This is a genomic window from Streptosporangium heterodermiicola (assembly GCF_051390675.1).
Taxonomy (GTDB): domain Bacteria; phylum Actinomycetota; class Actinomycetes; order Streptosporangiales; family Streptosporangiaceae; genus Streptosporangium.
The window spans coordinates 1-56,551 of record NZ_JBPJSR010000012.1 but is presented as its reverse complement, the minus strand read 5'-3'; the positions used below and the strand labels follow the sequence as shown (position 1 = coordinate 56,551).

Here is a 56,551-nt window from a genome sequence, read left to right as displayed (position 1 = left end):
CTGGGCCGGGGGCCGCTGCCCGCCGACCCGTACGACGCGGCGCACCTGCGGATCTTCGAGGAGGCTGCCCGGGTGCAGCTCGGCGAGCTGGAGCTGCACCGCCGCAGCCCCCTGGAGCACCTGGGCAACCTCGACCTGGCCACCTACGACCGCGAGTACGCCCCCGAGGCCGAGCGGCACGCCGCCAAGCTCGCGCACCTGGCCCGCTGGCCCGAGGCGGTGGACAACGCGATCGCCTCGCTCGACCTGCTCAGCGCCCCCGTCGCGACCGCCCTGCTCGGCGCGGTACGCGGCCTCGCCTCCGGGGTGCCGGGGGACGCCGAGGAGAGCGTGCGCGAGGCGGCGTTCAGGGCCCACGCCCGGCTGGTGGAGCACGTGGAGAAGGCCGCGCACACCGGCGACCCGGACGCCTCCCTCGGCGCCGAGGGGCTCGCCGGGCTCATGGGCACCGGCGACGGCCTCCCGGTCGACCTGGGACGGCTCGCCGAGCGCGCCGACGCCGAGCGCGACCGCCTGATGGCCCGGCTGGCGGAGTCCTGCGCCGCGCTGGGATTCGCCGGACGGCCGCCGCTGGAGGTCGCGCGCGAGCTCGTCAGGCAGCACCCCGGCCCCGACGGCGTGATCGAGGCGGCCAGGATCGGCACCGAGAGGGCGATCGCCTTCACCAGGGAGAAGGACCTGGTCCCCTACCACGACGGGGAGTGCCGGGTCGGCATCGCGCCCGAGTCGCGCCGGTGGGCGATGGCGATGATGAGCTGGTCGGCGCCCGGCGAGCCCGACGGCCCCTCGTGGTACCACGTCACCCCGCCCGACCCCTCGTGGCCCGAGCGCGACGTCGAGGAGTGGCTGGAGGTCTTCAGCGAGACGACGCTCCCCGCGATCAACGTGCACGAGGTCGCCCCCGGGCACTTCTCCCACGGCCGCGCCCTGCGCCACGTCCGCTCCGACGTACGGCGGACGCTGATGTCGCTGGCCTTCGCGGAGGGCTGGGCGCACTACGCGGAGGAGCTCTGCGTCGAGGAGGGCTTCGCCCCCGGCGACCCGCGCTTCGAGATCGGGGTGTGGCTGGAGGCGCTCATCAGGGTGACCCGGCTGGCCTGCGCGATCGGCGTGCACTCCGGCGCGATGACCGTCGAGGAGGGCGCCCGCCGCTTCGCCGCCGACACCCACATCGCCGGTCCCGCCGCCCACTCGGAGGCGGCGCGGGCCACCTTCGACCCCACCTACGGCCGCTACACCTGGGGCAAGCTGGAGATCCTCGATCTCCGCGACCGCGCCAGGGCCGAATGGGGTCCCGGCTTCGGCCTCAACCGCTTCCACACCGCCATGCTCGCCCTCGGCTCCCCGCCCCTCGGCCTGCTCGGCCACGCCCTTCGCACGGACCCCGGCGCCCGGTAGACGGCGGAAAGGACGGGCTCAGCGGTCGACGGCCGTGGCGCCGCCGTCGACGACCAGGTGGGCGCCGGTGACGAAGGACGCCTCGTCGCTCAGCAGGAACCGTACGGCCGCCGCCACCTCGGCGGGACGGCCCAGGCGGCCGAAGAGCGACCTGCGGCTGAAGGACTCCAGATAGCGCGCGTCGCCGCCCGTGGCGGCGGTGAGCATCGGGGTGTCGACGTAGCCGGGGCAGACGGCGTTGACCCGGATCGGCGCCAGCTCGTGGGCCATCGAGCGGGTCAGGCCGAGCATGCCCGCCTTGGACGAGCAGTAGGCCGGGATGAAGGCCTGCCCGACCAGGCCCTCGATCGAGGAGATGCCGACGACCGCGGAACCCCCCTGGCCGCGCAGGTCCTCCAGCAGGGCCTTGACCAGCAGGGCGTGGGCACGCAGGTTGACGTTGAGCACCGCGTCCCACGAGGCCTCGCTCAGGTCGCCGAGGGCCATGGGGGCGGCGATCCCGGCCGCGTGCACGAGGCCGCCGATCGAGGCGAGGGCGTCGCGGCTGGCGGTGATCGCGGCGGGGAAGGCGGAGGAGTCGGTGACGTCGACGGTGACGGCGGTCGCGGCGACGCCGTGCGCGGCGGCGAGCGAGGCGGTCTCCTTGGCGCCCGCCTCGTTCAGGTCCCAGACCGCCACCGGGCGCCCGGCCTCGGCGAGCGCCAGGGCGCAGGCCCGGCCGATCCCCGACGCCCCGCCGGTGACGACGACTCCGGTGCCGGTCATCGGCGGCCTCCTCGATTGCTGGGGGGCTTCACGTTAGCTTGGTGCCCAATCGGCCGCTAGGTATGGCGGTTCGTTTCCGAGAGGTCGCCGGGCAGGGGGTCGTTTCCGAGAGGTCGCCGGGCACGGCGGGTTCGTGCCCGAGCCCCGCCGGGCAGGGGGTTCGTGTCCGGGCGGTCGCCGGGCACGGCGCGAACCGGAGGCGGTGCGAGGTGTGAACAGCCGGTCCGGAGGTAACACGATGCGTGAACCATGATGCTGGAGGAAGCGCTATGCGTGAACTGTCAGGCAAGGTCGCGGTCGTCACGGGGGCGGGCAGCGGGATCGGGAGGGCGCTCGCGCTGAGCCTCGCCGCGGAGGGGATGTCCCTCATGCTCGCCGACGTCGACCCGGGAGACCTCGCGGAGACCGCCTCGCTGGTGGAGGGGAGCGCGGCGAGGGGAAGCGCGGCGGAGGGCAGGATCCTCGGGGGCAAGGTGCTCACCGAGATCACCGACGTCTCCGACCCGGTGGCGGTGGATCACCTCGCCGACCGTACGTTCGGCGAGCTGGGCGCGGTCCACGTGCTGTGCAACAACGCGGGGGTCTTCCAGGGCGGCCGGATGTGGACGCGGGAGCCCGAGGACTTCGCCTGGATGCTCGGGGTGAACCTGTGGGGCGTGCTCCACGGGATCCGGGCCTTCGTGCCCCGCATGATCGACCAGGACACCGAGGGCCACATCCTCAACACCGTCTCCGCCGCCGGCCTGTTCGCCGTTCCCTACTTCGGTCCCTACACGGTCTCGAAGTACGCCGCGCTCGCCGCCTCGCAGTCCCTCGCCCAGGACCTCGCGACGGCCGGTTCCAAGCTCCGGGTGACCGCGCTGTGCCCCGGCGGGGTGCGGACCGGCCTCAACCACTCCAGCCGCCACCGGCCGGAGAACCTCGTGGCCGCCGAGCGCACCGAGGACGAGGTGGCCTCCTCCGCGATCATCGACGGCCTGGTGGAGGGGGGCATCGGCCCGGCCGAGGTGGCGCTCGCCGCGGTGGCCGCGATCCGCGAGGAGCGCTTCCTGGTCCTCACCCACCCCGGCCACGCCGAGGCCCTGCGCGAACAGACCGAGGCCCTGATCGCCGGGACACCGCCCTCGTTCCCCGGCCGTGACTGACGGGGTGGCGGGGTGGCGGGAATCTTCCCTGCCGTGAGTGACAGGGGGGTGGGAGTCCTTCCCCGGCCGTGAGTGACGGGGGAGGTCTTCCCGGCTGTGGGGGACGGGAGTCCTGCCCGGTCGCGGGTGACGGGGAGCGGAAGATCTTCCCGATCGCGGGTGGGCGGGGCGGTGGGAGATCTTCCCGGCTACGACCGGGCGCGCTGACGGGCGCCGATAGACTGAGGCCACCGCTCTGTTCCTTTTGGGGGTCTTGGTGTCTGAGTTCGACACGGTCCTGGTCGTCGACTTCGGCGCGCAGTACGCGCAGCTGATCGCGCGAAGGGTGCGTGAATGCCACGTCTACTCCGAGATCGTCCCCTCGACGATGCCGGTCGAGGAGATGATGGCGAAGAAGCCCAAGGCGATCATCCTGTCCGGCGGTCCCTCGTCGGTGTACGCCGAAGGCGCCCCCGCCGCCCCCGCGGGCCTGTTCCAGACCGGCGTGCCGACCTTCGGCATCTGCTACGGCTTCCAGATCATGGCCCAGGAGCTCGGCGGGGAGGTGGCCAGGACCGGCACCGCCGAGTACGGCGGCACCCACCTCGACGTCGCCCGGCAGGGCGTGCTCTTCGCGGGGCTGCCCGCCACGCAGTCGGTCTGGATGTCCCACGGTGACAGCGTCTCCGCCGCTCCCGAGGGCTTCACCGTCACCGCCGCGACCGCCCAGACGCCCGTCGCCGCCTTCGAGCACCCCGAGCTGGGCCTGTACGGTGTCCAGTTCCACCCCGAGGTCCTGCACTCCGACCACGGCCAGGCCGTGCTGAAGCACTTCCTCGACGCCGCGGGCTGCCGCCCCTCCTGGACGATGCTCAACATCGTCGAGGACGCGGTCGAGGCGGTCCGCGCCCAGATCGGCCCCGAGGGCCGCGCCATCTGCGGTCTCTCCGGCGGCGTCGACTCCGCGGTGGCCGCCGCCATGGTCCAGCGGGCCATCGGCGACCGGCTGACCTGCGTCTTCGTCGATCACGGGCTGCTGCGCAAGGGCGAGGCCGAGCAGGTCGAGCGCGACTTCGTGGCCGTCACCGGGGTGAAGCTCCGCGTGGTCGACGCCCAGGAGCGCTTCCTGAAGGCGCTCGACGGGGTCACCGACCCCGAGGAGAAGCGCAAGATCATCGGCCGCGAGTTCATCAGGGTCTTCGAGGACGAGCAGCGCGCCATCATCGCCGACGGCCCCGTCGACTTCCTCGTCCAGGGCACCCTCTACCCGGACGTGGTCGAGTCGGGCGGCGGCACCGGCACCGCCAACATCAAGTCCCACCACAACGTCGGCGGCCTCCCCGACGATCTCCAGTTCTCGCTGGTCGAGCCGCTCCGCGCCCTGTTCAAGGACGAGGTGCGCCGGGCCGGGGAGGAGCTGGGCCTGCCCGCCGCGATGGTCTGGCGCCAGCCGTTCCCCGGCCCCGGGCTGGGCATCCGCATCGTCGGCGCGGTGAGCCGCGAGCGCCTGGAGATCCTCCGCGAGGCCGACGCCATCGCCCGCGAGGAGCTCTCCCGCGCCGGTCTCGACCGGGAGATCTGGCAGTGCCCGGTCGTCCTGCTCGCCGACGTCCGCTCGGTGGGCGTCCAGGGCGACGGCCGCACCTACGGTCACCCGGTCGTGCTGCGCCCGGTCTCCAGCGAGGACGCCATGACCGCCGACTGGTCGCGCGTCCCGTACGACGTGCTCGCCCGCATCTCCACCCGCATCACCAACGAGGTCCGCGAGGTCAACCGGGTGGTCCTCGACGTGACCAGCAAGCCCCCGGGCACCATCGAGTGGGAGTAGTCGCCCCCGGGGCCGCGAGCTGAGCCGTTCGGCCGCGAGCTGAGCCGTTCGGCCGCGAGCTGAGCCGTTCGGCCGGGAGCGGGTGCTCCCGAGGCCGCGACCGGGAGGTCAACCGCGCGACAAACCGCTCGGGCGGGAGTGGGCGTTCCCGGGGTCGTGGGCGGTGAGCCGTTCGGGCGGGAGGCGTTCCTGAGGTCGTGGGCGGTGAGCCGTTCGGGCGGGGATGGCGCTCCCGGGGCGTGGCCGGGGAGGGAGCCGCGCGGGCCGGTTGGCGCCGATGGCGCGGTTTCGCGAGGTGCCGGGCGGTAAGTTGGGGCGGGTGTCCTCCACCACCCCCACCGGCGCAGACTCCCCCCCGACCTCCGGCGCCCGCCTGGCGTGGCTCGACGCGTTGCGCGGCATCGGCGCGGTCGCCGTGTTGCTGGAGCACCTGCTGCCCTGGTTCATGCCCGCCCTGAGGCCCTACTGGTTCAACCTCGGGATGTACGGCGTCCTGGTGTTCTTCCTGGTCAGCGGCTACATCATCCCGGTCTCGCTGGAGAGGCGCGGAGACGTCAGGGCCTTCTGGATCAGCCGCCTGTTCCGGCTCTACCCGATCTACCTGCTGGTCGCGGCGGCCGTCCTCGTCATGGCGATCTGGATGCCCGTCCGCGAGCAGGTGCCCAGGGATCTGTCGTCGGTGTCCGCGCACGCCACGATGCTGCTGGACGTGGTGCACCTGGGCGGCCTGGCCGACACCATGTGGACCCTCTCGTACGAGATGGTCTTCTACCTCGTCGTCACCGCGCTGTTCGTCGGCGGGGCGCACCGCGCGAGCGGGACCTACGCGGTGGGCTTCGGCGCCGTCGCCGTCGTGGCGGGACTGCTGCTGACGGGGCCGCCGCTGACGGGGCCCTGGCCCGCGTACGTGTCCGGGGTGGTGTTCTTCGCGGGCCTGGCGTGCCTGATCGGCGGCCGGTTCCGGAACGTCGCCGCGTACGTGCTCGGCGCGATGGCGCTGGTGCTGCTGATCTTCTCGGGTTTCGTGCCGTGGCTGGGGGCGGCGATCCTCGCGGTGATGTTCGCCGGGACCGCGATCCGCCGCTGGGAGCAGGGCGCGGGCGGGCTCTGGCCGGTGGCGGCGGCGACCGTGCTGGTGGCCCTGGCCCCGGTCTGGTCGGAGCAGGCGGGCTGGTGGTGGGTGCGGCCGGGGCCGTGGTTCGCGACCATGGCGCTGGCCGGGGTGACGTTCGCGGTCGCGATGGCCCTGCGCGAGCGCCGGCTGCCCCGGTTCCTCGTCTGGCTGGGCCTGGTCAGCTACTCGGTCTACCTGCTGCACCACCCGCTGCTGCGGCTCACGCACGCCGTTGTCGGCGACGTACGGGACGCGGGGCAGGTGGTGCAGCTCTCACTGTCGGCGGCGTTCGTGCTGGTGGTGCTCGGCCTGAGCCTGCTCACCCACCGCTACGTGGAGCTTCCCATGCAGCGGCTGGGCAGGCGGCTGGCCCGGGGGCCGTCCTCCGGTTCCCGCGAGGTCACGTCCTCACGGTGAGGTGGCGGCTCAGAGACCGTCGGGGGGCGACTGGGCGAAGTCGTCCGGGTCGCCGGTGGGCGACTCGGAGGGCAGGTCCTCGTTCTTCTCGGAGCCGACCGGGTAGACGTCCCCGGCCTGGGTGGCCTTGGCGCCGCGCAGCGAGGAGACCGCCACCATGTGGTATCCCTGCTTCTGCAGGGCGGCCAGCAGCTTCGGCATCACCGTGACGGTCTGTGCCACCCAGTCGTGCATGAGGATGACCCCGTCACGCTTGGCGTTCTTGAGCACCTCGTCGTAGATGGCCTTCTCGTTCTTGGTCGCCCAGTCCCGCGAACCGCCGTTCCACAGGACGATCGGCATGCCCATCTGGGCGGCGATCGCCGCGACCCGCCCGTCGAACTCGCCGTAGGGCGGGCGAATCGTCGTCGGGTACTTCCCGGTGGACTTCTTGACGATGTCCTGTGTCTTGGTCAGCTCCTCGCGGATCTGGTCCTCCGACAGCTCCCGCAGGTGCGGGTGGCCGTAGCTGTGGTTACCGATGTCGTGGCCCTCGGTGACCATCCGCTTGGCGAAAGCGGGGCGGGACTTCACGTACTGGCCCTCAAGGAAGAACGTCGCCTTGGACTTGTACTTCTTGAAGGTGTCGAGCAGCTTGTCCGCGTACTTGCCGGGGCCGTCGTCGAAGGTGAGCGCGATGCACTTCACCTTCGCGCAGTCCACGGGCACGGGCTTCGGGGTGGGCTTGGCCTTCGGGGCGGGCTTGGCCTTGCCCGCCGTCGTGGCCGTCGTTCTGGGCTGGTCCGCGCTCCACGCGGTGGTCGGTGTGGCGATCATGGCCAGCGCGCAGGATGCGGCCAGCAGCATTCGGACAGGAGGCTTCATGAGGGGAGCTCCGGGTCAAATCGACGTCGGTCGAGTGAGCATCCTATCGAGATGCCTGATGCCTCCCGGGGCTGAAGTGTCACGATGCTCTGTGAAAGGCGCGCTCCTCCCGTGATCGGGCCGCGGCGCCGCGCGTGGTGCCTGGCTCCGTACAAGCTTGACGTTTTCCCAGGTCATGGGTGCGTGTAGCGGGCCGGGCCGCTCCCTTGCATGCCCGATGATGGCATCGGCCCCCTGCCGGAGCACGCTGGGAAAACCATGATGATCAGTACGGTGAGCCCGAAACCGGTCAAGGAGGAGCGGGGGGAGACCGGTGGGGCGCCGGCCCGTGACCGGTGGTTCACCCTCGCCTGTTACGCGACCGCCCAGCTCGCGCTGCTCGGCTGGTGGCTCGCCTTCCATCCCGGGCTGATGAGTCCCGACTCCGTCACCTACGTCGCGCACGTCACGACGGGCCCGTGGGTGGCCGGGCAGTCGGTCGCCTACGACGCCCTGCTCGGGCTCTCCCTGAGGGTGACCGGCGACCTGTCCCCGGTCACCCTCCTGCAGACGGCGGCGATGGCCGCCGCGCTCACCCACCTCGCGGGCGCGATCCGGCGGCTGGGGGTACGGGGGCGCCCGCTGCTCGTGGCGGTGGGGTGCGCGGCGCTGTCACCGCCGCTCGGCGCCTTCACGGTGTCGATGTGGAAGGACGTGCCGTTCACCGTGTGCGCGGTCCTGGCCGCGGGCACCGCCGTACGGCTCGCGACCCGGCCTGGTGCCCGGTCCGGTGCCCGGTCCGGTGCGCGGGACGCGTTCCGGGGGCGTGGCGGGGCCGGAGGCGGCGGGTCGGGGTGGGATCCGCGTTTCGCCGCGTTCGGGGTGGAGCTGCTCGGGCTGGGGCTCTTCCGCAACAACGGCTTTCTCGTGGCGTCGATCGCCGCCGTACTGCTGGTCGCGTTCCTGTCCGGCCACCCGGGGGCCCGCCGGTGGGTCGTGGCGGTGGCGGCCGGGGCGGTGGCGGTGCCCCCGCTCCTGCTGGGCGCCGGTTACCCGGCGATGGGCATCGCGCCGCCGTCCCGGTCGTTCGCCTACCAGACGGTGTTCGGCGACCTCGCCGTGGCGTACGGGCAGAGGCCCCGGCTCTTCGACCGCGAGCAGCGGGCGCTCCTGGCGGGGATCGCCCCGCTCGACGCCTGGCGGCGGGGGGCGACCTGCCAGACCATGGCGGGCGTCTTCTTCGACCCCGGGTTCGGCCACGCGCGGGCCGAGGAGCGGATCTCCGACGTCCTGGAGCTCTGGCGGGGGCTGCTGGTCCGCGCCCCCGGCATGATGCTGGGCACCCGGATCTGCCGCGCCGCGCTCGCCTGGCAGGTCGGCTCGACCTCGGACGAACCCGGCGGTGAGCTCTACCGCTTCTCGCTGAAGGATCCCCGGCTCCCCGAGGGCTGGCGGGGCACCCCGGCGGCCTCGGTGATGCGGCAGCGGCCGATCTCCGGCGGGCTGCTGGCCGCCGGGGTGTTCGCGCTGGACGCGAGCACGGTCAGGCAGCTCGAATGGCTGCTCTGGCGGGCGCCCTTCTGGTGCTACCTCGTCTACGCCACCGCCGCGCTCGTGTGGTGGCGTACGGGGAGCAGGGCGGCGCTCGCCGGGGCGGCGGTGGTCGCGGGGCAGCAGGTCGGGGTGATCCTCACCAACACCGCGCCTGACTTCCGTTTCATGGTGGCGCCGATCTTCGTCGGGGTCCTGTTCGTCCCGTTGCTCCTACGGGAGGCGAGGGCCCTGCGAACTCGTCGATGAACGGGGCTCCAGAGCCGTTCCGAGGTCGACCGGAGGTGAGAGCCGGCGGCGGACCGAGGATCCCCGGGGTGTCCCGGGGAGCCTCCGTCGGTCCCGCCGTTCTGCCCGGAACCCGCCGACCTACCGCCCCGCCGACCCTCCGGCCAGGCCGGGGTCGACCGGACCGGTGCCGCGCGTGCCCGGCCGTCAGCGGTCGAGCTCGTCGAACAGGGCCTCCCACCGGTCCAGGACGCGGGGCAGCCGGTACTCCCTCATCCGTTCCCTGCCCCTCGTCCCCATCCTCCGGCGCAGCTCGGCGTCGGACATGAGGCGCTCCAGCGCGGCGGCGAAGCTCCCGGTGTTGCCCGGCTCGGCCAGCATGCCGTTGTCCCCGTCCTCGACCAGGGTCCGCACCCCCGCCGAGGCGTCGCAGGCCACGGCGGGCAGCCCGCAGGCCGCGCCCTCGGCGAGGACCAGCCCCCACCCCTCGAAGTCGCTGCTCAGGGTGACGATGGAGGCGTCCAGGTACTCGGCCTCGATGTTCTCGACCTGCCCGCGGAAGACGATCCGGTCGCCGAGCCCGGTCCGCGCGGCCTGCGCCTCCAGGACCGCCCGGAGCGGCCCGTCGCCGATGATGTGCAGCTCCCACGGCTCGGCGACGGCCGGGGCCGCGGCGGCGAAGGCGTCGATCAGCAGGTCGATCCGCTTCACCCTGACCAGCCGCCCCGCCGAGACGATCCGCGGATCGCGCAGCGTGGCCGCCTTCTCCGGGAAGACGCTGACCGGGTTCAGCATGGTCCCGCAGTTGGCGAGCCGGTGCTCGGTGAAGGACGCGGCGTAGTCGTCGCAGAGGAACAGCGCCTTGTCGAGGTGCGCGTAGTGCTTCTTGATCAGCCTGAGGTTCGGGGAGTCCACGGCCTCGGCGTACGACTGGTGGTACTGGCCGACCTTGGCGATGTGCGGCATGGGCAGGTCGGCGATCCAGTGGGCGGCCCAGGGCGAGGCGATGACCAGGTAGCCGTCGCGGGTCCGGTCCGTCAGCCGCAGCAGCTTCTGACGGGCCGCGGCGACCTCCTCCGGGGTCCTGCGCTGCCTGGCCCTGCGCCACGGCAGCGAGCGGGCGGTGGGCTCGGGGGCGGGCGTGTCGTACAGCGTGGTGTGCCGGTAGACGGGGTCGGCGACGTAGGTCTGCGGCTGCCGGGAGGGGTTGATGCTGATCAGGGTCACGTTGTGCCCGCGCGAGCCGAGGCCCTGGGCGAGGGTGTGGATGACCCGCTGGGACCCGCCCATCGAGTCGCCGTCGGTGCTGAGGAAGAAGACGTTGCGCGATCTCACCGCGTGACCTCCGGGATGAAGCGATTCCACCGTGTGGCTTTCGGGAAGGAGCGGTCTTGCCGCGTGACCGCCGGGGGGAGCCGGTCGCGTCACATGACCTCCGGGAAGAACGCGTCCACGACCCTGGCGCTCGCCTGACCGTCGTCGAGGCCGCACCAGCGGTCGCGGAACTCGGCGTAGCGCCGCCCGTACCGCTCGGTGATCTCGGTGAGCCGGTCCAGTGCCCCGGCCAGCTCGCCGGGGTCGCGCAGCAGCGGCCCGGGGGCGACCTCGGCGAGGTCGAAGCAGACTCCCCGCTGGGCGGAGGCGTAGCGCTCGTAGTCGTCGACGTAGTAGAGGATCGGCCTGCCGAGGCAGGCGTAGTCGAACATGATCGAGGAGTAGTCCGTCACCAGCACGTCCGAGGCGAGCATCAGGTCGTTGACCTCGGGGAACGCCGAGGCGTCCCGGACGAGCCAGCCGAGCGGGTCGGGCACCGCGAAGCGGTCGTACCGGTGGGCGCGGACGAGGATCACCCAGTCCGGGGGCAGTACGCCCGCGAGGGCGGGCAGGTCGAGCCGGATCGAGTCGCCGCTGAAGCGTCTGCTGTCGCGGTAGGTGGGCGCGTAGAGGATCACGCGCTTTCCCGCGGGGATCTCGAAGAACTCCCGCACCCGCCGCGCCCGCTCGCGCTGCGCCGGTTCCATGTGCCGCACCAGCACGTCGGTACGCGGGTACCCGGCGTGCAGCAGCTCTCCCTTGAACCCGCTGGCCTCCGCGAAGTCGCGGCGGAAGTCGGGGCCCGGTGTGAGCAGCGCGTCCCAGCGCGACACCGCCTCGGCGTACTTCTTGGCCAGGGCCGGTTGCGCCCGGTGCCGGGGCTCGTCCAGCCCCATCTTCTTGAGCACCTGCCCGTGCCAGGTCTGCAGGTAGCGGGTTCCCGCGCGCTTGCGGTAGCAGTAGGGCAGGTTGTGGCTGTCCACCCAGTGCCCGGCGCGCGCCAGGGTCCAGGCGTAGCGGAAGGTGTCGCGCCGGACGAGGTCGACGTCCTCGGGGAAGCGTTCGGGGACGTCCGCGTGGGACCAGACCGCCCGCAGGCCGGTGGCGCGCCGCTGCAGTTCCTCGTGGACGTAGCGCGGGTTGCCGGTGTAGCCGGTGCCCTCGGCCGACTCGAACAGCACCAGGCGGCGGTTCACCGGCACCGTCGCGCTGACCAGCCGGTGGAAGCGGCCCAGGTTGCGGGGGGTGGCGAGGTCGGCCAGCAGGGTCCGCCAGAGCTCCGCCACGTTCGGGAACCGCCGCCTGGCCGCGGGGCCGAGCCTGCGCGCCGTGAGGCGGTACGGGATGTCGGCCGACGCCTCCAGGACCAGGCGGCCCGAGCCCGCCGGACCCACGGCGCCCAGGGAGGTGAACGACAGCCCCGGGCCCGCGAGGAGGGGCCTGAGGTTGCGGCGCTCGCCCTCGTGGAGGGAGATCATGACCGCCTGCGGCCTGACGGCGTTGTCCGGCCAGTCCAGGTCGGGCAGGGAGATCGACACCGTCCCCTCCAGGATGCCCGTCCCCTCGGGGGGAGCCCCCGTCATGCGCGGGATCCTCGTCAGCTCCGGTTCCTCCGGGTCCCACTGCCCTTCGAGCCCTCTCGGGGCCTGTCTCTCCCGCCCTCCCGGCGGCTCGATCACGATGGGTGTCATCTGGACGGGGATCGAGGCGATCGCCCTCTTCCTGCCGCCGACGCGGAGCCACGCGGTCAGCGTGCGGCCGTCGAGCACCCGGCCCGGGTCGTAGGTCCGCAGGCTCAGCCGGATCTCGTCCCTCGACGCCTGCAGGTCGACGAGCTCGTGCCGGAGCAGCGCGCCCGACAGCGGCTGCTCCGCCAGGCGCAGCTCGGTGACGTCCAGCTCGCTCCTGGCCTGCTCGTCCTGAGGGAGCGTCGTCCCCCAGAACACCCGCCCGCCGTCCGCGGTGACCGCCCGGGGCGGTATCGAGTGCCTGCCGCCCAGCTCGACGGCGGCGAGCGCCGCCTCCGCCCCGCGCCGCTCGCGGACGAGCTGGACGCACACCCGTTCCGCCCGGGTCAGCCGCTCGATCGCGGCGGGGTCGAGCGTGTCCACGTACGGGATGACGATGTCGGCGAACTCGGAGATCCACGCCGGGTCGCGCTGGGGCAGGTCCCCCAGATAGAGACGCAGGTCGTGGGAGAGGAAGCGGAAGTCCTTGTCCTCCTTCAGGTCGAGGGAGTGGGTGCCCGCCAGGACGCGGTCGCTCAGGACGGCGGCGGTGACGCGCTGGCGCACGTTCTCCAGCTCGTGCCGCCGGGACGAGATCGACCTGGTGGCGGGGGTGGCGGCGAGCAGCCAGCGGTAGACCGGCCACGGCACGATCGCGAACAGCTTGCTGCGGCAGAACAGCTCCGTCGACCAGACGATGTCCTCGTGGTGGATGTCCTCGGGGAAGCGGATGCCGGTGACGTCGAGGAAGGTACGCCGGTACAGCTTGTTGGTGGCCAGGCAGTTGAAGAGCAGCTCGGGCTCCGCGCGGATGCCGTCCACGACCCGCCGTTCCGCGAACAGCTGGGGGTACCAGAGGGTGACGGCGCCGGTCGCCTCATCGACGCGCTCCACGGTGCCCATGACGAAGTCGGCGCCGGTCGCCTCCGCCTCCAGCAGGAGGCTCTTGCAGGCGTGCCTGGGCAGCTCGTCGTCGCTGTCGAGGAACATCAGGAACGGCGCGCGCGCGGCGTCCATGCCCGCGTTGCGCGGCGCGCCGCAGCCGCCGCTGTTGGCGGGCAGCCGTACGTAGCGGACCCGGCCGTCCTCCTCGGTGAGCGCCTTGGCCACCGAGGGGGTGTCGTCGCCGGAGCAGTCGTCCACGATGATCACTTCGAGGTTCTTCAGCGTCTGGCTGAGCACGGAGCGCACGGCCCGGGGTAACCGGGCCGCGTCGTCGAAGGTGATGACGATCACGCTGACGTCCGGGAGCGTGTGTGGCTGTGTTGTCATGTGCGCAACTCCAAGGCGGCTGGGAGGAGAGCCTTGACCCGCGGTGGCTCGGGCCCGATGGCACGAGCCAGGCAAGGCGTCATGGGATCGCTGGCGTTGGTCGGGGCCCAGGTCAGGAGCCCCAGGTCGGCGGGCCTCAGACCGGGATCCCGGGTCGAGATCTCCAGGCCGGGGTCTCGGGTCGGAGGTCTCAGGCCGGGGTCTCGGGTCGAGGTCTCGGGTCTCGGGTCGGAGGTTTCGGGGCGGGAGGCCTCAGGCGGAGGCGGGCGCGTCCGAGAGGAGGACGGGAGCGTCACGGCCGGTGCCGCTCGCGGCCCGCTTCCGTTCCGCGCGCTCCTCGTGGTACTCCGCGTCGACGTTGACCTCCCAGACGTCGTGCCGGGCCCCGTCGACGATGTTCTCCACGGTCAGCATCGCGGTGAGCATGGAGTGGTCCTGGTTGTTGTACCGGTGCATGCCGTTGCGGCCGACCGGGTGGATCTCCGGCCACTCCACGTCGAGATACTTCCTGAGCACCTCGACGTTTCCGGCGTAACCGGCGTCGTAGACCGGGTAGGCCTTCGGCATCCGCACCACGTAGCCCCGCTGGACCGAGCCGGGGGTCACCAGGCCCAGGTGCTCCAGCTCGCGGGTGCCGAACGCGACGAGGTCGTCGTCCGGGGCGCGCCACAGGTCGTCGCCCTCGTTGACGAAGTACTCCAGGCCGAGACAGGTCCGCCCGGCCTGCACGAGGTACGGCGACCAGGAGCCGTAGTTCTGCACCCGGCCGAGCCGGACCTCGGGGGAGTGGATGTAGATCCAGTTGTCGGGGAAGGAGAACCGCTCGGGGACGACCAGCGCGACGGTGAGGAAGTCGCGGTACCTCAGCCCCGCGGCGGCCTCCGCGACGGCGTCGGGCACGTCGGGCCCGAACGCGCGGATCAGGGCGGTGAGCGGCATCGAGGAGACGAGGTTCCCGCAGTACACCTCGCGGGTGACGCCCCCGCCGCCGTCCGGGTGAACGGTGCCGGTGTCGTACGCGCGAACGGTGTCACCCTCCGAGCGGACGGTGTCGCTGTCGTACGAGCCGAGGGTGCCGGTGTCACGCGGGCGTACGGCGGCGGTGGTACCGCCGCCGGTGCCGACGTCCTCCGAGCGGACGGTGACGGCGAGGCGGCCGTGGTGGCGGCGGATGCGCTCGACCCGGGTGCCGAGGTGCACGGTGGAACCCCGCTCGCGGACCCGGTCGGCGCAGGCCTCCCACATCATGCCCGGCCCCAGCTTGGGGTAGCGGAACTCCTCGATGAGGCTCGTGATCTCCTTCCGGTTCCCGCCGGGCGTCAGCGCGTCGGCGATGGCCCTGCCCAGGGAGAGGTTTTTGATCCGCTGCGCGGCCCAGTCGGCCTGGATGCTCGCGGCCGGAACGCCCCACACCTTCTCCGTGTAGGTCTTGAAGAAGATCCCGTAGAGCCGCCGGCCGAACCTGGCCGCGACCCAGCCCTCGAAGGTGGACAGGTCGGCGGGCGGCCTGACCCTGGCCCAGGCGTACGAGCCGACGCACCGCAGGGATTCGAGGACGCCGAGGTTGCGCAGCGCGTTGGACGCCCTGAGCGGGTAGTCGTAGAAACGGCCCTTGTAGTGGATGCGGCTCATTCTCGGGCGGAGCAGGAAGTCGTCCTCGCCGAGGATCTCGTTCCAGAAATCCTCCACCCGCGACACCTTCGTGAAGAAGCGGTGCCCGCCGATGTCGAAGCGCCAGCCGTCGCGTTCCTCCGTCCGGCTGATCCCGCCGACCACGCGGTCGGCCTCGAAGACCTCGCACGGATGTCCGCGCCTGGCCAGCTCGTAGGCCGCGGTGAGCCCGGCGGGCCCCGCTCCCACGACCACTGTTGAATCCATGCGCTTCCCCCCGTGAATGCCGTTTTCCGTGATCTCGCCCGTCTCGGTCACACGATCGTGTCGGACGGCCAGGGGGGACCGAAGGGTCATCACGTCTTACTAGGACGTGTGCATTCCCAGCCTTGACCTGGGCTTGGGGAAGGCGTTGCCGCGTCACGGGCCTGAGGACGCCCGAAGACGGACGGGGCGTACGCGGGAGATGTGCGGGAGATGGTCAAGTCTCGGTCAGCTCACTCCATCGCGGTCATGTTTCCGGTTCGCCCGGCCTGTCGGCGAAGCCATGCTGCTGACGTGACGTCTACGTCGCGCTCATGGCCGCCAGGTTGTGTCAACGGGCACACGGGCCCCTTCCGCCGTTCTCCGGCGACCGCTGGGCCTCCCGCCGCGCGCCCGTGACGTCTTCCACAACGAGTGGATCTTCACCTGTGTGCCGTGTCCGGCGTTCACGCCGATGGACCGGACTGTGAGCTTTCGACTACCGGAGGACCGATCGTGGCCCCAGTGAGCATCATCGTGCCCATCTACGACGTGGAACCGTACCTTGAGGCGTGTCTGGAGTCGTTGGTCGCGCAGACCTGGAGTGACATCGAGGTCGTCATGGTGGACGACGGTTCTCCCGACTCCAGCGCGGAGATAGCCGGGGCCTTCGCCGGGCGTGACGGCCGGTTCCGGTTGATCCGGCAGGAGAACGGGGGCCTCGGCACCGCGCGCAACACCGGGATAAGGCACGCCACCGGTGATTTCCTCGCCTTCCTGGACAGCGACGACATGCTCCCGCTGACGGCCGTCGAGACGATGGTGTGCAGCCTGAGGGAGAGCGGGTCCGATCTCGTCACGGGCAACGTCCTGCGCTTCAGCGGGCAGGGGGTGCGCCAGTCGGCGATGCACAAGGTGATCTTCGCCAACTCCGCCAGGCGGACCCACGTGACCGGTGACGAGATCCTCCTCAAGGACCGGCTGGTCACGAACAAGCTGTGGCGCCGTTCCTTCTGGGACGAGCAGGGGCTGAGCTTTCCCGAGGGGGTGCTGTGGGAGGACATCGCCGTCTCCCTGCCCGCCCACTTCATGGCCGGGGCGGTGGACGTGCTCTCCACCCCGGTCTACCTGTGGCGGGAGCGGGAGGGGGAGAGCGTCTCGATCACGCAGAACCGGGGGCACGTCAAGGGGATCGAGGACCGGTTCGCCGCCGTCAACTCGGTGCGGAGCTTCCTCGCCGGCACCGGGCGGGCCCAGCACCTGAGGGCGTGGGACCGGATGGTCCTCGACAGCGACCTGCCGAACTTCCTGCAGGTGCTCGACCAGGCGGGGGAGGACTTCAGGAACCGTTTCCTCGACCTGGCCTGCGCCTACCTCGACCAGGCCGGGCCGAAGGTCCTCTCGCTCATCCCCGCGCAGCGCCGGGCGAAGTGGGCTCTCGTACGGGAACGCCGGATCGACGACCTCCTCCAGCTGCTGGAGTGGGACAGGACGGTGAAGCCGACCGCCCGTGTCGTCGGCGGCGGCCTGCGCGGGTACCACCTCAACAGCCCGGTGCAGGTCGAGCGGGCGACCACCCGGATGCGCGAGGAGCTGGACCTGCGGCAGCGGGTGGACAGCCTGGAGTGGAAGGACGACAGGCTGGTCGTCGAGGGCCGGGTGTCGCTGCGCTACCTGCGTCCCCGCAGGCGGATCCAGCAGCACGTCCTCGCCTGGCTGGTCCCCGAGGGGCCCGGGAGCCACGGGAGCCACGGGAGACACAGCCGCAGGGTCCGGCTCCCGGTCACGATCCGGCGCGGCCTGTCGCTGGTCGACACCGGCCCGCGCAGGCGCAAGGACTGGTGCGGGTTCCGGCTCTCCGTCGACCCGGCCGCGCTTCCCGCGGGCTCGTCCTGGCGGATCGACCTGTGCGTGCTGTCCCGGGGCCTCGTGCGCAGGGGCAGGCTGTCCCAGCCGAGCCCGGCCGCGCGGCGGCTGGAGTTCACCGAGCGCGAGCCGGGGACCGTGGCGTGGACGGAGTGGACGCCCGCCGAGGAGTTCAGGCTCCGGGTGGAGCGGCCGGGCGGGCGGGTCACCGGCCACCGGGTGGCCGAGGGCAGGCTGCGGATCAGCGGCCGGTGCGACGACGACCTCGGTGCCGCCCCGGAGCTGCGGCTGGTCAGGCCGCAGGGCGGGCGCGACCGGCGCTACCCGATGACCGTGACGGACGGCGCCTTCGAGGCGGTGATCGGCCTCGACGAGGTGCTGTCCGAGCGCTGGCCGGGCCTCGACCCGGCGGGACTGGAGATGAGCGCGCTCAACCCCGGCGCCGAATGGCACTTCGAGGTCGTACCGGGAGGCCCCGAGCACCCGGAACCCTCGAAGAACCGGAAGGGCCCGGAGCGCTCCGAGCACCCGGAACCCTCGAAGGACCAGGAAGACCCGGAGCGCTCCGAGCACCCGGGAACCTCGGAGGAACCGGGGCGTCCCGAGCGGCAGCACGCCCGGCCGCTGCTCGTCGGCCGTGACGTGGAGCGCGGCCTCTACCGGCTCCGCGGCCGGGACGTGGTGCTGGACCGGTCGCAGGCGGGCGGGCTCGTGCTGCGCGAGCAGCGGCCGACGTTCTACGTCGAGCGGGTGGAGTGGACCGACGAGGGCCACCTCAGGGTGACCGGGGCCCCGATGCGCCCGATCGACGGCCCGGCGTGGCTGGTCGTCACCTCGCGCAACCGGCTCAGCGAACGGCTCTTCCCGCTCGTCGACGGCGGCGCCACGGTGACGCCCGAGGGGAGCGACACGCTCGGCGGGCGGCTGCCGCTGCCGGCGGGCACGCACGGCTTCGCGATCCGTACCGGAACCGGCACCGGTGACATGCGCATGGAGTTCCGGCTGTCCGCGCCGCTGGAGCACGTCTCCGCCACCCGTACGTACACCTTCGACACCGACCTGATGGACGAGGCCGTCTTCACCGTGAGCGACGACCTGCGCGCCTCGGGCAGGCCGAAGCAGCAGCGGCTGCTGCGCGAGGACTTCTACCCCGCGAGGTGCCAGGAGCCGCTGCGGCCCGCCGTCCTCTTCGACAGCTACGGCGGCAGGCAGTTCTCCGACAGCCCGAGGGCGATCTACGAGGAGCTCGTGCGGCGGGGCTCCGGCCTGGAGTTCATGTGGGTCGTGCGGGACGGGCAGGTGGAGCTGCCCGAGGGGGTGACGGCGGTCAGGCGGTACGGGCGGGAGTTCTTCGACGCCCTGGCCCGCTGCCAGTACATCGTTACCAACAGCCACCTGCCCTCCTGGTTCGAGCGCAGGGAGGGCCAGACGGTGCTGCAGACCTGGCGCGGCACCCCGCTGAAGCGCGTCGGCTTCGACGTCGAGAAGGCGCCGCCGGCCAGGTCCGACCACCACGAGCGGCTGGCCAGGGCCGTCGCCAGGTGGAGCCACCTGATCTCGCCTAGTCCCTGGTGCACCTCGGTCCTGGACGGCGCCCTGCGGTTCGACGGCGAGGTCCTGGAGATCGGCTCCCCCCGCGACGACCTGTTGCGCCGCGCCGGAGCCGCCACGCGCACCCGGGAGATCCGGGAACGGCTCGGCCTGCCCGAGGGAAAAAAGGTCGTGCTGTACGCCCCGACCTGGCGCGACGACAAGTTCTACAGCAAGGGGCGCTACCGGCTCGACCTGCGGCTGGACCTCCGGCACATGGACGAGGAGCTGGGCGGGGACCACGTGCTCCTCATCCGCAAGCATCCGAGCGTCACGGACAGGCTGCCCAGGATCGGCACGGACTTCATCCTCGATGTCTCGACATATCCGGATATCCAGGAGCTTTATCTGGTGGCGGACATGCTGATCACGGACTACTCGTCGGCGATGTTCGACTTCGCGGTGACCGGCAAGCCGATGCTGTTCTACACCTACGACCTGGAGCGCTACCGCGACGAGGTGCGCGGCTTCTACTTCGACTTCGAGGCCGAGGCCCCCGGGCCGCTGCTGCGCACGACCGAGGAGGTCGTGGCGGCCGTACGCGACGCCGACGAGGTGCACGCCAAGTACCGGAAGCTGTACGACGCCTTCACCGCCAGGTTCTGCCCGCTGGAGGACGGCGGCGCGTCGGCCAGGGCCGTGGACCGGATCTTCCGGTAACCCGCCCGCCCCGCGAGGGCGGGGGCCGGGGAGGCGAAAGGCGGAGAAGGCGAAAGACCGGAGCCGCGAGAGGCAGGGGCCGCGAAAGGCCTGTGAGGCGAAAAGCCGAGGTCGTGAGAGGCCGGAGAGGCGAAAGGCCGGGGAGGCCCTCCTCGGCCTTTCGCGTCCCCAAAGCCCCCGATCGCTGTGGCGCGGGTCGGTCAAGAAGTGGCATGGAGATCTTCTAGTAGTTACAGAGCGTAGATGGGAGGGGACTCCGCGTGGCCATGCTGGAACGCATGAGGGCCTATTCGTTGGACGACGTTCACGCGACCCGGAAACGAAAAGACTCCTGGTGGACCGTTTTCCTGGTCGACCCGGTGGCGTGCAGGCTCACCCTGCTCGTCGCCAACCACACGTCCATCACCCCCAACGGGCTCACCCGCTTCTCCCTGATCCTCGGTATGTGCTCGGCGATCTGCTTCGCGTCCGGACGGCTGGCCGCGGGGGCCCTGCTGTTCTACGTGAGCTTCATGGTCGACTGCATGGACGGGAAGATCGCGCGGCTCAAGGGGACGGGGACCGCGTTCGGGCTCTGGCTCGACTACGTGGGCGACCGCATCAGGGTGGTCTGCTGCGCCGCGGGCCTCGCCTCCGGGCAGTACGTGGCGACGGGGGACGTCTCCTTCATCCTGCTCGGCGCCGGGGTGGCCGTCCTCGACCTGTTCCGCTACGTGAACGCGCCGCAGATGAAGCGCGTGCGCGAGGTGGTCAAGGAGAACCGGCCCGGCCGGCTCGCGCCCGTCGAGTCCGTCGATTCCGTGGTGACCGTGGGACACCCCAGGCCCGGCGAGGCGCCGGTGGCCGCCGTGCACACCGTCCACGCGGGACACGCGGGACACGCAGCACACACAGCACACGCGACGGGACAGACGGGACATGGGGCGGGGGGCGCGGGGCACGTCAGGCCCGTCGAGGTCGTCACGCCGCCCCGCGAGCCGATGCGGGTCGCCGGGTTCGAGGACCGGGACGAGAACCCGGACGAGGGCCGGAACGGGGAGCGGGCAGGGAACCGGGCCGGGCGGCCGGGAGGCCGGGGGGGCAGGCGCCCGAAGCTGCCTCGCAGGTTCACCCGCCTGCTGGCCCGCCACCGGGTGCGGACCCACCTGATCAGCGGCATCGAGTTCCACGCCGCGGTGTTCGTGGTCGCCCCGCTGATCGGGCCGGTCGCCCTGGTGCCCCTCTCGGTCGCGGCGGGCGTGCTGCTTCTGCTGAACGAGGTCGTCCTGATCTATCGAATGTGGCTCTTCGCCCGGGTGGTGCCCGTCATGCCGCTCGTGCAGAAGGCGCCACGCGTATCTGTTTGACCAAGCTTTACGGGGGTTCGTTGTCATGCAGTCCGACCGTCCGATCTTCGTGATCGGTTGTCCGCGTTCCGGCACCACGATGTTGCAGCTGATGCTGCACTCGCACCCGCGCATCGCGGTGCCTCCGGAGACACGGTTCGTGGTGCCCGGCTACTACCGCAGGTTCTCCTTCGGGGACCTGCGCGAGGAACGCAACCGGCGCAGGGTCGGCCGGTGGATCGTGAGCGACAAGGACACCAAGTTCAAGGAGCTCAAGCTCGACGGGGACAGGCTGATCGACGACATCGTCGCGGGGCCGCCCACGCTGGGGTCGGCGATGGGCATCACCTTCCGCTCGTACGCCGAGCAGTACGGCAAGAGCCGCTGGGGCGACAAGCGGCCCAGCTACTACCACCACGTGGACCTGCTGACGCGGCTGTTCCCCGACGCCCAGTTCGTGCACCTGATCAGGGACGGCCGCGACTGCGTGGCGTCGCTGAAGGAGATGCCCTGGTACACCAAGGACGTCTTCCACGCGGCGGTCAACTGGAGCGAGGCGATCGACTACGGCCGCCGGCACGCGAAGCGGCTCCCCGCCGACAGCTACTACGAGCTGCGCTACGAGGACCTGACGGCCTACCCGGAGACCGAGCTGAGCAAGCTCTGCGAGTTCCTCGGCGAGGACTACGACCCGGCGATGACCGAGCCGTACCACGTCGCCAGGGTGGCGATCCCGCAGCACAAGGTCTGGCACAGCAACACCCACGGCGACGTCACGACCGCGCGGGCGGGCTCGTGGAAGGCCAGGCTGGAGCCCTGGGAGATCTCGGTGTGCGAGACCGTGCTGGCCGACCGGCTCGTCGCGAACGGCTACGAGCTGAGCGGCGCGCCCAAGGCGAGCAAGGCCCACGTCCAGGCGTGCGAGAAGGCGGCGTCCAAGCGGCGCTGGGCGCGCAGGCGCAAGGAGATCCGCGACCGCCTCAACCGGTTCCGCGAGCCGAGCCCGGTGGCCGCGAGGCTCACCAGCCGGCAACTCGGCGAGCTTGCGAAGGTCTGACATGAAGCCCGATCGCCCGATCTTCGTCCTGGGCTGTCCCCGCTCGGGGACGACGATGCTGCAGCTGATGCTGCACGCCCACCCGCGCGTCGCCATCCCGCCGGAGACCCGGTTCATGGTCTCCACCTACCAGCGGCGGCTCCAGTTCGGCGACCTCAACGACGCCGGACACCGGCGCGAGCTGGGCGAGTGGGTGGTCGACCGGCGCCAGTCGCGCTTCCACGAGCTGGACCTGAACCGCGACGAGGTGCTGGAGCAGATCGTCGACGGGCCGCCGACGCTCGGCTCCGCGCTGGGCATCGTGCTGCGAGCGTACGCGGCCAGGCACGGCAAGCCGCGCTGGGGTGACAAGCGGCCCTCGTACTTCCAGTACACCGACGTGCTGCTGCGGCTGTTCCCCGACGCCCAGTTCGTGCACCTGATCAGGGACGGCCGCGACTGCGTGGCGTCGCTGAAGGAGATGCCCTGGTACAACGGGAGCGTCTACAGCGCGGTGTCCGCCTGGGCCGAGGCGATCGACTTCGCCCGGCACGGCGCGCCGAAGCTACCCGAGGGCAGCTACCACGAGCTGCGCTACGAGGACCTGACCACGGAGCCCGAGGCCCACCTGCGCAGGCTGTGCGAGTTCCTCGGCGAGGACTTCGACCCCGCCATGTGCGATCCGGGCGCGGTGGCCGACATCGCCGTACCCGCGCGCAAGACCTGGCACGCGCGCACCTTCGGCGAGGTGACCACCGCGCGGACCGGCTCCTGGCGCGACCGGCTCGACCCCGGCGAGGTCTCGCTGTGCGAGAGCGTGCTCGGGGACCGGCTGGAGACGTACGGGTACGAGCTCACCGGGGCGCCGAAGGTGGAGACCTCGCGGATGGTCTCCTACGAGCGGACCGCGGCCAAGCGGAAGCTGGCCCGCGTCAAGCGGGTCGCGTTCGACCGGCTGATCCGGCTCCGCGAGCCGAACCCGATGGGGGCACGGCTCACCTCCGCGCAGATCGTGCTGGCGGGCGTGCCGCTGCCGCGCACCGAGCCCGTCACCGTCAACGGGTGATCGTCCCGACCGGCCTGGCCGGCTCGCGGCGAGGCGGCGAGGCGGTGAGGCGGTGAGGCGGTGAGGTCGAACGGGTGGACCTGCCCGCGCGAACCGCGAGGACCGATCGGTGACCCGTCTGGACCGACGGGTGACCCGCTGAGGACCGACGGGTGACCCGCGGAGAACCGACGGGTGACCCGCCGAGAACGAGCCCGTGACGCTCGCTCTCAGCGGGTGACCTGGTCGAACAGCGCCTCCCACCGGTCCAGGACGCGGTCCGGGCGGAGCGCCTCGACGTGCGCGCGGGCGGCGGCTCCCAGCCGCCGCCGCTCCTCGGCCGAGGCCATCAGCCCGGCCAGCGCGGCGGCGAGCGCGGGTACGTCGGCCGGGGGGACCAGCACCCCGGTCCGCCCGTCCAGGACGAGCGACCTGAGCCCGCCCGACACGTCGAAGGCCACCGAGGGCACCCCGTAGGACGCCGCCTCGCCGACCACCAGGGGCAGCCCCTCGTGCTCGCTGGACAGGGCCAGCACCGACCCGCCCGTGTACTCGTCCCCCATCCGGGCGGCGGGCACCGCGCCGCGGAACACCACCCGGTCGCTCACCTCGCACGCCGCCGCGTGCGACATGAGCCGCCCCCGCTCGGCCCCCTCGCCGATCAGGTGCAGCTCCCAGTCCTCGCCCGCCTCGCGACGGGCCTCCGCGAACTCTCCCGGAGCGGTCTCCCCGGGACCCGGGCGTCCGCACGCCTCCGCGAAGGCCGAGATCAGCCGGTCGAACCGCTTCACGCCCTCCAGCCTGCCGACCCCGAGCACCCGGCGGGCGGTCAGCTCCGCGGTCCGGGACGGCCAGGCGGGCAGCGGGTTCGGGATGGACCAGGTGTTGGGCAGCAGCGCGTGCTCGGAGAACAGCCACGCGTCCTCCTCGCTGAGGAACACCGCCTTCTCCAGGGTGCCGTAGTGGCCGCGGACCGAGCCGAGGTGCCAGGAGCCCCGCGCGTGCTCGTACGAGCCGTGGTACTGCCCGATCGGCAGCAGCCACTCGGGCAGCAGGTTCCCGATCCGGGTGACCACGCTGGGCGAGGCGAGCACCGCGAACCCAGGCCCCACCTCGCGCAGCAGCCTGCCGAGCGCCCGCCGCTCGCGGCGCCTGCCCAGCCGCGAGAGCCTTCCCACCGGGGTGCGGTGGATCACATGGCTGGTGTAACGCGGTCTCTCCACGTACCGGAACGGCTTCTCCGCCCGGTGCAGCCCGATCACGTGCACCTCGCGGCCCCGCTCGGCGAGGCCCTGCGCCATGGTGTGGGTGACCCGCTGTACGCCGCCGAGGGTGTCGGCGTCCATGCACGCGAACACCACCGCCCCCGCCCGGCCGCCTCCCGTACGCACGGCGCTCATCGCGGCCGTCCCAGCAGCGGCAGGCGGCTCGGCTGCCGCACCCTGGCCGGGACGCGTTCCCGCGTGCCGGCGGGACGGGAGGCGTGGGCGGGCGGGAAGAAGGCGTCGACCACCCTCGCCGAGGCGTGGCCCTTCTCGTCGGCGCACCACGTCCTGCGGAACGCGATGTACCTGGAGGCGAACGACGCCGCCATCCCGTCGAGATCGCGCATCGCCTCGATCAGCTCCTCGGTCGTGGTGAGGCAGGGGCCGGGGGCGATCGCGGGCAGGTCGTGGTAGACCCCGCGCTCCACCCCGCGGTACTCGTCCCAGTCGTCGATCAGGAACAGCATCGGCCGCCCGGTGACCGCGTAGTCGCACATCAGGGACGAGTAGTCGGTCAGCAGCGCGTCGGAGAGCAGGATCAGGTCGTTGACCTCGGGGTACGACCCCGCGTGCCGGACGAAGTGGCGCAGGTGCTCCGGCACCTCGAACCGCTCGACCGGGTGGGTCCGCAGGATCACCGTCCAGTCGCCCGACAGGGCCTCGGCCATCGAGGCCAGGTCGGCCCGCACCGACTGCCCGGACCCCTTGGCCCGGTCGCGGTAGGTGGGGGCGTACAGCAGCACCCTGGACCAGTGCGGGATCTCCAGTTCCTCCCGCGCCCGCCCGGCCGCCTCCCGGTCGCCGTGCACGAGCACGTCGCAGCGGGGCGAGCCGTGCCGCAGCAGCCGCCCCCGGTAGCCGTTGGAGGGCACGAAGACCCGCTCGAACTCGGCGCTGGGCGAGACCAGCGCGTCCCAGCGCTCCACCGCGGCCCGCCAGGCCGCCCTCGGCCCGTCGAAGTCGGCGCGCAGGTCGGGCGCGTCGAAGCCGACCGACTTGATGCCCTGGCCGTGCCAGGTCTGCAGGTAGCGGGTGCCGGGCGGTTTCGGGTAGGCGAGCGGCATGCCGTGGCTGTCGACCCAGTAGCCCGCCCTGGCCATGGTCCAGATGTGGCGCCAGCTCATCCGCCGCACCGGCCTGACGTCGGGGGGCAGGTTCCCCCGGGTCTCGGCGATCGACCACACCACCTTCAGCGGCGCGTTCCGGCGCCTGAGCTCCTCGTAGATGTAGCGCGGGTTCCCGGTGTACCCGGCGCCGACGTCGGACTCGAACAGCGCCAGGTCCGTACGCGGCGGCAGCACCGAGATCAGCCCCTTGTAGACGCGGAGCTTCACGTCGGGCCCGCCCACCCTCCGCAGCAGGCGGGTGGCGGCCCGCTTGAGCCGGGGCAGCTGCCGCAGCACCCCCTGGCGGCGCCAGAGCACCCGCAGGAACGCGGCGGTCCCCTCCGGCTTGACGACGACCTCGTGCCACAGGACGGTCATGCCGAACGGCGCGGAGGACGGGTCGACGAGCAACCGGTCGGAGGTGACCCGCCCGTCGGGGTTGACGATCTCGACCACCGGGTCGTAGCGGCCCTCGAAGCCCAGGCGTCCGTGGCGGATCGCGGCGAGATCGATCGTCGCCTCACTCAGGTAACCGCCGTCGCCGCCGCCGTCCCTTGGGCGAGGTTCCAGCCGTACCCGGTGGTTCCTGAACCGCAGGAACGCGGTCCAGCCGGGGGTGGCGGCGAGCACCCCGAACGGGTCGTACGTCGTGATCTCCAGCTTGATCAGCGCGCCCTCGCCGGTGAGGACCGCCTCGTGGCGCAGCCGGGAGGCGCTGTAGGGAAGCTCGGCCATCCGCAGCGAGGTGATCTCCCGCCTCTCGTCGGCGACCGTGCCCCAGTAGGTGCGCCCGCCCTCCCGTACGGCGGCGCGCGGCGGGGCCTTGGGCCCGTTCAGCGACCGGGCGGCCACCAGGAGCTCGTCGGGCCTGCCGTCGAGGATGAAGCTGCAGCAGACCCGCAGGAGCGGGTCGACCGTCTCGAACACCGCAGGGTCGAGCTCCGCCAGGTACGGGTGGATCACCGAGACGAACTCCTCGATCCACGCCGGGTCGCGCGAGGGCAGCGGGTTGAGGTAGACCCGCAGGTCCTGGCGGATGAAGCGGCGCTGCCGCTCGTGCACCAGGCCGCCGAGGCCGTTGTCCCGCAGGATGTCGTCGCTCAGCCGGGCCGCCCTGATCCTGGAGCGGACGTTGGCCATGTCCGTCAGGCACAGCGAGATCGACAGCCGCGACTCGCTCTCCGCCGAGGCCCGGTGCCAGAGGTAGACCACCCAGGGGACCACGGCGAACCGCCGCGCCGCGCAGTACAGGGCGGTGCTGAAGACGTGGTCCTCGTAGTGCATGTCCTCGCGGAACGGCACCCGCCGCAGCAGCTCGGCCCGGTAGAGCTTGTTGGTGCTGAAGGAGTCGAGGAACATCTCCGGCTCCCCGGCGATCCCCTCGACCGTCCTGCGCCTGGTGAACAGGGCGGGGTAGTAGCGCGCCGTCTTCCCCGTCAGCTCGTACAGCCGGGAGATCTGCCCGGTGACGAAGTCCGCCCCGGTCCGCTCGATCTCCAGCAGCATGCTCTTGCAGGCGTGCCGCGTCAGCTCGTCGTCGCTGTCCAGGAACATCACGTACGGGGCCCGTGCCGCCGCCACCCCCCGGTTGCGCGGCACCCCGCAGCCCCCGCTGTTGACCTCCCCGCGCAGGTAGCGGACCCTCGGGTCCCCGCGCTGCAACTCCCTGGCGACCTTCTCCGTGCCGTCGGTGCTCGCGTCGTCCGCGATGATCACCTCGATGTCGCGCAGGGACTGCCGGAGCACGGACCGCACGGCCCTGGCCAGCCGCGCGGCATCGTTGTAGGTGATGACCACAACGCTGCATTCCGGGATATTGAGCACGATCCGAGGTATTCCCGCGAAAAAGTAGCCAGTTGTCCCACTTGTACACTGATGACACTTTTTTTGGGGTTGTGTGAAGCTGTCAGGCCGGAGAGGCGACGAGAGCAGCGAACAGCGATCTTGAATTGGAGGCGTGGCTCGCGATCCGTGTAGGGGGCCCGACGCGCTGCTCCCCCGCACCTGGAAGGGCGGCAACCTCGCGACCGACAAGGACGCGCCCTGAAGCGCATGACAGTTGAGGGGTTCAGTTACATCCTCGGCGAGTGCGTCACCAAGGCCAAGGTCGCGAAACGCTCCGTGCACGACTTCGCCGCACGTTCATCGGTGAGATCCTCGACGCCGAAGTGGACCTCGCGACCGTGCAGGCCTTCGTCGGTCACGCCTCCCCCACCACCGCGCCCAGTACGACCGGACCAGCGTGCGGCCGTCGACAAGCTGGCCATGCCGGAGATGAAGCAGATCCGGCCACCAGCGGCCCAAGTGAACGAGGGATCCGACGGCCTCGAACGACGCGTTGATGAAACCGTTGTGGCAGCCGCTCACTTCACGATTGCCGCAGCGTCTGCTAACGCATCAGCCCACTTGAAGGCCGCATGGTCTGCGACGTACGGATTCCACCCGGACCCGGAGAAGGCGTACAGCCAGGCGGTCAAGGCGGCTGAGGCGGTCGTCATCCCAGCGACGATCCCCAACGCGGGCACCCCGACGCTGGGCACCGCGCTGAAGCACCTGGACGACACTGCGGCGAAGTGGACGACGGTCCTCGACGACAAGACCGGGAACCCCGCCTCCGCCGAGCCCCTCATCGGCCTGATCAGGATGCTCTGGCAGGGCCAGCGCGACCGGCACGCCGGCGGGCCGACGTCGAAGCCGACCACGCAGGAAGCTGCGGAGGCCGCCGTGCACGCGGCGATCCTGATCGTGCAGTGGTTCAACAGCCAGGCCGTCGTCAAGAACCCGTGACGAGAAAGGACCGGCTGACCTGCGCTCCCCACGAGCACTGAATCAGCCGGTCCTCTGGACCTAGCAAGTCGATCCAGGCCTTAGCAGTCGGCCGCGCGCCTCTCATTGACGCCTACAAATGACACCCACCTGCCCTGCGAGGTTCACGCGGGCGGCCCGATCAACTGGTGCGGTACTCCACCCATGCCTGGCACGCCGCTGCGGTGCGTAGCCGCTTCGCTCTCAGGTGCTGCGGTCCGGTCTCGGCCATGCGGGCGGCGAACAGGGTGCGGGTGGCGGCCAGCGCGGTCACCGTGTCCACGGGCGCCGAACTCCACGCGGGCACCCGGGCGGCGACGTCCTCAGCCTCGGCGGGCGTGTGGCCGGCGTCGATCAGCCGGGGGACCAGCAGGGCCGTATCGCTCCAGGGTGCGCCGCGGCAGGCCATCGACCAGTCGACGACCTGGCACCGGTCGCCGTCAACAAGCAGGTTGCCCGCGTGCAGGTCCGCGTGCAGCAGCGTCGCCCCGTCGAACTGGTCCATATCGAGCGCTTTGACGAGCGGCCCGTAGCGGGCGTACTCGGCCGGAGAGTCCGCCAGGAGTGCCTCGGCCTGTCGGAGCAGCGAGGTGATTTTGCCGGTGATCGAGGGCGCGCCCGGCCACGGGCACGGGACGGAGACGGCGGCGACCGCGTTCACCACAGCGGAGATGTGTGGTGAGCCGGACGTCAGGTCCGCCCCCCGGCCGGGCGCGTGCTTGAAGACGAGCAGGTGCCAGCCGGCCACGTCGTCGGTCCACAGCAGACGCGGCGCGGGGATCCCCGCAGGGAGCATCTGGTTGGCGGTGCGCTCGCGCAGCAGGTGCCCGGCGACCGGCGCGGCGGCGGGGGCCGCCTTCACGAAGAAGGCGGCCCCCTCGGTGGTGATGTGTGCGGCGAGTCCGGAGGTCAGCCCGACCTCGGCCGACCAGGTGTCGACGACCGGGCCCGTCTGCTCCTCGACGGCCGCACGGGCAGGTTCGGGTAGGTCAGCCCACTGCCTTCTTCGGACTGTCATAACACCCCGCATGGCATTGATTGCACTTGCCGCCGCCGTTGCTGCAGTCGGCCGAGGTTGGCCACACGGCCGGATCCACCCGGTATCCGGCCGCCTCCATCGCTTCGATCGTAGCCGCGAGGCCACCGCGGGGCCCGGGTTCACCGGGGACATCGTCGGGGGCGTGGTGGATGAAGCGGCCTGCGACGCGTTGGCAGAACTCGGCGTACTCCCTTGTGTACATCAGGAAGGTGTGCCAGCCGATGTCGACGGTGTCGGACGGGCCCAGACCGGCGCCCGGGTTAGCGGCGCAGGTGGCCAGGAAGGCGAGCGCCTGCTCCATGATGACGTCGGCCTGGTGGGCGTGCTCGGGGTGGTCGATGGCGATCCGCGCGGTGAGCCGGGTGAACAGGGCGTGGGTGATGAGGGCGCGGGGAGTGGCGGCGGGACGGTCGATGATGACAGTCATCCGGGGTCCTTTGTTCGTGAGATAGGTGAGCACCTATCCGGATGCCTTAACTGTGAGTAACCGCATCCTCACCGTCAATAGGTGGTCACCTATCATCTGGAGGATGGCGCTATGGACACAGGTCACTGACCAGATTCGGGCAGACATCAACACCGGCCGATACCCAGCGGGGACCCTCATGCCACGGGAAATCGACCTCGCCCAGACCTACCGAACATCCAAGGCCACGATCCATAAAGCGCTCGCCCATCTCGAAACCGAAGGGCTGATCATCCAAACCCAAGGCCGCGGCACGCTGGTACGCCCCCAGCCCGCCCGCCAGCGCATCACCCTCGACACGAACGTCTACCGAGACGAGCTCGGCTACTACTTCAGCGCCGCCGTACAAGATCTACGCGCTATGCAACCACCGACCGTCACCGAAGGCCCATGCCCGCCGGACATTGCCCCGCTGCTCGGCCTGGTCCCGGCCGCGACGGTCGTGATCCGCGATCGTGTCATGGGGGACCCCGCCACCGGGCGTGTACTACAGCTCGCCACCTCATACCTGCCCGCCGACCTCGCGGCTGGCGCGATCCTCGCCGAGGCCGACACCGGGCCCGGCGGCATCTACGACCGTATGGAGAACGACCTCGGCTGGGGGCGCCTGGAATGGGCGGGCGCGATCTCCAGCCGAGCAGCCACTCCCGAGGAGACTCGCCTCCTGGTCTTGGCCCCTGGCGTACCGGTGCTGTGCGTAACCCGCACCACCACCGCCACGGCGGGTGCCGCAGCGGGCCGGGTCGTCGAGGTCAACGCCACCCGGCGGGACGCATCTCACTTCGAGGTCGGGTACCCCATCGCACGTCACCCCTCGTAGAGGGGGATCGGCGGTCGCGGGTTCTGCTGGAGGCGTCCGCTCTCCACGTCTTTCAACCAGGACACGGACTTGCCGACTAGCCCGGCAAGGACTTCCTGCGTCATCCCGCGCCGCTTACGAATCGTGAGTACCGGATCCGTGGCATCGTTGGCAGCGCCGTTCATAAGGCCCTGCCTTCCTGATGACGTCGCACTCCCAGGCTAGGTCGCAGGGCCCTCATCATGCGAGAGGTCAGCCGCTTTGGGAGTCATCGTCAGGACCGACGCATCGAACGGCGTCCTGACAGGAGTACGTCCACGACGGATTCGAGACTTCAATCCGCTCTCCCCGAATGCGTTGTCCAGAGCTGTTCGGCCTTCACGGCTTCCAGGAAAGTGGCGAACACGGTGGCCTCGAACACGAGAGCCGGGGCGCTGGGGTTCTTGCTGTCGCGCACGCCAACCCGGTTGTTGTTCAGGCGGGCGATCTCCACGCAGTCGCCACTGGCGTTGCTGCGGCCGGACTTGTGCCAGACAGCCGTCGACAGTTCGGCCTCGACGCTCATGCGGGTGCCGTCGGTCACGCTCACACTTCCTTGGCTAGCTTCGCCAGCAGGTCGCGAGACATGCGGGCGTCCAGCGCCTTTGCTCGCAAATCCTCGTACACCAGGTTATATCGGCGAATCGCGGCGGGCTGTTCCTGGTACAGGCCGGATAGTTGAGTCTCTACGTACACAACATCGGGATCTGGTGCGCCGAATCCAAGGATCACAAAGCTTCCGTCCATGGCCGCGTGTATCCCCGCGCCGAACGGGAGGACGTGAAGGTTCACGTTAGGGCGCTCGGATGTCTCGATGAGGTGCGGCAGCTGGCCGGTTTTGATGTTCTCGGGAAGCCGGTGAAGGCTTGCCTCGTCCACGATGAAGCACAGCTCAAGGTCCTCGCTGCCGAGCGTCTGCCGCTGGCGGGCCAGCCTGAATTCAATCTTGCGATCGACTTCCTCGGATGTGCGGTTGATGAGTTCGGCGTTCACCAGTGCGCGGTGGTAGTCCGGCGTCTGGAGCAGGCCGGGTATCAGCGACATGTCGTAGGAACGGCGTTGCCGCGCCTCGGTTTCGAGGCCGACGAACGCCTGGAAGGACTCGGGAACGACGTCGCCGAAGACCTGCCACCAACCTTGCTGCCGAGCCTGCCGGGCAAGTTTGAGAAGGTCCTCGGCCTTGTTCTCCGGCACCTGGTAGAGAGTGAGCAAGGCGCGCAGATCGTTGATTTTGATGCCTTGCCGGGCGGTCTCAATGCGGCTGATGGACGACTGGGAGACTTCCAGGGCCTTGGCCACCTGATCCGTGGTCAAGCTGGACTCCTTGCGGAGCCGACGCAGCTCCGCCGCGAGCCGCCTGCGCCTGACGGTCGGACTCTCTTCTCGCTCACTCGCCATGAGAACCCCAGCTCTCCACGGTAATGCGACCTCCGAAGCCTTGCGCAAGCTATCCCGTCCGGCAAACTGCATATGCATATTGCTCTATGCGAAACACACTTGCAATACGGGCTTGCGGGACTCATTATGGGCACCGTGCGGAGTTGTCAGGGCACGTTCCGTGGCGACTCGCCGGTCCATCTTCCGATCGGGCTGAAGGGCAGGATCGATGACGATCTCGTCTGCGCAAGAGCGGTACCTCCATCTCGTGCGGCTGGCGTGGGACCTGCGCCAACTGGGGATGGGGGTAAGGATCGAGCTTCCGGCCTCCGGCGAAGAGCCGTACGTGGCGCTGTGGCGTGAGTCGGGAGCGTTGCGAGTGCTCGCCCTGGCCCGTGGCAAGAAGTGGGTCTTCGCGTGGGGGCGGGGCCGTACCCAGTGGATCGCGGCTCTTGACGAGGACGCGGTACGGCGCACCTGCGAGGCGGCGACGCGATGACGGCCGAGACGCTGGGAACGATCACGCTGCCGGGAATGGAGCGCTCCGTGCCGGTGGCCCGTCACTGCGTCGGCGCGGTGCTGGCCGCTGCGGGATGCGCGGCCGTGGACGACGTACTGCTGGTGGTGACCGAGCTGGTCGGAAACGCGATCAAGCACACCGCCTCGGGCGTCCCCGGCGGCACCCTGACGCTGCACGTCATCGACGCCGGGCAGAGGCTGATCCACATCGAGGTGATCGACTCCGGTTCCGAGACGATCCCCGAATCGCGTGAACCGGACCCCGAAAGCTTCGCGGGCGTGGCCTGTGGCTGGTGGGCCGGTGCTCGGAGCGGTGGGGAGTCCGTGAGCTCGACGGAGGACACCGGGCGGTGTGGGCGCTGATGCCCGCGACGGATGGTCGGTCAGGCCCTCTGGACACATGAGGACCATCGAGGCGTACGCGGGCCACCTCCGCAGCTCTGCCGACCCGCCCACAGCTTCACCGTGCTTCGAACGGTCACCGAAACCCCGCACCGGAAACCAGCACCCCATGATCATGATTGGCCTTGGGCGTTCATATGGAGAGGCCATATGAACGCTCAACCGCCAACCGTTCATATGGGGCCCGTGCATGAACCCCGCTGGCGAGAGGAGTCGGCGCGGGCCGGTTGGTGGTCCAAGCTTGGTCAAGGCCGGGGGACTGTTTGACCTTGGTACGGGATCGGAGGCGGTAGACCGGAAATATCGTGGCATGTGTCCGGATGTCGGGTACGGCTGCGCCACTTCGGGGAGACCGCTGATGGCCGACGACAACGTTCCAGAGGAGATGCTCGGGCAGGGCCGTCCGGGGGTTCCGGCGCGGGGGCGGGGGCCCAACACCGGGGAGCCCTTCTCCAGGCGCGACTACCGGCATCCGGCGGCGGGCTGGGGGGCGGCGCTCAGCGTCGGGAGGGTGCTGGCCAGGACGCGGGAGCCGGTCGAGGGGACCCGGGCGATCTTCCGGATGAACCACGAGAACTACGGCTTCGACTGCCCGGGGTGCGCGTGGCCGGACGACAGGAAGGGCCTGCGCCTGGACATCTGCGAGAACGGCATCAAGCACGTCACCTGGGAGATGACCCCCAAGCGGGTCGGGCGCGCGTTCTTCGCCGCGCACACCGTCACCGAGCTGTCGGGCTGGACCGACTTCGCGCTGGAGGACCAGGGCAGGCTGACCGAGCCGATGGTCTACGACCCGCACTCCGACAGGTATCTGCCGATCTCCTGGCAGGCCGCGTTCGAGCTGGTCGGCGCGGAGCTCGGGAAGCTGGACAGCCCGGACGAGGCGTCGTTCTACACCTCGGGGCGGCTGAGCAACGAGGCCACGTTCCTCTACCAGCTGTGGGTCCGCGAGTTCGGCACCAACAACCTGCCCGACTGCTCGAACATGTGCCACGAGGCGAGCGGCCGGGCGCTCACCGCCGCGCTGGGCACCGCCAAGGGGACCGTCGACCTGGACGACTGGGGCAAGACGGACGCGCTCTTCATCATCGGCGCCAACGCGGCCTCCAACGCGCCGCGCATGCTCACCGCGCTGGCCGAGGCGTACCGCCGGGGCGCCCAGCTCGTGCACGTCAACCCGCTGGTCGAGGCAGCGGCGGGAAGCACGATCGTGCCGCACGACTTCGTGGCGATGGGGACCTTCCACGCGACCAGGATCGGCACCCTCAACGTACGGCCGAGGATCGGCGGGGACATGGCCCTGCTGCGCGGGGTCGGGAAGGTCGTGCTGGAGGCGGCGGAGACCGACCCGAAGGCGATCGACCGGGAGTTCGTCGACCGATACACACACGGCTTCGAGGACTACCGGCGGGCGTGCGCCGAGGCCGCCTGGCCGCTGCTGGAGCTCCAGTCAGGGGTGGACGAGGCCAGGATCCGCGAACTCGCGGGCGTCTACATGCGGTCCGACCGCACCATCATCAGCTGGTGCCTGGGCATCACCCAGCAGGAACACGGCGTCGACACCGTACGCGAGATCGTCAACCTGCTGCTGCTCCGGGGCAACATCGGCCGCGAGGGCGCTGGCCCGTGCCCCATCCGGGGGCACAGCAACGTCCAGGGCAACCGCACCTGCGGGGTCACCCACCGCCCGAGCGAGCGCCTGCTGTCCCGGCTGGCCGAGGTGTGCGGCATCGACCCGCCACGGGCCCACGGCCTGGACACCGTCGGCACCGTCGCGGCGATGCACCGCGGCGACGTCAAGGTGTTCGTGGGCATGGGCGGCAACTTCGCGCTGGCCGCGCCCGACACCGCGTACACCTTCAGGGCGCTCCGCAACTGCGAGCTGACCGTGCAGGTCAGCACCAAGCTCAACCGCGGCCACCTGGTGCACGGGAGGAAGGCGCTGATCCTGCCCTGCCTCGGCCGTACCGAGAAGGACCGCCGGCGCGGCGGCCTGCAGGGCGTCACGGTCGAGGACTCGATGAGCATGGTGCACATGTCGCTCGGCATGAGGAACCCCGCCTCCCGGCACCTGCTGTCGGAACCGGCGATCATCGCCGGGATGGCGCGGGCGACCCTGCCGCACAGCGCCACCCCCTGGCAGGAGTACGCCGACGACTACGACCGCGTCCGCGACACCATGGCCCAGGTCCTAGACGGGTTCGAGGACTTCAACCGCAGGGCGAGGCTCCCGCTGGGCTTCCGGATCCACCAGCCCGCCCGCGAGCTGGTCTTCCTCACCGAGTCCGGCCGCGCCGAGTTCTCGAACGCCCCGATACCGGACGTCGTCCCGGCGGCGGGCCGACTGACGCTGGGCACGATGCGCTCCCACGACCAGTGGAACACCACCGTCTACTCCGACGACGACCGCTACCGGGGCGTCAAGAACCTGCGCACCCTGGTCCTGATGAACCGCGACGACATGCGCGAGCGTGGCCTCGCCGAGGCGGACCTCGTCGACATCACGAGCATCGCCAGGGACGGCAGCAGGCGCACCGTGTACGGCTACCGCGCCTTCGGCTACGACATCCCGCGCGGCAGCGCGGCCGGATACATGCCCGAGCTGAACCTGCTCTGCGGGATCGGCGACTTCAGCCCGCAGAGCGGGCAGCCGCTGACCAAGCACCTCACCGTCGAGATCACGCCGGTGACCGCCCGCGCGGCGGGCCCGGACCGGCGCGGGCCGAAGCGGGAACGGGTGCCCGGACGGGGTGGCACCACGGACGGCTGAGTGCGGTGAGTGCGGTCAGTGCCGCAGGGCGCGGCGGATCAGCCAGGCGAGCAGGACGATGCCCGTCAGGGCGGCGACCAGGGGGGCGACGCGCTTGAGGAGGGGCATGCCCGCGACCTCCAGGAGGTTCAGGGCCTCCTCGTCGGGGCTGAGCGAGGTGCGCGAGGTGCCCGCCGGATGGCTCTGGCGGGACTCCGCCTCCTCGCCGACGGCGAGGCCGGGGGGCGTCGGCACCGCGCTGAGGTGACGTCCAGGCCCGCCCGGGGCGCCGGGGCCGTTCAGGCTCTCCGGGCCGCCGGGGCCGCCCAGTCCGGACGCCGTACCCGGGGCCGCGCGACCCTCGTGGCCTTCCGGGCCGTACCCCGTGGAGCCCGCCGGGCCGGGGAACGCAGAGGTGGCGGTGCCGGGGCTCTCCGCGCCGGAGGCCGTCGAACCGGCGGGACCGGCGGGTGCCGTGGACGCGGTGGGACCGGTGGACGCGGCGGGCGCGGTCGCGGAGTCGGCGGACTCGTGTGAGCCGTCCGGGTCGGCCGGGCGTGCCGGGCCGGGACCCCAGGTCTCGGAGATCGCCGGAACGTCGTCGTCGTCCGGCCCCGGCCTCTGGGGAGCGCTCCAGCCACCCACGCCGGCCGTCCCGGCGGTGGTCTCGGCGGCCGTCTCCACGCCGGGGCCCTCGCCCAGCAGGCGGGAGAGGTTGGCCGCGAACCTGTCGATCAGCTTCCCGCCGACCTCGGCCATCACGCCCCGGCCGAACTGGGCCGGGCGGCCGGTCACGTTGAGGGAGGTGCCGACGGTGACACGGGTGTTCCGGCCGTCGGGATGCAGGCGCGCGACGACCGTGACACCGGCCGTGCCCGGCCCTCTGGCCTCCTTGCCGGAGGCCTTGACGGTCATGGAGCGGGTGTCCTCGTCCACCTTCTCGAAGGCGGCCCGGCCCTGGTACGTCACCGTGATCGGCCCGATTCTCATCTTCATCCGGCCGGTGAAGGAGTCACCCTCGATCTTGTCCACGGCGGCTCCGGGCAGGCAGGGCGCGATCCGCTCGACATCGAGCAGCACCGGCCACGCCTGATCGACAGGCACCGGAACCGTGAACTCGTGCTCGAATCGCATCGCCATCACTCCGCTCCTCACCGGTCGGCCGCTGTCGCGACATTACGACTACACGGGGGCGTATTGCCAGTATGCCGCCCTGGAGCCAGGTCGGGCCTCCCACGGCGGTCCGTGTCCGTGCGGTCCGCACGGACCGCACGCCAGATCTGTGCCCGTTCTTGGTACTGCCCTCGTTGGCGGGGACGATGCGCCGATCCGTGCCACGCCCTCAGACCTTCGCGTCACGCCCTCGGATCCTCGCGCCGCGATCTCAGACCGGCGGGTTGTGGCGGGAGTACTCCGCGAACCTCCAGCGGAGCGGGCTGGCTCCCCGTACGCGGACGAGCCGGTCCAGCTCGAACCGGACCAGCCGCTGCGCGCCCGGGACGCCTCCGGGATCCCAGTCGACGTGGGCCCGCCCGGTCAGGTGCAGGGCGTCGCCCCTCTCCCAGTCGAGGAAGAGCAGGCCGCAGCCGTCGTCCAGCTCCAGGTTCCCCAACGTCATGTACATGGAGTTGCCCACGTACTCCGGCCAGACCAGCCGCCGGTCGTCCAGCACCCGGACGAACCCGGGGTTGCCGCCCCGGTGCGAGAGGTCGGCACCGAGGCCGGGCGCGGAGGTGGCGACGAAGAACGTGTCGGCGCTTTCGATCCACGCCCGGTCGTCGTCGCCGAACACCGTCGCCGAGGAAAAGCCGGTGGAACCGGTGGAGCCGGGAAAACGAGTGAATCCGAAGGAGTCAGTGGATCCGGGGGAGCTGGGGGCGGGCGCCGTCGCTCCCGCTCCCGGTTCCGCTCCTGCTCCCGGCCCCGGTCTTGCTCCCGCTCCCGGCCCCGGCTCCGTGACGATCTCTCGCGCCTGGATGTACTTGGGACAGTTGGCGTACGCCTGCTCGGTGCGGACGATCAGCCGTCCGCCCTCCCGCGAGAGCGTGCCGTTCACCCGCATCCTGCGCCTGCTCAGCGGCTCGATCGCGAGCATCCCGATCCGGCCCCCGTCCAGCCCGGCCAGCGGGTCGCGCTCGCCCGGCACGGCGTCGATCACGACCGTCCGCTCGTCCACCGCCTCGGCGAACCCCTCCGGCCCGGTCAGGACGGACGCCCACAGGCGGCCGTCCCGTCCCGTCGCCCCGATCAGCAGCATCCGCTGTCGCGCCAGGAACTCGGCCGCCACCGCCGGGATCTCCGGCCGGGTCCTGGCCGAACCCAGCCCCGCCACGCGTACCCCGGCCCTTCGCTGGACCGCGATCTCTCCTGCGTGCTCCATGATCGCTCAGAAGAATCCGCAGGTGGGGGCGGCGGCCACCGGCGCGGGAGAACCCTCGGCGCCGGTGGGCGCGTAGATCTCCAGCCGGATCCCGTCAGGGTCCTCGAAGAACACGCCGCCCGAGGACGCGCCCTCGCGGTGCGCCACCACGCCGTCGTGGTGGAGCGTGGTGCCCGCCTCCCTGATCGCGGCCTCGGCCCTGCGGACCGTCTCGATGTCCGGGACCTGGAAGGACAGGTGGTGCAGGCCGGGCAGGCCGGTGGCGAAGCGGCCCTCGCTCTGCTGCCAGAGGGTGAGCACCAGGGTGCCGTCGAGGCCGAGGAAGGCGTACCGGCGGCCCGCCTCGCCGGACTCGGCGAGGACCTCGAAGCCGAAGATCTTGCGATAGAAGTCCCTGGACCTGTCGAGGTCGGAGACGTTGAGGCCGACGTGGCCGGTCTGGAAGGTCATGTGATCTCTCCCGTCAGGCTTTCTAACGGATGGTTCCGTTAGTTTGACCGCGGGGTAAATCTAACGCATGAACAGCTTTTTTCCCATTATAAATGCGTGATGTAAGTCACGCCTGAAAGAAGTCCTGACCCAAGAGGCGTGAGGAGGTCGGGGTCGGGCGGGGTCAGCCGTCGCGGTGCTGCTGGTAGTGGCGAGCCGCGCGGGCCCGGTTGCCGCAGCCGACCGAGCACCACTCCTGCCGGGCGTGGTCCTTGAGGAAGTAGAGCACGCAGCGCGGCGCCGGGCAGGTGCGCAGCCGCTCACGCCGCGGCCCGGCCAGCAGCTCGATCGCCGACGTCGCGAGGGCCGCCCGGATCCGCGCGGACTCCGAGGTCCCGTCGCCGGGGACGGTCCGTGCCAGGGGAGCGCCCTCGGCGGGCCACTCCAGCCGTGCGGCCAGCGGCACGGCCAGCGCCGTGGCGTTGACCAGGTCGAGCGACTCGGCGAACCCGGGGAGCCGGTGCGCGTCCGCGCCGCTCGCGGCGCCCGGCCCCACCGCCCTGGCGAAGAGCGCCCGTACGGCCTGCCGCAGCTCCACCACCTCGCGCCGCAGCTCCTCCGAGGCGACGAAGCCCGGGTCGACGCCCAGCTGGGCGGCGTGCGCCCGGCCCCACGCGGTCATGCCCTCGACGTCGGCGAGCGTGTCCGCCGGACCGGTTCGCGTCGCGCGGACGGTGCTGACGAACTCCAGTGCCGACATACCCCGACTCTAACGCCTGATTCGGCCTTTTGCCGTTAGGTCTCTTCGATCCCGCCGGCGGGCGACGGGCCTAGCGCCGGATGACCCTGGCCAGGATGGCGACCAGGCCCGCGAAGCCCAGGCCGCCCACCAGGATTATGAGCATGACCAGCGGCTGGACGGACGGCTCGCTGATGAAGACGATGCCCGCCGCGATGAACACCACGCCGCTGAGCAGGGCCATCCAGTCGGTACGGTGCACGAGACGGCGTTCGGTCCTGTCGACGTCAGGCCGCACGGCGCACCTCCACGTCCCCGATGCCGGCCTTGATGTTCAGCACGATCGTCGCCACGTCGCCCTTGGGGGCCACCTCGGGCTCCAGGATCTTGTTGTGCTCGATGTCGGCCCCTCCCTCCACCACATGGTCGATCTTGACGTCGCCGAACTTGGTGGAGCCGTTCACCTCGATCCTGGCCGTCGAGGGCAGGATCACGCTGATCTCGCCGACGGAGACCGAGGCGTCCACGATGGTCCGCGAGCCCGGCGGCAGGACCAGGTCGCCCAGGTCGAGCCTGCCCTCTCCCACGCCCACCGAGTAGGTGCGCGCCACCTCGGACAGGGTGGCGGGCTCCCAGGTGTAGTTGCCGAACTTCTTCGGCATGCCGCCCAGCGTGGACCCCGCGATCAGGGCGATCGACAGGACGGTGCCGGTCGCGACCAGCCCCGCCCCCCGGCCGAACCAGGTGGCGATCAGCAGGCCGGCGCCGATGACGACGAGTGCCGCGCCGCCGACGACCGTCATGTTGACCGGTCCCGATGCGGACTGGATCGCCACGATGATCCCTCCAACGATGATGGCCAGACAGATGGTCATGCTCCCGACGAGTGATCTGCGCCGCTGCGGCCTGGGCGGCGCCACCACGGTCCCGCCGTACGCGGCCGGGTCGTAGTAGGGGGAGTACGGCTGCGGCCGCCTCCGGGGATCCAGGGGCTGGTAGGGGCCGTACGGCGAGAAGGGCTCGCCGGAGGAGTCGAACAACGGCCTCGCGGCGCCGTACGGGGCGTACGGGGCGGCTCGTGGCCCGTACTCCGGCGGTGCGGCGGGGTCCGGGGGCATCCCCGGCTCGTCCCCGGCCCGGGTCCCGGGGGCGGGGTGCGGGGGGACCGTCGCGGATCCCGGTCCGGACGTGGGCGCGTACGGCTCCGTGACCGTCTCGGCCCCCGGCCGGTCGGCCGCGTGGGCGGTGGGGGACGCGGCGGCGTGGGCGGCCGGAGCCCGGTCACCGGCCGGGTCCCGCTCACCGGCTGGACCCCGCTCACCGACCGGGTCCCGCTCGCCGACGGGGCGCTGCCCGGCGGCGGTGCCCGGCGCGTGGGCGGCCGGACCGGGCCACTGATCGAACGGAGAGGAAGACGGAGACGAGGACGGGGACGAGGCGCGGCGCCTGCGCAGCCGTTCGGGCAGCGACCTCGCCACGGCCAGCAGATCGACCCCGCGGGAGTGGGCGGCGAGCAGGGCGATGGCGAACACCGTGCCCACCACGACCGTGCCGGTGCCGATGCCGTCCGAGGAGACATTGACGATCAGTCCGAGGGCGAACAGGCCGGTCAGCAGGGTCAGGACCGTCTCGCTGTCGAAGTCGCGGCGGATCCACTGCTCCAGGTAGCCGGGGCCGCCGTCGGTCTCGCGCATGAGCAGGAACGCCGCGATGTAGAGCATGATCCCGATCCCGGAACCGAGCACCAGCACCGCGAAACCGACCCGGAGCAGCACGGGATCGATCCGGGCGTACCTTCCCAGACCGGCACAGACACCCGTGAGCATGCGGCCCTCGTTGCCGCGCCTCAGGCCGCGCTCCTCGAAGCGCTCCCCGGAACGCTCTCCGGAACGCTCCTGGAAGCGCTCCTCGAAAGGGGAGGAGGCGGACGGCGAGCTCGCCGGATCCTGGGCCCGCCCGGTGTCGTTCATGTCCTCATCGTGGCCTTTCCCGGTCCGCGACGCATCCGGGAGACCCCTGAGTCGTCCCGGAGAGGGTAGGTCTCTCTCAGGGTCGCTTCAGGGGAACGCCTGATGCACTGGCAGGCTGGTTCATGTGACGATGCTGACGATATGGCTGACCGACAGACAGTTCGTGACGCGGCGCCCGTGATGACCGAGGACGCCCCCTTCCCCCGCCTGGTGAGACCGGTGGAGGGGCGGCTGGTCGCCGGCGTGGCCCAGGGGGCCGCCGCCCAGCTCCGGCTCGACCCGGTCGTGCTGAGGCTGGCCTTCGTGCTGCTCACCGTCCTGAACGGGTTCGGCGCCCTGGCGTACGCCGCCCTGTGGATGTTCACCCCGCGCGAGCCGCACGAGGGCAGGGAACCCGGGAGGGACTGGAGCCAGCTCGCCGCGTACGGCGCGATCGGGATGGCGCTGACGGCCCTGGGCTGGCTCACCGGCACCTCGGCTACCGGGATCGGCGCCTGGCCGATCGCGGTGGGCGGCATCGGCTCGCTGATCCTGTGGCAGCAGGCCGACCCCGACCGGCGGCAGCGCTGGATGAGCAACACCGTCGGGCAGGTCCGCCAGAACCGGGTCCGTACCTTCCTCGGGCTCGTGCTCGTCGTGGTCGGCGCGATCGGCTTCCTGGTGGCCAACGACGAGCTGGGCAACGCCCGTCCGGGCATCGTGTTCACCCTGGTGGTCGTGGGCGGTGTCGCGCTGATCACGGCGCCCTGGCTGGCCGCCCTGTGGAAGGAACTGCAGCGCGAGCGCCGCGAGCGCATCCGGCAGGAGGAACGCGCCGAGGTGGCCGCGCACGTGCACGACTCGGTGCTGCACACGCTGACGCTCATCCAGCGCAACGCCCAGGACCCGCGCGAGGTGATGCGGCTGGCCCGCTCCCAGGAGCGTGAGCTGCGCAACTGGCTCTACCAGCCCCAGCAGGACGCCGACGCGTCGGTGGCCGCGGCCGTGCGGCGGGTCGCGGCCGAGGAGGAGGACGCGCACGGGGTGCCGATCGAGGTCGTCTGCGTCGGCGACGGCCCGCTCACCCCCGAACTGTCCGCGATGATGCAGGCCGCGAGGCAGGCCATGGTCAACGCCGCGAAATACTCCGGCTCCGAGGTCGTCTCCGTGTACGCCGAGACGGAACCGGACGAGGTCACGGTCTTCGTCCGGGATCGGGGAATCGGGTTCGACATGGGCGATGTGCCCGAGGATCGTATGGGTATCCGTCAGTCGATCATCGGCAGGATGGAGCGCCACGGGGGCAGCGCCCGTGTGCGGACCGAGCCCGGCGAGGGCACGGAAGTGATGCTGACCATGAAGCTGGAGAAGGCGTGAGCGGCGAGCGGGCCACGACCCGGCGAACCTGGGCCCCGTCCTCGGGATCACGGCGGGCCGAGGAGCGGATCTTGGGACCGTCCCGGGGGTCGCGGCGGGCCGAGGAGCGGATCCTGGGATCGCGGCGGGCCGGAGTCCTGCGCGTAGGATCACGGCGAGGATCGCGGCGGGCCGGAGAGCGGTCCTCGGGACCGCGAGGGGAAGAAGTCCGATGAGTGTGGTGAAGGTCCTGATCGTCGACGACCACCGCCTGTTCCGCTCCGGCGTGCGGGCCGAGCTGGGCGACTCCATCGAGGTGATCGGGGAGGCCGAGGACGTGGAGTCCGCGGTCAAGGCGATCGCCGCGCTGGGGCCCGACGTGGTCCTGCTCGACGTGCACATGCCCGGAGGCGGCGGCCAGGAGGTGCTGCGCCGGGTCCTCGGCGCCGGTTCCACGGTCCGCTTCCTCGCCCTGTCGGTCTCCGACGCGGCCGAGGACGTCATCGGCGTGATCCGGGGCGGTGCCAGGGGATACGTGACCAAGAACATCAGCGGGCGCGAGCTCACCGACGCGATCCGCAGGGTGGCCGAGGGCGACGCGGTCTTCTCCCCGAGGCTGGCCGGGTTCGTGCTGGACGCGTTCGCCTCCAGCGAGGCCCCGCCGATCGACCCCGAGCTCGACTCGCTCACCCAGCGCGAGCGCGAGGTGCTGCGGCTGATCGCCCGCGGTTACGCGTACAAGGAGATCGCCAAGGAGCTGTTCATCTCGGTGAAGACGGTGGAGACCCACGTCTCGTCCGTGCTGCGCAAGCTGCAGCTCTCCAACCGCCACGAGCTGTCCCGCTGGGCCACGGCGCGGCGCCTGGTCTGAGCCTCCGCGCGTCCGTCCCCACGGGCTTTCGCGCGTCCGTCCCCACGGGCCTCCGCGTGTCCGTCCTCATGGCCTTCGCGTGTCCGTCCTCACGGCTTTCGCGCATCCGCACCCCGCTTGCTTCTGTACGAGTAGTTACTTCTGTGCGACTCTGCGAAGTATGGGACGCGATGTACCTGCGATGGTGTTCAGCCGCGAGGACCGGCGGCGCTACCGGGACAAGGTCCGCCGGTGCCTTGACGTCTTCGCGCAGATGCTGCGCGAGTCCAGATTCGAGTTCGACGAGCCCAAGGCCGGGCTGGAGATCGAGCTCAACCTCGTGGACGAGCGCGGCGAGGCGGCCATGAAGAACACCGAGGTGCTGGAGGCGATCGCCCAGCCCGACTGGGCGACCGAGCTGGGCCAGTTCAACGTGGAGATCAACGTCCTGCCCGAATCCCTCGACGGCGGCGGCGCGGCCCGGCTGGAGCGGGTGATCAGGGACCGGCTCAACCACGCCGAGGAACGGGCCCGTACCGTCGGCGGGCACATGGTGATGGTCGGCATCCTGCCCACGCTGCGGGAGAGCGACGTACACGAGGGCACGCTGTCGGCCAACCCCCGCTACAAGCTCCTCAACGAGCAGATCTTCGCGGTCAGGGGCGAGGACCTGCACCTGGCGATCGAGGGCGAGGAGTTCCTGGAGACCTACGCCGACAGCATCACCCCCGAGGCCGCCTGCACGAGCCTTCAGCTCCACCTCCAGGTCAGCCCCGAGGCGTTCGCCGCCAACTGGAACGCCGCCCAGGCCATCGCGGGCCCCCAGGTGGCGCTGGCGGCCAACTCGCCGTTCCTGTTCGGCCGCAGGCTCTGGCAGGAGACCAGGATCCCGCTGTTCGAGCAGGCCACCGACACCCGCCCGGTGGAGCTGAAGACCCAGGGCGTACGGCCCAGGGTGTGGTTCGGCGAGCGCTGGATCACCTCGGTCTTCGACCTCTTCGAGGAGAACGCCCGCTACTTCCCCGCGCTGCTGCCCCTGTGCGACGAGGAGGACCCGCGCGAGGAGCTGGCGCGTGGGATCACCCCGCAACTCGGCGAGCTGACCCTGCACAACGGCACCGTCTACCGGTGGAACCGGCCGGTCTACGCGGTCGTGGACGGCACCCCGCACCTGCGGGTGGAGAACCGGGTGCTGCCCGCCGGGCCCTCGGTGGCGGACGTCGCCGCCAACGCCGCCTTCTACTACGGGCTCATGCGTGTCCTCCCGTACGCGGAACGCCCGGTGTGGACGCGCATGTCGTTCGCCGCGGCCGAGGACAACCTGCACGCCGCCGCCCGGTACGGCCTGGACGCCCGGCTCTTCTGGCCGGGGCTCGGCGAGGTGGTCGCGTCCGAGCTGGTCCTGCGCCGCCTGCTGCCGCTCGCGTACGAGGGACTCGACCTGTGGGGGGTGGACCCCGGGGCCAGGGACCGGCTGCTGGGGATCGTCGAGCAGCGCTGCCTGACGGGCACGACCGGGGCGAGCTGGCAGATCGACGCGGTGAACGCGCTCGGCGACCTCGACAGGCACGAGGCGCTGCGCCGGATGACCCTGCGCTACATCGAGAACATGCACACCAACGAGCCCGTCCACACCTGGCCGTCCCTGTGAGACCGTCACCGGGATCGCCTCCGGTACCGTCCGGAACCGCTGCCGGGATCGCCGGGGCAGGCTGTGAGATCCCCCGCCGGGACCGCCGGGACCGCCCGTGAGACCGCCGCCGGGGCCCGCCGTGCCGCCCCCGCCTTCGCGCCGGACGCTCCCCGGTCGTGCCGATCCCTCGCGCGGGAGCCGCGGACTCCGTCACGATAGGCCCATGAGAGCGTTCTCCTTTTTCCTGGCCTTGGTCCTGGCCGCCGTCACCGCCTGCGGGAGCGTGGGGGAGGGTACGGAACCGGAGGCGGGCCCCACCGGTGAGGCCGGTGAGGAGGCCACGCCCAGCGCGCGCGGGCAGACGTTCGAGTCGGACGTCGAGCTGGCCAGGGAGCTCACCGAGGCTTACTGGAAGCAGACCTTCTCCGCGGCCGGGCTGACCTACCGCCCGGTCACCGAGTTCGTCGCCTACCAGGGGGAGAACGGGCCCGACTGCGGCGGACAGCCGTCGGTGCCGAACAACGCCTTCTACTGCCCGGTGGGACACTTCATCGCCTACGACGAGCAGTGGATGAACGGCCTCTACGAGCGGATGGGCGACGGCTCGGTCTATGTGATCATCCCGCACGAGTTCGGGCACGCGGTGCAGGCGCAGTTGAACACCGCGTTCCGCCTGAACATCGAGCAGGAGCTCCAGGCCGACTGCTACGCCGGGGGGACCCTGGGGGCGCTCGTCAAGGGCGGCTCGCTGCAGACGGAGCCCGGCGACGAGGACGAGCTCCTGATCAACCTCGCCGCGGCGGGCGACCCCACCGACGACTGGCTGCGCCCGGACGCCCACGGTACGGCGGGACAGCGCCAGCAGCTGTTCGCCAAGGGATACAACCAGGGAACGACCGCCTGCTGAGACCTCGCCCTAAGCCTCGTCCCGAGGCTTCGTCACGCGGTGGCGGGCGCCGAAGCGGGCCACGGGGGCGCCGGGGTGTCGCCGGGGTTCGGGGAGCGGCGCGCCGTCGGCGTACACCCCGGTGAGGGAGCCGGTGAGGGAGTACGCCGCGATGAGTACGTGTGAATCCGTCAAGAGGCTGATGTCCGGCGGCCGAGGGCGACCTACTCTGACGGAGGACGGTGAGTCACCAGGGGGCGGTGTCATGCGGATGATGGTGCGGGATATCGGCTGGGCCGCGCGGGGTGCCTGCGGTACGAGCGACCCCGAGCTGTTCTTCCCGCTGACGCAGTCGCCGGAGCACGAGGCGCGGGCGAAGGCGGTCTGCGAGCGGTGCCCGGTGCTGAAGGAGTGCCGGGCCTACGCGCTCCGCGCGGCCGAGCCCGAGGGGATCTGGGGCGGCCTGACGGTGCGGGAGCGCCGTGGCCTGCGCTTCCCCGCCGGCTGGCGCCAGGCCGCCGCGAGCCGGGCCCCCGTCGCGTAGCCTCGAACCGGATTCGCGGGGATCCCGAAGATCACGGTCCCCGGCGCGGCCCGGCACGCGGGGCGCGAGACGGCGTCCGAGAAAATCGTGGGGAGTCGTGGGCATTCGTGGGCATGGAGCGTGAGCCTGGTCGAGCCGCCCGCACCGGGCCCGAGGGTGTGCCCGCGGGCGTGCTGACGAGCGCGGTGGCCGTGCTGGTGGCGGCCAACGTGCTCAACAACCGCCTGGCGCCGAGGCTGGCACCGCTGACCTCGGCCGCGGCCACCGGCGCGCTGGTCGTGATGGCCCGCCGTTCCGGGCTCTCCTGGGCCGAGCTGGGATTCCACCGGCGCGTGCGGGGCCTGCGGATCGGCGGCGCGCTCGCCTCCGCCGTGGCCGCGGCCTACACCGTGGGCATCGCCGTCCCGGCCACCCGCAGGTTCTTCCGCGACGAGCGCGCCCTGTCCCTGTCGCGCGCCCGCGCGCTGGAGGAGGCCCTGCTCCAGGTGCCGGTCGGCACGGTCCTGCTGGAGGAGGTCGGCTTCCGCGGGGTGCTGCACGCCCTCGTCGCCCGCTCCCACGGCCACGGTACGGCGACCGCGGTCTCCTCGGTCCTCTTCGGCCTCTGGCACATCCTGCCCGCCGCCGACATGATGGCCGCCAACCCCGCCCTGAGCCGCCTGGCCGCCGGGGAGACCCTCGACGACCCGGATACGCGGGGCACGTCGGAGGTGTCCAGGGCACCCGGGAAGGCGCCCGCGTGGCAGGTGGCGCGGGTCGTGGCCGGTTCGGTGGTCACGACGGGCCTGGCCGGAGTGCTCTTCACCGAGCTGCGCAGGAGGGGAGGTCTGGCCGCTCCCGCGATGTTCCACGTCGCGACCAACTCCCTGGGCTACCTGTTCGCCCGCCTGGCCCCGCCGAACCACGCCCGTCCGGTCCGTCCGGTCCACCTGGCTCGCCCGGTCCCGCCGGAGGAGCCCGCCCCGGGCCGCTGACCGCTGCCGAGGTGGCCGCGGGCGGCGAGCTCGACCGTGACGACCACGGCCACCGCCTCCGCGGCCAGCAGCGCGACCAGCACGACGAGCTGCACCACCCCGGCCTGGAGCGGGCCGGCCCCGCCCAGGAGCATCCCCACGAAGGCGCCGGGCAGCGTGACCAGGCCCACGGTTCCCGTCTGGTCCAGGGCGGGCACCAGCGCCTGCGCCGCGGGCGGGCGGCAGATCTCCATCGCCGCGTCCCGCTCGGAGAAGCCCAGCGAGAGCGCCGCCTCCACCTCGCCGCGCCGGTGGGCCAGCTCGTCCAAAGCCCGCCGTCCCGCGAGGGCCGTGGCCGTCAGGCACCCGCCCAGCAGGATGCCCGCGATCGGGATCAGTGTGATGCCCAGAGGCGGGACGACGCCGCTGCCGAACAGCAGCGCCAGGACCGGCACGGTCCCGGCCGCGATGGGCACCGCGGCCCACCGGACGGCGGGACCCGAGGTGATCCTGCGTCCCGCGGTCACGCTCGCCACCCCGTACATGACCAGCACGAAGACCGTCACCGCGAGCGCGCGTTCGACGGCCCACACGATGATCAGGGACACGACGCCGAGCTGGGCGACGGCGCGCAGGCACGCCACGAGCACGGCGGGCGCGTGGCCGAGGCGGCCGAGCCAGGCGACGGCGGCGGCCCCGACGGCCAGCAGGAGGACGACGACGGCGGTGGCGAGCGACAGATGGATGCTGTTCAACGGCGCGGACCTCCCGTCGGGTGCCTTCGGGGTTCCCAGGTTCCCAGGTGCCCGGAGGTGACCGTGAGGAGGGTCCGGCTCCTCCAGAAGGGTTCCCGTAGGAGAGGCGATCCGGTCGGTGCCCTCAGGGGGTCAGGCGGTGGAGACCCGCTGGAAGGCCTCGACGTAGCGGCCCTCGCCGAAGCCCGCCTCGGCGGCGATCTGCGAGAAGCGGCCCCGCAGGAAGCCCTCGAAGTCCTCCAGGTGGCCGATCTGGCTGACGTGGGAGCGCAGGGCGGCGAGCTTGCGGTCGAAGGTGCCGGTGACGTCCACGTGGTGGTCGGGCGCCGGGCCGCCGTTGAGCCAGACCTCGCGGACGGTCCACGCCTCCAGCCCCTCGTCGAGCAGCAGCGACGGGAAGGTGTACGGGTTGCGCGCGTCGGGGTAGACGGCGTCGAGGGCGGAGCCGCCGACCGCGCGGTGGTCGGGGTGGCTGGGGGCGATGAACCGGTAGTTGCGCTCGGGGCTGTGGGTGATCACCAGGTCGGGTCTGACCTGCCGGATGACCCGGGTGATGTCGCGCCGCAGGTCCAGGCTCTGCACCACGGTCCCGTCGTGGTGGCCGAGATAGCGCACGTCGGTCACGCCGACGGCCTTGGCGGCGTTGGACTGCTCGGCCCGGCGCAGCTCGGCCATTCCGCCGTTGTCCAGCTCGCGGTCGAAGCCGCCCGCGTCACCGTCGGTGACCACGCAGTACGTCACCTCGACGCCCCGGTCGGTGAACAGCGCGATCGTGCCCGCGGCGGCGAAGTCGACGTCGTCGGGGTGCGCGGTGATCGCGAGTACGCGGCTGATCTCGTTCTCAGAAAGCATGGAAGCCCCTCCGTTGTCCCCGTACCGCTCCGTCATCACAACCGTGAGCGAGTCCACCCGCATTCCTTCGCGGTGGCTGGACCCGGTTGTCGGTCGGTCGTTCTAACCTAGGTGACGTGTCGATCCCAGCCTCCTCCCTGACCCATCCGTTGCTCGACGGGCTCAACCCCCAGCAGCGCGAGGCCGTCGTGCACCACGGCAGCCCCCTGCTCATCGTCGCCGGCGCGGGGTCTGGCAAGACCCGGGTGCTGACCCACCGCATCGCCTACCTGCTGGGCGAGCGGGGCGTGCAGCCGCAGGAGATCCTGGCGATCACCTTCACCAACAAGGCCGCGAGGGAGATGAAGGACCGGGTCGACCGGCTCATCGGCCCGCGTTCGGCGGCGATGTGGGTGATGACGTTCCACAGCGCGTGCGTGCGGATCCTGCGCCGCGAGGCCAAGCGCCTGGGCTTTCCCACCAGCTTCTCCATCTACGACCAGGCCGACTCCCAGCGGCTGATGGCGATGGTCTGCCGCGAGATGGACCTCGACCCCAAGCGCTACCCGCCGAGGTCGTTCTCCGCCCAGGTGAGCAACTTCAAGAACGAGCTGATCGACTACGAGACGGCGTCGGCCCAGGCGTCCACCCACCTGGAGCGCAAGCTCGCCGAGGCGTACCGCAACTACCAGCAGAAGCTCACCGAGGCCGGAGCGATGGACTTCGACGACCTCATCATGCTGACGGTGACGCTGTTCCAGATCTTTCCCGACGTGGCCGAGCACTACCGGCTCCGCTGGCGCCACATCATGGTCGACGAGTACCAGGACACCAACCACGCCCAGTACACCCTGATCCGCGAGATCGCGGGCCGTCCCGAGCCGCGCACCGCCGACGGCGACACGGTCGGGGAGGGCGGGGAGAGCGGGGTCGCCCCGGCCGAGCTGTGCGTGGTCGGTGACGCCGACCAGTCGATCTACGCCTTCCGCGGCGCGACGATCCGCAACATCCTGGAGTTCGAGCGCGACTACCCGGAGGCCAGGACGATCCTGCTGGAGCAGAACTACCGCTCCACCCAGACGATCCTGTCCGCCGCCAACGCGGTGATCTCGCGCAACGCGAGCCGCAAGCCCAAGAACCTCTGGTCCGACCAGGGCGCCGGGTCGAAGATCACCGGCTATGTCGCCGACAACGAGCACGACGAGGCCATGTTCGTCGCGCAGGAGGTCGACAGGCTCACCGACCACGAGGACGTCGTGCCCGGCCAGGTCGCGGTCTTCTACCGGACCAACGCCGCCTCCCGGGTGTTCGAGGAGATCTTCATCCGGACCGGCCTGCCGTACAAGGTGGTGGGCGGGGTGCGCTTCTACGAGCGCAAGGAGGTCCGCGACCTGCTCGCCTACCTGCGCTTCCTGTCCAACCCGAACGACGTGGTGTCGCTGCGCCGCGTCCTCAACGTGCCCAAGCGCGGCATCGGCGAGCGCGCCGAGGCGATGGTCGAGGCGTTCGCGACCAGGGAGCGGATCCCCTACTGGGAGGGGCTCCGCCGGGCGGACGACGCGCCGGGCATGGCCACCCGCTCGCTCAAGGCGATCAAGGAGTTCGTCGCGCTGATGGACGAGCTCATGGTGAGGGCCGACGACATGACGCCCTCGGAGCTCGCCCAGGAGGTGCTGGCGAGCACCGGTTACCGCCTGGAGCTCACGGCCTCCAACGACCCGCAGGACGAGAGCCGCCTGGAGAACCTGGACGAGATGGTCTCGGTCGCCTCCGAGTTCGAGGAGGCCAACCCCGAGGGCACGCTGGTGGAGTTCCTGGAGCAGGTCTCCCTGGTCGCCGACGCCGACCAGATCCCGGCGGCCGACGGCGGCCAGGGCGTGGTGACGCTGATGACGCTGCACACCGCGAAGGGGCTGGAGTTCCCGGTGGTGTTCCTCACCGGCATGGAAGACGGCGTCTTCCCGCACATGCGCTCGCTCGGCGAGCCCAAGGAGCTGGAGGAGGAGCGCCGCCTCGCCTACGTCGGCATCACCCGGGCCGAGCAGCGCCTCTACATCTCCAGGGCGGCCGTCCGCAGTTCCTGGGGCTCGCCCGCGTTCAACCCGGCCTCCCGGTTCGTCGCCGAGATCCCGTCCGACCTGGTCGACTGGCGCAGCGACCCGGAGAAGAGCGCCTGGAGCGCCGCCACCCGCCGCGACTCCCGCCCCGCCCCGGCGAGGAAGCCCGGCGGCAGGCAGATCCCCAACCTCACCCCCGGCGACCGGATCACCCACGACCAGTTCGGCCTGGGCACGGTCGTGTCCGTGGACGGGGTCGCGGAGAAGACCAAGGTCAAGATCGACTTCGGTGGCGGGGGCGAGAAGACCCTGCTGCTGGCGTACGCGCCCCTGGAGAAGCTCTGACCTTCGGACGAGCGTCCGGGGGAAGCCGGGAAGGGGCGGGGAGTCGTCGCCGTGCGCGTCGGGAGGCGGGGAGGGCCGGAGAGTCCGCGGTGCGCGCCGGGAGGCGGGGAGTCGTTGCCGCGAACGTCGGGAGGCGCGGAAAGGGCGGGGAGTCGTCGCCCGCTGTGCCCTTCTCGCGCCCTTCCCGCGCCTTCCCGTGTCCTTTTCTGCGTCCGCGGCGCCTTCACGGCCGCCTCGGGCCGGTGAGGGCGCGGGCCACCTCGGGGCGCGGGCGGTTCAGCCCTTGAAGATCTCCCCGATGGGGTCCTCCGGCCGGGTGGTGTCACCGAGGAGCTCGTCGAACTCGGCCACCTGGTCGGCGGGCGGAGCCTTGATCGTGACCTTGGTGCCCCAGCCGGTGTAGCGGGTGTCGTTGACGTAGGTCAGCTCCGTGCTGTTCAGGCCCCGGGTGGACTCCGTGTACGACGACACGACCCGGCGGACCAGCTTGTCGGAGCCGAGATAGATCTTCCAGGTCACCGGGAGCGTCGCGGACCTGCCGGTGGGCTTCCTGCCCAGCATCGTGCGCACCGAGGGAGAGACCTTGAAGAGCTCGGCCAGCGTGATCGTGCCCGAGTGGACCGTGGTCCGGGTGCCGTCCCACGTCCCGCCGGGACGCTTGGCGCGGGTGTGGGCGAGGGTCGCCTTGAGAGTGCCGGGCTCGACGGTGCTGATGATCTGCTGGACGGCGCTGACCAGGGAGAGCGTGTCACCGGGCGTGCGCAGCCACTTCTTGCCCTCGGGCATGGACTCGGCGAAGATGCCGCCCGAGGTGTAGCCGACACCCTTCAGCGAGAGCGTCCGTGACGGGGTGAACAGGCCCTTGAGCTCGCCGTCCGTCGCGGGCAGGCTGAACTTGGTGGTCAGGTCCGAGGCGACCACGCCGGTCCTGCCGAACTCCAGCACGCCGCTCCGCCGGGTGAGGATCGCCCGGTTCTTCTTGCCCTTGCCGACGATTTTCGTGTTCTCGGTGAGCTTCACGCCCCGGTGGGTCCTGAACTGGCGCTTCAGCGCCGAGACCGGGTCGGCCGCGGTGGCCTGGGGGGTCCGGACGGCCTGGGCGCCCGCCGGGGCGACGGTCACCAGCGTGGGAACGATCAGGGCCGCCATGGTGGCGCCGGTCAGGGTGGCGATGATTCGCCTCATCGAGGGGGGTCCTCCCGTATGGTCCTCGCGTCGTCGCGGAGGGTGGACCAAGATTCTTACCTATATCCCGAAATGTCGGATCAAGAATCGCCAGAGGAGTCGGAACCGGGCGCCATGGGTGCCGACCGTCCTGGGCGGTGGGAAACCCTCGACGGGCCGGGATCCGTGCGAGCTGGGTCCGTGCGGGCCGGGATCCGTGCGGGCCGGGATCTATGCGGGCCGGGATCCACGCGAACTGGGGTCCATGCGGGTCGGGGTCCGTGCGGGCCGGGATCCGTGGGGAGTGGAGAACGCCGCGAGCCGCGCCCGGCGGGAGTGACCCGCCGGGCGCGGCTCGGGTGGTGCGGGGTGTGATCAGCGAGGAAGGATCACTTGATGGTGAGCAGCGGAACGGGCGTGTCGGCCGCGAACCGGTCGTTCAGTTCCTTCATCGTGGAGACCTGGTCGGCGGGCGGGGCGTCGATCGTGACCTTCGAGCCCCAGCCGCTGTAGCGGGTGTCGATCGTGGAGGTGGGCCCGTTCGCGAAATCCGAGGACGAGATCGTCAGCCGCACGGGCAGGCGGTCCGCGTTGAGGAACAGCCGCCAGTTGACCACGGTCTTCGCCTGCTGCTTGGTCAGCGGGACTTCCTGCGCGACGCGGAACCACGGTGAGACCTTGTTGAGCTCACCAAAGGTGATCTTTCCTGAGTAGGCGGTCGGACGCTTGACCGTGGCGCGCGCGAGGAGGGCCTTGAGGGTCGAGGGTTCGGTGGGGTTGACGAACTGGCCCAGCGAGCCGGTCAGGCCGAACGTGTCCTTCGGGTACACGAGCCAGGGCTTGTCCTCCGGCAGGAACTGGCCGAACGCCCCGCCCTGGATATACGCCTTGTTCTTGACCCGCACGACTCTTTCCGGCTCGGCCAGCCCGGCGAACAGCCTGTCGAGGTCCTTCTCCGCCTCGGTCTTTTCGCCGCCGTCGTTCTCTTCCGTGTCGAACGCGAAGAGGTCCTCCTGGGCCCGCAACTGGGTGGTGTGGTCCGACGCCGCGACCCCGGAGGCGCCGAACTGCAATTCACCCTTGCGGTGGGCGAGAGTCGTGCTCTTCTTGCCGTTTCGAATCTTGACGGTGTCGACGAACGCTACGCCGTAGCCGCTTTTGAGCCGGCTCTTCAACGCGCTGACCGGATCGGCGGCCTGCGCGTGCGCGGTCGATGCCAGCGCCGGAACGCCCAGCACGGCCGTGGCGGCGCACGCCAGCCCGGCGATGTATCGCTTCAAGGGGAAGTCCTCCTGATTGACCCCTCCACCCTGATGAGGGAGGGGAGGAATAGCCTTGCGGAGCAAGATCACGAAATAGTAGCGCATTTGAAGGGCTGTCCTGAATTAATTGTGCATATTCGGTGCAGAGACGTCCTTCCGGCCTTTGGAGTTGTCGTCCGGCCGCACCGGGAACGGGAATGTGTTCCCGGACAATCACGGACGGTCAGTTTCCCTTTTTTCGTGGAACCTCGGTTCCGCCGCGCATTCCGGCTCGTTTAGCCGGGGCCCGGCCGACGGGGACGCGGGTCGTGGCGCCGTACGGAAGGGCGGCGGCGCCGTACGGAAAAGCGGTGGCGTCGCGCGGAAGGGCCCGTGGCGCCGCACGGAAAGGCGGTGAAATCAGGGCCGCTGTACCGTGGTTCGCGGTGGCCCGCCGAGCCCGGCGCGGCGCGGCCGGTTACGCTGCGGACAGCTCCCACGTCGCGAGGGGAGCGCAGACAAGGAGGTCTGGATGGATGCCGTGTCAAGGATCCGCGTCGTCATCGCCAAGCCGGGGCTGGACGGTCACGACAGGGGCGTGAAGATCGTGGCGCGGGCGCTGCGGGACGCCGGGATGGAGGTCGTCTACACCGGCCTGCACCAGACGCCCGAGCAGATCGTGCGCACCGCGATCCAGGAGGACGCCGCGGCGATCGGGCTGTCCATCCTGTCCGGCGCGCACATGACGCTCTTCGCCAAGGTGCTGGAGCTGCTGAAGGAGAACGACGCGGGCGACATCGTGGTGTTCGGCGGCGGGATCATCCCCGAGGCCGACATGCCCGCGCTCCAGGAGATGGGCGTCGCACGCGTCTTCACCCCGGGCGCGACCACCCAGGAGATCGTCGACTGGGTGCGCAGCGCGATCCCCTCGCCCGTCTGACGGTCCCCGCTCGTCCGACGGATCTGTCGTCTTACCTCTCCCCGGTGCTCCGGCCGCCCCTCACCTGTCTGATCGCCTGTCTGACGAACCCCTGACAGGCCGCCCACCGGCCCGGTGAACCGGCTCGCGGGACCGGCGGCCAGGGCGGCCGGTTCGGCGCGAACAGCATTCGGGGCGTACGATCTGGAACCCGGTTACCTGGTCATGCCATGAGGCGGGCTAGGCTTCATTGGCGCAAAACCGCCGGGCTCCCCCTTGGATCATGGAGTCGGCCCGCTCACATCTGTACACCAGCCGGACAAGCAAGGACGGACCCTCGTGGACCTGTTCGAACATCAGGCGAAGGAGCTCTTCGCGGAGTACGGCATCCCGGTGCCGCGCGGCGTGGTCGCGCACACCGTGGAGGAGGCACGGGCGGCAGCCGAGCAGCTGACCGGCCGTGTCGTTGTCAAGGCCCAGGTCAAGACCGGTGGTCGAGGCAAGGCCGGTGGCGTGAAGGTCGCCGACGACGCCGCCGACGCCGAGCGGAAGGCCACCGACATCCTCGGCATGGACATCAAGGGCCACACGGTCCACAAGGTCCTGATCGAGGAGGCGAGCGCGATCGCGGAGGAGTACTACTTCTCCTTCCTGCTCGACCGCGCCAACCGTACGTTCCTCGCCATCTGCTCGGCGGCGGGCGGCATGGACATCGAAGAGGTCGCGCACAGCGCCCCCGAGAAGGTCGCGAAGGTCCCGGTCTCCCCCCTGGACGGCGTCGACCGGGCCAAGGCCCGCGAGATCGCCCAGGCCGGAGGGCTGCCGGAGGCCGCGCTCGACGGCGCCGCCGAGCTCATCGAGAAGCTCTGGTGCGCCTTCGTCGACGAGGACGCCTCCCTCGTCGAGGTCAACCCGATGATCCTGTCCGCCGACGGCCAGGTGAAGGCCCTCGACGGCAAGGTCACCCTCGACGACAACGCGTCCTTCCGCCAGACGGACCACGCGGCCTTCGAGGACAAGGCCGCCGAGGACCCGCTGGAGGCCGCGGCCAAGGCCAAGGACCTCAACTACGTCAAGCTCGACGGCTCCGTCGGCATCATCGGCAACGGCGCGGGCCTGGTCATGTCGACCCTGGACGTCGTCGCCTACGCGGGCGAGGCGTTCCCCGGGCAGCCCAAGCCCGCCAACTTCCTCGACATCGGCGGCGGCGCCTCGGCCGAGGTGATGGCGGCCGGCCTGGAGATCATCATCTCCGACCCCGCGGTGAAGTCGATCTTCGTGAACGTCTTCGGCGGCATCACCGCCTGTGACGCGGTCGCCAACGGCATCGTCTCGGCGTTCCAGCTGCTGGAAGCCCGCGGGGAGAGCGTGAGCCGCCCGCTCGTCGTCCGTCTGGACGGCAACAACGCCGAACTCGGGCGTCAGATTCTCTCCGACGCCAAGCTCTCCGGCGTCGAACTGGTGGACACCATGGACGATGCGGCCAAGCGCGCCGCCGAGCTCGCCGCGGTAGGTGCGTAATGGCCATCTGGCTGAACGAGAACAGCAGGATCATCGTCCAGGGCATGACCGGCGGTGAGGGCACCAAGCACACCCGCCGGATGCTCGCCTCCGGCGCCCGCGTCGTCGGCGGCGTGAACGCCCGCAAGGCGGGCACCGTCCACGAGGGCCTGCCCGTCTTCGGCACCGTCGCCGAGGCGATCAAGGAGACCGGCGCCGACGTGTCGGTCGTCTTCGTGCCCCCGGCGTTCACCAAGGACGCCGTTAAGGAGGCCGTCGACGCCGAGATCCCGCTCTGCGTGGTCATCACCGAGGGCGTCCCGATCCACGACACCACCGAGTTCTGGGCGTACGCGATCGCCAAGGGCGGCAAGACCCGGATCATTGGGCCCAACTGCCCCGGCATCGCCTCGCCCGGCGCCTCCAACGCGGGGATCATCCCGGCCGACATCACCAGCGCGGGCCGCATCGGCCTGGTCTCGAAGTCGGGCACGCTG

General features: G+C 71.1%; 46 protein-coding genes (1 of these 46 cut by a window edge). 24 read left to right on the top strand and 22 right to left on the bottom strand.

What is annotated here, in order from left to right; translation table 11 throughout:
- Positions 1 to 1,398, top strand: partial view of a DUF885 family protein gene (locus tag ACSC1Q_RS25055; RefSeq protein ID WP_436761152.1) — the 3' portion only. 138 nt of this gene lie to the left of the window's left edge; only the last 1,398 of its 1,536 coding nucleotides appear in the window; its start codon lies off the left edge, out of view; it ends in the stop codon at positions 1,396 to 1,398.
- An 18-nt stretch (positions 1,399 to 1,416) separates the two neighbouring features.
- On the opposite strand, the gene ACSC1Q_RS25050 is transcribed toward ACSC1Q_RS25055, so the two are convergent.
- The gene (locus ACSC1Q_RS25050; RefSeq protein WP_436761151.1) at positions 1,417 to 2,163 is read right to left on the bottom strand and encodes an SDR family NAD(P)-dependent oxidoreductase; all 747 of its coding nucleotides are present in this window, start codon (positions 2,161 to 2,163) and stop codon (positions 1,417 to 1,419) included.
- 269 nt (positions 2,164 to 2,432) lie between these two features.
- Here ACSC1Q_RS25050 and ACSC1Q_RS25045 point away from each other — a divergent pair, with 269 nt between their 5' ends.
- The 3 genes from ACSC1Q_RS25045 (at position 2,433) to ACSC1Q_RS25035 (ending at position 6,646) form a co-directional block, all read left to right on the top strand.
- Positions 2,433 to 3,308 (top strand): SDR family NAD(P)-dependent oxidoreductase, encoded by an 876-nt coding sequence (locus ACSC1Q_RS25045; RefSeq protein WP_436761150.1) that lies wholly within the window; start codon positions 2,433 to 2,435, stop codon positions 3,306 to 3,308.
- Positions 3,309 to 3,543: 235 nt separating this feature from the next.
- The gene (gene guaA / locus ACSC1Q_RS25040; protein WP_436761335.1) at positions 3,544 to 5,115 is read left to right on the top strand and encodes a glutamine-hydrolyzing GMP synthase; all 1,572 of its coding nucleotides are present in this window, start codon (positions 3,544 to 3,546) and stop codon (positions 5,113 to 5,115) included.
- Between the two features lie 319 nt (positions 5,116 to 5,434).
- Positions 5,435 to 6,646: an acyltransferase family protein gene (locus ACSC1Q_RS25035; RefSeq protein ID WP_436761149.1), complete on the top strand. Its 1,212-nt coding sequence runs from the start codon at positions 5,435 to 5,437 to the stop codon at positions 6,644 to 6,646.
- Between the two features lie 9 nt (positions 6,647 to 6,655).
- Here ACSC1Q_RS25035 and ACSC1Q_RS25030 read toward each other — a convergent pair whose 3' ends face one another.
- Positions 6,656 to 7,510 (bottom strand): polysaccharide deacetylase family protein, encoded by an 855-nt coding sequence (locus tag ACSC1Q_RS25030; RefSeq protein WP_436761148.1) that lies wholly within the window; start codon positions 7,508 to 7,510, stop codon positions 6,656 to 6,658.
- 273 nt (positions 7,511 to 7,783) lie between these two features.
- Here ACSC1Q_RS25030 and ACSC1Q_RS25025 point away from each other — a divergent pair, with 273 nt between their 5' ends.
- The gene (locus tag ACSC1Q_RS25025) at positions 7,784 to 9,289 is read left to right on the top strand and encodes a hypothetical protein (protein ID WP_436761147.1); all 1,506 of its coding nucleotides are present in this window, start codon (positions 7,784 to 7,786) and stop codon (positions 9,287 to 9,289) included.
- Between the two features lie 186 nt (positions 9,290 to 9,475).
- Here ACSC1Q_RS25025 and ACSC1Q_RS25020 read toward each other — a convergent pair whose 3' ends face one another.
- The 3 genes from ACSC1Q_RS25020 to ACSC1Q_RS25010 form a co-directional block, all read right to left on the bottom strand.
- Complete coding sequence (locus ACSC1Q_RS25020) at positions 9,476 to 10,603, bottom strand: glycosyltransferase (protein ID WP_436761146.1); 1,128 nt, start codon at positions 10,601 to 10,603, stop codon at positions 9,476 to 9,478.
- Between the two features lie 89 nt (positions 10,604 to 10,692).
- Positions 10,693 to 13,581 (bottom strand): CDP-glycerol:glycerophosphate glycerophosphotransferase, encoded by a 2,889-nt coding sequence (locus ACSC1Q_RS25015; protein WP_436761145.1) that lies wholly within the window; start codon positions 13,579 to 13,581, stop codon positions 10,693 to 10,695.
- Between the two features lie 252 nt (positions 13,582 to 13,833).
- The gene (locus ACSC1Q_RS25010; protein WP_436761144.1) at positions 13,834 to 15,459 is read right to left on the bottom strand and encodes an NAD(P)/FAD-dependent oxidoreductase; all 1,626 of its coding nucleotides are present in this window, start codon (positions 15,457 to 15,459) and stop codon (positions 13,834 to 13,836) included.
- Between the two features lie 501 nt (positions 15,460 to 15,960).
- Here ACSC1Q_RS25010 and ACSC1Q_RS25005 point away from each other — a divergent pair.
- From ACSC1Q_RS25005 to ACSC1Q_RS24990, 4 genes are all read left to right on the top strand, one after another.
- Positions 15,961 to 19,551, top strand: coding sequence for a bifunctional glycosyltransferase/CDP-glycerol:glycerophosphate glycerophosphotransferase (locus tag ACSC1Q_RS25005; RefSeq protein ID WP_436761143.1), 3,591 nt, complete (start codon positions 15,961 to 15,963; stop codon positions 19,549 to 19,551).
- Positions 19,552 to 19,829: 278 nt separating this feature from the next.
- The gene (locus tag ACSC1Q_RS25000) at positions 19,830 to 20,897 is read left to right on the top strand and encodes a CDP-alcohol phosphatidyltransferase family protein (RefSeq protein ID WP_436761142.1); all 1,068 of its coding nucleotides are present in this window, start codon (positions 19,830 to 19,832) and stop codon (positions 20,895 to 20,897) included.
- A gap of 25 nt (positions 20,898 to 20,922) precedes the next feature.
- Positions 20,923 to 21,933: a sulfotransferase family protein gene (locus ACSC1Q_RS24995; RefSeq protein WP_436761141.1), complete on the top strand. Its 1,011-nt coding sequence runs from the start codon at positions 20,923 to 20,925 to the stop codon at positions 21,931 to 21,933.
- 1 nt (position 21,934) lies between these two features.
- Complete coding sequence (locus ACSC1Q_RS24990) at positions 21,935 to 22,978, top strand: sulfotransferase family protein (protein ID WP_436761140.1); 1,044 nt, start codon at positions 21,935 to 21,937, stop codon at positions 22,976 to 22,978.
- A gap of 209 nt (positions 22,979 to 23,187) precedes the next feature.
- Here the strand turns inward: ACSC1Q_RS24990 and ACSC1Q_RS24985 are convergent, their stop codons facing one another.
- A complete protein-coding gene (locus ACSC1Q_RS24985) occupies positions 23,188 to 24,357 on the bottom strand; it encodes a glycosyltransferase (protein ID WP_436761139.1) in 1,170 nt (389 codons plus the stop codon).
- Positions 24,354 to 27,152: a bifunctional glycosyltransferase/CDP-glycerol:glycerophosphate glycerophosphotransferase gene (locus ACSC1Q_RS24980; RefSeq protein ID WP_436761138.1), complete on the bottom strand. Its 2,799-nt coding sequence runs from the start codon at positions 27,150 to 27,152 to the stop codon at positions 24,354 to 24,356. Before ACSC1Q_RS24980 ends, ACSC1Q_RS24985 begins: the two co-directional genes overlap by 4 nt.
- Before the next feature lie 228 nt (positions 27,153 to 27,380).
- Between ACSC1Q_RS24980 and ACSC1Q_RS24975 the strand changes: the two genes are divergently transcribed.
- Positions 27,381 to 28,115, top strand: a complete 735-nt coding sequence (locus ACSC1Q_RS24975; RefSeq protein ID WP_436761137.1) for a hypothetical protein — start codon at positions 27,381 to 27,383, stop codon at positions 28,113 to 28,115.
- A gap of 160 nt (positions 28,116 to 28,275) precedes the next feature.
- On the opposite strand, the gene ACSC1Q_RS24970 is transcribed toward ACSC1Q_RS24975, so the two are convergent.
- Positions 28,276 to 29,151: a phosphotransferase gene (locus ACSC1Q_RS24970; RefSeq protein WP_436761136.1), complete on the bottom strand. Its 876-nt coding sequence runs from the start codon at positions 29,149 to 29,151 to the stop codon at positions 28,276 to 28,278.
- The gene (locus ACSC1Q_RS24965; protein WP_436761135.1) at positions 29,123 to 29,599 is read right to left on the bottom strand and encodes a glycine-rich domain-containing protein; all 477 of its coding nucleotides are present in this window, start codon (positions 29,597 to 29,599) and stop codon (positions 29,123 to 29,125) included. Before ACSC1Q_RS24965 ends, ACSC1Q_RS24970 begins: the two co-directional genes overlap by 29 nt.
- Positions 29,600 to 29,702: 103 nt before the next feature.
- Here ACSC1Q_RS24965 and ACSC1Q_RS24960 point away from each other — a divergent pair, with 103 nt between their 5' ends.
- Positions 29,703 to 30,458 carry a GntR family transcriptional regulator gene (locus ACSC1Q_RS24960; RefSeq protein WP_436761134.1) on the top strand — a complete coding sequence of 252 codons (756 nt, stop codon included), beginning with the start codon at positions 29,703 to 29,705 and terminating at the stop codon, positions 30,456 to 30,458.
- Here ACSC1Q_RS24960 and ACSC1Q_RS24955 read toward each other — a convergent pair.
- The 3 genes from ACSC1Q_RS24955 to ACSC1Q_RS24945 form a co-directional block, all read right to left on the bottom strand.
- Positions 30,446 to 30,622 (bottom strand): helix-turn-helix domain-containing protein, encoded by a 177-nt coding sequence (locus ACSC1Q_RS24955; RefSeq protein ID WP_436761133.1) that lies wholly within the window; start codon positions 30,620 to 30,622, stop codon positions 30,446 to 30,448. The genes ACSC1Q_RS24960 and ACSC1Q_RS24955 overlap by 13 nt on opposite strands.
- Before the next feature lie 149 nt (positions 30,623 to 30,771).
- Positions 30,772 to 31,020 (bottom strand): DUF397 domain-containing protein, encoded by a 249-nt coding sequence (locus ACSC1Q_RS24950; RefSeq protein ID WP_436761132.1) that lies wholly within the window; start codon positions 31,018 to 31,020, stop codon positions 30,772 to 30,774.
- 2 nt (positions 31,021 to 31,022) lie between these two features.
- A complete protein-coding gene (locus tag ACSC1Q_RS24945) occupies positions 31,023 to 31,874 on the bottom strand; it encodes a helix-turn-helix domain-containing protein (RefSeq protein ID WP_436761131.1) in 852 nt (283 codons plus the stop codon).
- 208 nt (positions 31,875 to 32,082) lie between these two features.
- Between ACSC1Q_RS24945 and ACSC1Q_RS24940 the strand changes: the two genes are divergently transcribed.
- From ACSC1Q_RS24940 to ACSC1Q_RS24930, 3 genes are all read left to right on the top strand, one after another.
- On the top strand, positions 32,083 to 32,352 hold the full coding sequence (locus ACSC1Q_RS24940; protein WP_436761130.1) for a hypothetical protein: 270 nt from the start codon (positions 32,083 to 32,085) through the stop codon (positions 32,350 to 32,352).
- Positions 32,349 to 32,735 carry an ATP-binding protein gene (locus tag ACSC1Q_RS24935; RefSeq protein ID WP_436761129.1) on the top strand — a complete coding sequence of 129 codons (387 nt, stop codon included), beginning with the start codon at positions 32,349 to 32,351 and terminating at the stop codon, positions 32,733 to 32,735. The genes ACSC1Q_RS24940 and ACSC1Q_RS24935 overlap by 4 nt, the downstream gene beginning before the upstream one ends.
- A gap of 397 nt (positions 32,736 to 33,132) precedes the next feature.
- Positions 33,133 to 35,544, top strand: coding sequence for an FdhF/YdeP family oxidoreductase (locus tag ACSC1Q_RS24930; RefSeq protein WP_436761128.1), 2,412 nt, complete (start codon positions 33,133 to 33,135; stop codon positions 35,542 to 35,544).
- Positions 35,545 to 35,559: 15 nt separating this feature from the next.
- Here the strand turns inward: ACSC1Q_RS24930 and ACSC1Q_RS24925 are convergent, their stop codons facing one another.
- From ACSC1Q_RS24925 to ACSC1Q_RS24900, 6 genes are all read right to left on the bottom strand, one after another.
- Positions 35,560 to 36,663 carry an SRPBCC family protein gene (locus tag ACSC1Q_RS24925; protein WP_436761127.1) on the bottom strand — a complete coding sequence of 368 codons (1,104 nt, stop codon included), beginning with the start codon at positions 36,661 to 36,663 and terminating at the stop codon, positions 35,560 to 35,562.
- Between the two features lie 244 nt (positions 36,664 to 36,907).
- Positions 36,908 to 37,903, bottom strand: coding sequence for a pyridoxamine 5'-phosphate oxidase family protein (locus tag ACSC1Q_RS24920; RefSeq protein WP_436761126.1), 996 nt, complete (start codon positions 37,901 to 37,903; stop codon positions 36,908 to 36,910).
- A gap of 6 nt (positions 37,904 to 37,909) precedes the next feature.
- Positions 37,910 to 38,353, bottom strand: coding sequence for a VOC family protein (locus ACSC1Q_RS24915; RefSeq protein WP_436761125.1), 444 nt, complete (start codon positions 38,351 to 38,353; stop codon positions 37,910 to 37,912).
- Between the two features lie 163 nt (positions 38,354 to 38,516).
- A complete protein-coding gene (locus ACSC1Q_RS24910; RefSeq protein WP_436761124.1) occupies positions 38,517 to 39,092 on the bottom strand; it encodes a CGNR zinc finger domain-containing protein in 576 nt (191 codons plus the stop codon).
- 70 nt (positions 39,093 to 39,162) lie between these two features.
- The gene (locus ACSC1Q_RS24905) at positions 39,163 to 39,369 is read right to left on the bottom strand and encodes a hypothetical protein (RefSeq protein ID WP_436761123.1); all 207 of its coding nucleotides are present in this window, start codon (positions 39,367 to 39,369) and stop codon (positions 39,163 to 39,165) included.
- Entirely contained in the window at positions 39,359 to 41,041 is a 1,683-nt protein-coding gene (locus ACSC1Q_RS24900) for a PspC domain-containing protein (RefSeq protein ID WP_436761122.1), read from the bottom strand. Before ACSC1Q_RS24900 ends, ACSC1Q_RS24905 begins: the two co-directional genes overlap by 11 nt.
- Positions 41,042 to 41,182: 141 nt before the next feature.
- Between ACSC1Q_RS24900 and ACSC1Q_RS24895 the strand changes: the two genes are divergently transcribed.
- The 6 genes from ACSC1Q_RS24895 to ACSC1Q_RS24870 all read left to right on the top strand — a co-directional run bounded on the left by ACSC1Q_RS24895 (position 41,183) and on the right by ACSC1Q_RS24870 (position 47,263).
- On the top strand, positions 41,183 to 42,397 hold the full coding sequence (locus ACSC1Q_RS24895; RefSeq protein ID WP_436761121.1) for a PspC domain-containing protein: 1,215 nt from the start codon (positions 41,183 to 41,185) through the stop codon (positions 42,395 to 42,397).
- 211 nt (positions 42,398 to 42,608) lie between these two features.
- Complete coding sequence (locus ACSC1Q_RS24890; protein ID WP_350970858.1) at positions 42,609 to 43,247, top strand: response regulator; 639 nt, start codon at positions 42,609 to 42,611, stop codon at positions 43,245 to 43,247.
- 160 nt (positions 43,248 to 43,407) lie between these two features.
- Positions 43,408 to 44,877, top strand: a complete 1,470-nt coding sequence (locus ACSC1Q_RS24885; RefSeq protein WP_436761120.1) for a glutamate-cysteine ligase family protein — start codon at positions 43,408 to 43,410, stop codon at positions 44,875 to 44,877.
- 205 nt (positions 44,878 to 45,082) lie between these two features.
- Positions 45,083 to 45,766: a neutral zinc metallopeptidase gene (locus tag ACSC1Q_RS24880; protein WP_436761119.1), complete on the top strand. Its 684-nt coding sequence runs from the start codon at positions 45,083 to 45,085 to the stop codon at positions 45,764 to 45,766.
- A 244-nt stretch (positions 45,767 to 46,010) separates the two neighbouring features.
- Positions 46,011 to 46,289, top strand: a complete 279-nt coding sequence (locus ACSC1Q_RS24875) for a WhiB family transcriptional regulator (RefSeq protein ID WP_436761118.1) — start codon at positions 46,011 to 46,013, stop codon at positions 46,287 to 46,289.
- Positions 46,290 to 46,402: 113 nt separating this feature from the next.
- Positions 46,403 to 47,263: a CPBP family intramembrane glutamic endopeptidase gene (locus ACSC1Q_RS24870; protein ID WP_436761334.1), complete on the top strand. Its 861-nt coding sequence runs from the start codon at positions 46,403 to 46,405 to the stop codon at positions 47,261 to 47,263.
- Here ACSC1Q_RS24870 and ACSC1Q_RS24865 read toward each other — a convergent pair.
- Together ACSC1Q_RS24865 and ACSC1Q_RS24860 are read right to left on the bottom strand one after the other, a co-directional pair.
- Positions 47,161 to 47,997 carry an ABC transporter permease gene (locus ACSC1Q_RS24865; RefSeq protein WP_436761117.1) on the bottom strand — a complete coding sequence of 279 codons (837 nt, stop codon included), beginning with the start codon at positions 47,995 to 47,997 and terminating at the stop codon, positions 47,161 to 47,163. The two genes, ACSC1Q_RS24870 and ACSC1Q_RS24865, sit on opposite strands and share 103 nt — an antisense overlap.
- A 132-nt stretch (positions 47,998 to 48,129) precedes the next feature.
- Positions 48,130 to 48,849: a PIG-L deacetylase family protein gene (locus ACSC1Q_RS24860; RefSeq protein ID WP_436761116.1), complete on the bottom strand. Its 720-nt coding sequence runs from the start codon at positions 48,847 to 48,849 to the stop codon at positions 48,130 to 48,132.
- A gap of 122 nt (positions 48,850 to 48,971) precedes the next feature.
- Between ACSC1Q_RS24860 and pcrA the strand changes: the two genes are divergently transcribed.
- Positions 48,972 to 51,230, top strand: a complete 2,259-nt coding sequence (pcrA, locus tag ACSC1Q_RS24855) for a DNA helicase PcrA (RefSeq protein ID WP_436761333.1) — start codon at positions 48,972 to 48,974, stop codon at positions 51,228 to 51,230.
- 276 nt (positions 51,231 to 51,506) lie between these two features.
- Here the strand turns inward: pcrA and ACSC1Q_RS24850 are convergent, their stop codons facing one another.
- On the bottom strand, positions 51,507 to 52,415 hold the full coding sequence (locus tag ACSC1Q_RS24850) for a hypothetical protein (protein ID WP_436761115.1): 909 nt from the start codon (positions 52,413 to 52,415) through the stop codon (positions 51,507 to 51,509).
- A 368-nt stretch (positions 52,416 to 52,783) separates the two neighbouring features.
- Positions 52,784 to 53,761, bottom strand: coding sequence for a hypothetical protein (locus ACSC1Q_RS24845; RefSeq protein WP_436761114.1), 978 nt, complete (start codon positions 53,759 to 53,761; stop codon positions 52,784 to 52,786).
- A gap of 406 nt (positions 53,762 to 54,167) precedes the next feature.
- Here ACSC1Q_RS24845 and icmB point away from each other — a divergent pair, with 406 nt between their 5' ends.
- The 3 genes from icmB to ACSC1Q_RS24830 all read left to right on the top strand — a co-directional run.
- The gene (gene icmB, locus ACSC1Q_RS24840; RefSeq protein WP_344746239.1) at positions 54,168 to 54,575 is read left to right on the top strand and encodes a coenzyme B12-dependent isobutyryl CoA mutase small subunit; all 408 of its coding nucleotides are present in this window, start codon (positions 54,168 to 54,170) and stop codon (positions 54,573 to 54,575) included.
- A 318-nt stretch (positions 54,576 to 54,893) separates the two neighbouring features.
- The gene (gene sucC, locus ACSC1Q_RS24835) at positions 54,894 to 56,075 is read left to right on the top strand and encodes an ADP-forming succinate--CoA ligase subunit beta (protein WP_436761113.1); all 1,182 of its coding nucleotides are present in this window, start codon (positions 54,894 to 54,896) and stop codon (positions 56,073 to 56,075) included.
- On the top strand, positions 56,075 to 56,551 hold a 477-nt coding region (locus ACSC1Q_RS24830; protein ID WP_436761112.1), incomplete at its 3' end, for a CoA-binding protein. The genes sucC and ACSC1Q_RS24830, both read left to right, overlap by 1 nt.

Bases quoted from the DNA above. Each gene is read 5' to 3' on its own strand.
- ACSC1Q_RS24970 (WP_436761136.1), bottom strand. From the start codon at position 29,151: ATGACAGTCCGAAGAAGGCAGTGGGCTGACCTACCCGAACCTGCCCGT.
- ACSC1Q_RS24975 (WP_436761137.1), top strand. From the start codon at position 27,381: ATGACAGTTGAGGGGTTCAGTTACATCCTCGGCGAGTGCGTCACCAAG.
- ACSC1Q_RS25030 (WP_436761148.1), bottom strand. From the start codon at position 7,510: ATGAAGCCTCCTGTCCGAATGCTGCTGGCCGCATCCTGCGCGCTGGCC.
- ACSC1Q_RS24890 (WP_350970858.1), top strand. From the start codon at position 42,609: ATGAGTGTGGTGAAGGTCCTGATCGTCGACGACCACCGCCTGTTCCGC.
- ACSC1Q_RS25000 (WP_436761142.1), top strand. From the start codon at position 19,830: ATGAGGGCCTATTCGTTGGACGACGTTCACGCGACCCGGAAACGAAAA.
- ACSC1Q_RS24880 (WP_436761119.1), top strand. From the start codon at position 45,083: ATGAGAGCGTTCTCCTTTTTCCTGGCCTTGGTCCTGGCCGCCGTCACC.
- ACSC1Q_RS25010 (WP_436761144.1), bottom strand. From the start codon at position 15,459: ATGGATTCAACAGTGGTCGTGGGAGCGGGGCCCGCCGGGCTCACCGCG.
- ACSC1Q_RS24915 (WP_436761125.1), bottom strand. From the start codon at position 38,353: ATGACCTTCCAGACCGGCCACGTCGGCCTCAACGTCTCCGACCTCGAC.
- ACSC1Q_RS25015 (WP_436761145.1), bottom strand. From the start codon at position 13,581: ATGACAACACAGCCACACACGCTCCCGGACGTCAGCGTGATCGTCATC.
- ACSC1Q_RS24955 (WP_436761133.1), bottom strand. From the start codon at position 30,622: ATGAACGGCGCTGCCAACGATGCCACGGATCCGGTACTCACGATTCGT.
- ACSC1Q_RS25050 (WP_436761151.1), bottom strand. From the start codon at position 2,163: ATGACCGGCACCGGAGTCGTCGTCACCGGCGGGGCGTCGGGGATCGGC.
- ACSC1Q_RS24985 (WP_436761139.1), bottom strand. From the start codon at position 24,357: ATGAGCGCCGTGCGTACGGGAGGCGGCCGGGCGGGGGCGGTGGTGTTC.
- ACSC1Q_RS24995 (WP_436761141.1), top strand. From the start codon at position 20,923: ATGCAGTCCGACCGTCCGATCTTCGTGATCGGTTGTCCGCGTTCCGGC.
- ACSC1Q_RS25045 (WP_436761150.1), top strand. From the start codon at position 2,433: ATGCGTGAACTGTCAGGCAAGGTCGCGGTCGTCACGGGGGCGGGCAGC.
- ACSC1Q_RS24910 (WP_436761124.1), bottom strand. From the start codon at position 39,092: ATGTCGGCACTGGAGTTCGTCAGCACCGTCCGCGCGACGCGAACCGGT.
- ACSC1Q_RS24895 (WP_436761121.1), top strand. From the start codon at position 41,183: ATGGCTGACCGACAGACAGTTCGTGACGCGGCGCCCGTGATGACCGAG.
- ACSC1Q_RS24870 (WP_436761334.1), top strand. From the start codon at position 46,403: ATGGAGCGTGAGCCTGGTCGAGCCGCCCGCACCGGGCCCGAGGGTGTG.
- ACSC1Q_RS24860 (WP_436761116.1), bottom strand. From the start codon at position 48,849: ATGCTTTCTGAGAACGAGATCAGCCGCGTACTCGCGATCACCGCGCAC.
- ACSC1Q_RS24930 (WP_436761128.1), top strand. From the start codon at position 33,133: ATGGCCGACGACAACGTTCCAGAGGAGATGCTCGGGCAGGGCCGTCCG.
- ACSC1Q_RS24960 (WP_436761134.1), top strand. From the start codon at position 29,703: ATGGCGCTATGGACACAGGTCACTGACCAGATTCGGGCAGACATCAAC.
- ACSC1Q_RS24875 (WP_436761118.1), top strand. From the start codon at position 46,011: ATGCGGATGATGGTGCGGGATATCGGCTGGGCCGCGCGGGGTGCCTGC.
- ACSC1Q_RS24945 (WP_436761131.1), bottom strand. From the start codon at position 31,874: ATGGCGAGTGAGCGAGAAGAGAGTCCGACCGTCAGGCGCAGGCGGCTC.
- ACSC1Q_RS24925 (WP_436761127.1), bottom strand. From the start codon at position 36,663: ATGGCGATGCGATTCGAGCACGAGTTCACGGTTCCGGTGCCTGTCGAT.
- ACSC1Q_RS24845 (WP_436761114.1), bottom strand. From the start codon at position 53,761: ATGCGCTACTATTTCGTGATCTTGCTCCGCAAGGCTATTCCTCCCCTC.
- ACSC1Q_RS24965 (WP_436761135.1), bottom strand. From the start codon at position 29,599: ATGACTGTCATCATCGACCGTCCCGCCGCCACTCCCCGCGCCCTCATC.
- ACSC1Q_RS24850 (WP_436761115.1), bottom strand. From the start codon at position 52,415: ATGAGGCGAATCATCGCCACCCTGACCGGCGCCACCATGGCGGCCCTG.
- ACSC1Q_RS24940 (WP_436761130.1), top strand. From the start codon at position 32,083: ATGACGATCTCGTCTGCGCAAGAGCGGTACCTCCATCTCGTGCGGCTG.
- icmB (WP_344746239.1), top strand. From the start codon at position 54,168: ATGGATGCCGTGTCAAGGATCCGCGTCGTCATCGCCAAGCCGGGGCTG.
- ACSC1Q_RS24935 (WP_436761129.1), top strand. From the start codon at position 32,349: ATGACGGCCGAGACGCTGGGAACGATCACGCTGCCGGGAATGGAGCGC.
- ACSC1Q_RS24900 (WP_436761122.1), bottom strand. From the start codon at position 41,041: ATGAACGACACCGGGCGGGCCCAGGATCCGGCGAGCTCGCCGTCCGCC.
- ACSC1Q_RS24990 (WP_436761140.1), top strand. From the start codon at position 21,935: ATGAAGCCCGATCGCCCGATCTTCGTCCTGGGCTGTCCCCGCTCGGGG.
- ACSC1Q_RS24885 (WP_436761120.1), top strand. From the start codon at position 43,408: ATGGGACGCGATGTACCTGCGATGGTGTTCAGCCGCGAGGACCGGCGG.
- ACSC1Q_RS24920 (WP_436761126.1), bottom strand. From the start codon at position 37,903: ATGGAGCACGCAGGAGAGATCGCGGTCCAGCGAAGGGCCGGGGTACGC.